At 60.7% G+C, this 56,477-nt stretch carries 49 protein-coding genes and 8 pseudogenes (1 of these 57 running past the window's edge); 27 read left to right on the forward strand and 30 right to left on the reverse strand.

All coding sequences use genetic code 11. The features are described 5' to 3' along the window. A partial coding sequence (locus tag ACV1FX_RS35225; RefSeq protein WP_473122138.1) for a PAS domain-containing sensor histidine kinase occupies positions 1 to 895 on the forward strand: 895 nt, incomplete at its 5' end. A 25-nt stretch (positions 896 to 920) separates the two neighbouring features. On the opposite strand, the gene ACV1FX_RS35230 is transcribed toward ACV1FX_RS35225, so the two are convergent. Next, positions 921 to 1,088, reverse strand: a complete 168-nt coding sequence (locus tag ACV1FX_RS35230; protein ID WP_473122139.1) for a hypothetical protein — start codon at positions 1,086 to 1,088, stop codon at positions 921 to 923. Positions 1,089 to 1,286: 198 nt separating this feature from the next. On the opposite strand from ACV1FX_RS35230, the gene ACV1FX_RS35235 reads away from it, so the two are divergent. Further along, a complete protein-coding gene (locus ACV1FX_RS35235; RefSeq protein WP_473122140.1) occupies positions 1,287 to 1,793 on the forward strand; it encodes a hypothetical protein in 507 nt (168 codons plus the stop codon). 1,305 nt (positions 1,794 to 3,098) lie between these two features. Then, positions 3,099 to 4,088: pseudogene (locus ACV1FX_RS35240) on the forward strand (IS110 family RNA-guided transposase); the annotation flags it as partial. Positions 4,089 to 4,161: 73 nt separating this feature from the next. Here the strand turns inward: ACV1FX_RS35240 and ACV1FX_RS35245 are convergent. From ACV1FX_RS35245 to ACV1FX_RS35255, 3 genes are all read right to left on the reverse strand, one after another. Then, positions 4,162 to 4,827 (reverse strand): hypothetical protein, encoded by a 666-nt coding sequence (locus ACV1FX_RS35245; RefSeq protein WP_473122141.1) that lies wholly within the window; start codon positions 4,825 to 4,827, stop codon positions 4,162 to 4,164. A gap of 157 nt (positions 4,828 to 4,984) precedes the next feature. Further along, entirely contained in the window at positions 4,985 to 6,163 is a 1,179-nt protein-coding gene (locus ACV1FX_RS35250) for an aminotransferase class V-fold PLP-dependent enzyme (RefSeq protein ID WP_473122142.1), read from the reverse strand. A 204-nt stretch (positions 6,164 to 6,367) separates the two neighbouring features. Further along, on the reverse strand, positions 6,368 to 7,057 hold the full coding sequence (locus ACV1FX_RS35255) for an ArdC family protein (RefSeq protein WP_473122143.1): 690 nt from the start codon (positions 7,055 to 7,057) through the stop codon (positions 6,368 to 6,370). Positions 7,058 to 7,375: 318 nt separating this feature from the next. On the opposite strand from ACV1FX_RS35255, the pseudogene ACV1FX_RS35260 reads away from it, so the two are divergent. The 10 genes and pseudogenes from ACV1FX_RS35260 to ACV1FX_RS35305 all read left to right on the forward strand — a co-directional run bounded on the left by ACV1FX_RS35260 (position 7,376) and on the right by ACV1FX_RS35305 (position 16,115). Next, positions 7,376 to 8,415: pseudogene (locus ACV1FX_RS35260) on the forward strand (IS110 family RNA-guided transposase). Positions 8,416 to 8,866: 451 nt separating this feature from the next. After that, a complete protein-coding gene (locus ACV1FX_RS35265; RefSeq protein ID WP_473122144.1) occupies positions 8,867 to 9,211 on the forward strand; it encodes an ArsR/SmtB family transcription factor in 345 nt (114 codons plus the stop codon). A gap of 11 nt (positions 9,212 to 9,222) precedes the next feature. Next, positions 9,223 to 9,693 (forward strand): ArsI/CadI family heavy metal resistance metalloenzyme, encoded by a 471-nt coding sequence (locus ACV1FX_RS35270; protein WP_473122145.1) that lies wholly within the window; start codon positions 9,223 to 9,225, stop codon positions 9,691 to 9,693. A 12-nt stretch (positions 9,694 to 9,705) separates the two neighbouring features. Next, positions 9,706 to 10,125: an arsenate reductase (glutaredoxin) gene (arsC, locus tag ACV1FX_RS35275; RefSeq protein WP_473122146.1), complete on the forward strand. Its 420-nt coding sequence runs from the start codon at positions 9,706 to 9,708 to the stop codon at positions 10,123 to 10,125. Further along, a complete protein-coding gene (locus ACV1FX_RS35280; RefSeq protein ID WP_473122147.1) occupies positions 10,125 to 10,796 on the forward strand; it encodes an aquaporin in 672 nt (223 codons plus the stop codon). The genes arsC and ACV1FX_RS35280 overlap by 1 nt, the downstream gene beginning before the upstream one ends. 665 nt (positions 10,797 to 11,461) lie before the next feature. After that, complete coding sequence (locus ACV1FX_RS35285; RefSeq protein WP_473122148.1) at positions 11,462 to 11,650, forward strand: hypothetical protein; 189 nt, start codon at positions 11,462 to 11,464, stop codon at positions 11,648 to 11,650. Between the two features lie 161 nt (positions 11,651 to 11,811). Next, a pseudogene (locus ACV1FX_RS35290) lies at positions 11,812 to 11,911 on the forward strand (IS1 family transposase); the annotation flags it as partial. A 580-nt stretch (positions 11,912 to 12,491) separates the two neighbouring features. Continuing rightward, complete coding sequence (locus tag ACV1FX_RS35295) at positions 12,492 to 13,433, forward strand: M35 family metallo-endopeptidase (RefSeq protein WP_473122149.1); 942 nt, start codon at positions 12,492 to 12,494, stop codon at positions 13,431 to 13,433. Further along, positions 13,430 to 13,942: a hypothetical protein gene (locus ACV1FX_RS35300; protein ID WP_473122150.1), complete on the forward strand. Its 513-nt coding sequence runs from the start codon at positions 13,430 to 13,432 to the stop codon at positions 13,940 to 13,942. The genes ACV1FX_RS35295 and ACV1FX_RS35300 overlap by 4 nt, the downstream gene beginning before the upstream one ends. 97 nt (positions 13,943 to 14,039) lie before the next feature. Beyond that, a complete protein-coding gene (locus ACV1FX_RS35305; RefSeq protein ID WP_473122151.1) occupies positions 14,040 to 16,115 on the forward strand; it encodes a hypothetical protein in 2,076 nt (691 codons plus the stop codon). Between the two features lie 442 nt (positions 16,116 to 16,557). Here the strand turns inward: ACV1FX_RS35305 and ACV1FX_RS35310 are convergent, their stop codons facing one another. Next, entirely contained in the window at positions 16,558 to 16,902 is a 345-nt protein-coding gene (locus ACV1FX_RS35310; RefSeq protein ID WP_473122152.1) for a hypothetical protein, read from the reverse strand. Between the two features lie 158 nt (positions 16,903 to 17,060). Here ACV1FX_RS35310 and ACV1FX_RS35315 point away from each other — a divergent pair, with 158 nt between their 5' ends. Further along, a complete protein-coding gene (locus ACV1FX_RS35315) occupies positions 17,061 to 17,300 on the forward strand; it encodes a hypothetical protein (protein WP_473122153.1) in 240 nt (79 codons plus the stop codon). Here the strand turns inward: ACV1FX_RS35315 and ACV1FX_RS35320 are convergent. Continuing rightward, on the reverse strand, positions 17,297 to 17,437 hold the full coding sequence (locus ACV1FX_RS35320) for an ArdC-like ssDNA-binding domain-containing protein (RefSeq protein ID WP_473122154.1): 141 nt from the start codon (positions 17,435 to 17,437) through the stop codon (positions 17,297 to 17,299). The genes ACV1FX_RS35315 and ACV1FX_RS35320 overlap by 4 nt on opposite strands. 201 nt (positions 17,438 to 17,638) lie before the next feature. Beyond that, positions 17,639 to 19,296 (reverse strand): annotated as a pseudogene (locus ACV1FX_RS35325) (methyl-accepting chemotaxis protein). Positions 19,297 to 19,701: 405 nt separating this feature from the next. On the opposite strand from ACV1FX_RS35325, the pseudogene ACV1FX_RS35330 reads away from it, so the two are divergent. Further along, positions 19,702 to 20,013 (forward strand): annotated as a pseudogene (locus tag ACV1FX_RS35330) (transposase); the annotation flags it as partial. Positions 20,014 to 20,207: 194 nt separating this feature from the next. Here ACV1FX_RS35330 and ACV1FX_RS35335 read toward each other — a convergent pair. Together ACV1FX_RS35335 and ACV1FX_RS35340 are read right to left on the reverse strand one after the other, a co-directional pair. Further along, complete coding sequence (locus tag ACV1FX_RS35335) at positions 20,208 to 20,726, reverse strand: avidin/streptavidin family protein (protein ID WP_473122155.1); 519 nt, start codon at positions 20,724 to 20,726, stop codon at positions 20,208 to 20,210. A gap of 136 nt (positions 20,727 to 20,862) precedes the next feature. Further along, entirely contained in the window at positions 20,863 to 21,138 is a 276-nt protein-coding gene (locus tag ACV1FX_RS35340; protein WP_473122156.1) for a hypothetical protein, read from the reverse strand. A gap of 448 nt (positions 21,139 to 21,586) precedes the next feature. Between ACV1FX_RS35340 and ACV1FX_RS35345 the strand changes: the two genes are divergently transcribed. Then, a complete protein-coding gene (locus tag ACV1FX_RS35345; RefSeq protein WP_473122157.1) occupies positions 21,587 to 21,904 on the forward strand; it encodes a hypothetical protein in 318 nt (105 codons plus the stop codon). Positions 21,905 to 22,131: 227 nt separating this feature from the next. Here the strand turns inward: ACV1FX_RS35345 and ACV1FX_RS35350 are convergent, their stop codons facing one another. From ACV1FX_RS35350 to xopAD, 3 genes are all read right to left on the reverse strand, one after another. Beyond that, entirely contained in the window at positions 22,132 to 23,082 is a 951-nt protein-coding gene (locus tag ACV1FX_RS35350; RefSeq protein ID WP_473122158.1) for a type II toxin-antitoxin system HipA family toxin, read from the reverse strand. A gap of 294 nt (positions 23,083 to 23,376) precedes the next feature. Further along, on the reverse strand, positions 23,377 to 23,604 hold the full coding sequence (locus ACV1FX_RS35355; protein ID WP_473122159.1) for a hypothetical protein: 228 nt from the start codon (positions 23,602 to 23,604) through the stop codon (positions 23,377 to 23,379). A gap of 884 nt (positions 23,605 to 24,488) precedes the next feature. Continuing rightward, positions 24,489 to 30,440 (reverse strand): XopAD/skwp family type III secretion system effector, encoded by a 5,952-nt coding sequence (xopAD, locus tag ACV1FX_RS35360; protein WP_473122160.1) that lies wholly within the window; start codon positions 30,438 to 30,440, stop codon positions 24,489 to 24,491. 1,875 nt (positions 30,441 to 32,315) lie between these two features. Here xopAD and ACV1FX_RS35365 point away from each other — a divergent pair. Next, a pseudogene (locus ACV1FX_RS35365) lies at positions 32,316 to 32,399 on the forward strand (transposase domain-containing protein); the annotation flags it as partial. Here the strand turns inward: ACV1FX_RS35365 and ACV1FX_RS35370 are convergent. The 5 genes and pseudogenes from ACV1FX_RS35370 to ACV1FX_RS35390 form a co-directional block, all read right to left on the reverse strand. Further along, on the reverse strand, positions 32,377 to 32,517 hold the full coding sequence (locus ACV1FX_RS35370; protein WP_473122192.1) for a transposase: 141 nt from the start codon (positions 32,515 to 32,517) through the stop codon (positions 32,377 to 32,379). The pseudogene ACV1FX_RS35365 and the gene ACV1FX_RS35370 sit on opposite strands and share 23 nt — an antisense overlap. Positions 32,518 to 32,873: 356 nt before the next feature. Then, complete coding sequence (locus tag ACV1FX_RS35375) at positions 32,874 to 33,065, reverse strand: hypothetical protein (protein ID WP_473122161.1); 192 nt, start codon at positions 33,063 to 33,065, stop codon at positions 32,874 to 32,876. A 175-nt stretch (positions 33,066 to 33,240) separates the two neighbouring features. Next, positions 33,241 to 33,603, reverse strand: coding sequence for an integration host factor subunit beta (gene ihfB, locus ACV1FX_RS35380; RefSeq protein ID WP_473122162.1), 363 nt, complete (start codon positions 33,601 to 33,603; stop codon positions 33,241 to 33,243). A gap of 308 nt (positions 33,604 to 33,911) precedes the next feature. Next, positions 33,912 to 34,538 carry a hypothetical protein gene (locus tag ACV1FX_RS35385; protein WP_473122163.1) on the reverse strand — a complete coding sequence of 209 codons (627 nt, stop codon included), beginning with the start codon at positions 34,536 to 34,538 and terminating at the stop codon, positions 33,912 to 33,914. A 392-nt stretch (positions 34,539 to 34,930) separates the two neighbouring features. After that, positions 34,931 to 35,383: pseudogene (locus ACV1FX_RS35390) on the reverse strand (DUF2493 domain-containing protein); the annotation flags it as partial. Between ACV1FX_RS35390 and ACV1FX_RS35395 the strand changes: the two are divergent. Beyond that, complete coding sequence (locus tag ACV1FX_RS35395) at positions 35,381 to 35,788, forward strand: DUF3732 domain-containing protein (RefSeq protein WP_473122193.1); 408 nt, start codon at positions 35,381 to 35,383, stop codon at positions 35,786 to 35,788. The pseudogene ACV1FX_RS35390 and the gene ACV1FX_RS35395 sit on opposite strands and share 3 nt — an antisense overlap. Positions 35,789 to 36,047: 259 nt before the next feature. Then, positions 36,048 to 36,857: a serine acetyltransferase domain-containing protein gene (locus ACV1FX_RS35400; protein WP_473122164.1), complete on the forward strand. Its 810-nt coding sequence runs from the start codon at positions 36,048 to 36,050 to the stop codon at positions 36,855 to 36,857. A 4-nt stretch (positions 36,858 to 36,861) separates the two neighbouring features. On the opposite strand, the pseudogene ACV1FX_RS35405 reads toward ACV1FX_RS35400, so the two are convergent. Further along, positions 36,862 to 37,967: pseudogene (locus tag ACV1FX_RS35405) on the reverse strand (LLM class flavin-dependent oxidoreductase). A 419-nt stretch (positions 37,968 to 38,386) separates the two neighbouring features. Between ACV1FX_RS35405 and ACV1FX_RS35410 the strand changes: the two are divergent. Genes ACV1FX_RS35410 through epsC form a run of 6 tightly spaced genes read left to right on the forward strand, consistent with a single transcriptional unit; the run spans position 38,387 to position 43,698 of the window. Then, positions 38,387 to 39,115, forward strand: a complete 729-nt coding sequence (locus tag ACV1FX_RS35410; RefSeq protein WP_473122194.1) for an ABC transporter permease subunit — start codon at positions 38,387 to 38,389, stop codon at positions 39,113 to 39,115. Continuing rightward, a complete protein-coding gene (locus ACV1FX_RS35415; RefSeq protein ID WP_473122165.1) occupies positions 39,112 to 39,837 on the forward strand; it encodes an ABC transporter ATP-binding protein in 726 nt (241 codons plus the stop codon). The genes ACV1FX_RS35410 and ACV1FX_RS35415 overlap by 4 nt, the downstream gene beginning before the upstream one ends. 19 nt (positions 39,838 to 39,856) lie before the next feature. Next, complete coding sequence (locus ACV1FX_RS35420) at positions 39,857 to 40,858, forward strand: NrtA/SsuA/CpmA family ABC transporter substrate-binding protein (RefSeq protein ID WP_473122166.1); 1,002 nt, start codon at positions 39,857 to 39,859, stop codon at positions 40,856 to 40,858. A 19-nt stretch (positions 40,859 to 40,877) separates the two neighbouring features. Next, entirely contained in the window at positions 40,878 to 42,110 is a 1,233-nt protein-coding gene (locus ACV1FX_RS35425; protein WP_473122167.1) for an acyl-CoA dehydrogenase family protein, read from the forward strand. A 26-nt stretch (positions 42,111 to 42,136) separates the two neighbouring features. Further along, entirely contained in the window at positions 42,137 to 42,706 is a 570-nt protein-coding gene (locus ACV1FX_RS35430; RefSeq protein ID WP_473122168.1) for a flavin reductase family protein, read from the forward strand. 41 nt (positions 42,707 to 42,747) lie between these two features. Beyond that, positions 42,748 to 43,698: a serine O-acetyltransferase EpsC gene (gene epsC / locus ACV1FX_RS35435; RefSeq protein WP_473122169.1), complete on the forward strand. Its 951-nt coding sequence runs from the start codon at positions 42,748 to 42,750 to the stop codon at positions 43,696 to 43,698. On the opposite strand, the gene ACV1FX_RS35440 is transcribed toward epsC, so the two are convergent. The 5 genes from ACV1FX_RS35440 to ACV1FX_RS35460 form a co-directional block, all read right to left on the reverse strand. Next, on the reverse strand, positions 43,695 to 44,561 hold the full coding sequence (locus ACV1FX_RS35440; RefSeq protein ID WP_473122170.1) for an ABC transporter permease: 867 nt from the start codon (positions 44,559 to 44,561) through the stop codon (positions 43,695 to 43,697). The genes epsC and ACV1FX_RS35440 overlap by 4 nt on opposite strands. Beyond that, positions 44,554 to 45,417 (reverse strand): ABC transporter ATP-binding protein, encoded by an 864-nt coding sequence (locus ACV1FX_RS35445; RefSeq protein ID WP_473122171.1) that lies wholly within the window; start codon positions 45,415 to 45,417, stop codon positions 44,554 to 44,556. Before ACV1FX_RS35445 ends, ACV1FX_RS35440 begins: the two co-directional genes overlap by 8 nt. Beyond that, a complete protein-coding gene (locus ACV1FX_RS35450) occupies positions 45,414 to 46,472 on the reverse strand; it encodes an ABC transporter substrate-binding protein (RefSeq protein WP_473122172.1) in 1,059 nt (352 codons plus the stop codon). The genes ACV1FX_RS35445 and ACV1FX_RS35450 overlap by 4 nt, the downstream gene beginning before the upstream one ends. Positions 46,473 to 46,495: 23 nt before the next feature. Continuing rightward, entirely contained in the window at positions 46,496 to 47,422 is a 927-nt protein-coding gene (locus tag ACV1FX_RS35455; RefSeq protein ID WP_473122173.1) for a TauD/TfdA dioxygenase family protein, read from the reverse strand. 328 nt (positions 47,423 to 47,750) lie between these two features. Next, positions 47,751 to 49,079, reverse strand: coding sequence for a hypothetical protein (locus ACV1FX_RS35460; protein WP_473122174.1), 1,329 nt, complete (start codon positions 49,077 to 49,079; stop codon positions 47,751 to 47,753). 14 nt (positions 49,080 to 49,093) lie between these two features. On the opposite strand from ACV1FX_RS35460, the gene ACV1FX_RS35465 reads away from it, so the two are divergent. Next, the gene (locus ACV1FX_RS35465) at positions 49,094 to 50,176 is read left to right on the forward strand and encodes a vanadium-dependent haloperoxidase (protein ID WP_473122175.1); all 1,083 of its coding nucleotides are present in this window, start codon (positions 49,094 to 49,096) and stop codon (positions 50,174 to 50,176) included. Positions 50,177 to 50,291: 115 nt separating this feature from the next. On the opposite strand, the gene ACV1FX_RS35470 is transcribed toward ACV1FX_RS35465, so the two are convergent. From ACV1FX_RS35470 to ACV1FX_RS35480, 3 genes are read right to left on the reverse strand one after another with little or no spacing between them, the layout of a single operon-like run. Beyond that, positions 50,292 to 51,134, reverse strand: a complete 843-nt coding sequence (locus ACV1FX_RS35470) for an ABC transporter ATP-binding protein (RefSeq protein WP_473122195.1) — start codon at positions 51,132 to 51,134, stop codon at positions 50,292 to 50,294. After that, on the reverse strand, positions 51,131 to 51,937 hold the full coding sequence (locus ACV1FX_RS35475) for an ABC transporter permease (RefSeq protein ID WP_473122176.1): 807 nt from the start codon (positions 51,935 to 51,937) through the stop codon (positions 51,131 to 51,133). The genes ACV1FX_RS35470 and ACV1FX_RS35475 overlap by 4 nt, the downstream gene beginning before the upstream one ends. Before the next feature lie 4 nt (positions 51,938 to 51,941). Next, the gene (locus ACV1FX_RS35480; RefSeq protein WP_473122196.1) at positions 51,942 to 53,360 is read right to left on the reverse strand and encodes an ABC transporter substrate-binding protein; all 1,419 of its coding nucleotides are present in this window, start codon (positions 53,358 to 53,360) and stop codon (positions 51,942 to 51,944) included. 471 nt (positions 53,361 to 53,831) lie between these two features. On the opposite strand from ACV1FX_RS35480, the gene ACV1FX_RS35485 reads away from it, so the two are divergent. Next, positions 53,832 to 54,524, forward strand: a complete 693-nt coding sequence (locus tag ACV1FX_RS35485; protein WP_473122197.1) for a Crp/Fnr family transcriptional regulator — start codon at positions 53,832 to 53,834, stop codon at positions 54,522 to 54,524. On the opposite strand, the gene ACV1FX_RS35490 is transcribed toward ACV1FX_RS35485, so the two are convergent. The 4 genes in view from ACV1FX_RS35490 to ACV1FX_RS35505 are tightly spaced (at most 1 nt apart) and all read right to left on the reverse strand, a layout consistent with a single transcriptional unit that may run on beyond the window. Next, on the reverse strand, positions 54,521 to 55,483 hold the full coding sequence (locus ACV1FX_RS35490) for a HEAT repeat domain-containing protein (protein WP_473122177.1): 963 nt from the start codon (positions 55,481 to 55,483) through the stop codon (positions 54,521 to 54,523). The genes ACV1FX_RS35485 and ACV1FX_RS35490 overlap by 4 nt on opposite strands. 1 nt (position 55,484) lies before the next feature. After that, positions 55,485 to 55,691 carry a 4Fe-4S dicluster domain-containing protein gene (locus ACV1FX_RS35495; RefSeq protein WP_473122178.1) on the reverse strand — a complete coding sequence of 69 codons (207 nt, stop codon included), beginning with the start codon at positions 55,689 to 55,691 and terminating at the stop codon, positions 55,485 to 55,487. After that, complete coding sequence (locus ACV1FX_RS35500; protein WP_473122179.1) at positions 55,672 to 56,268, reverse strand: ABC transporter substrate-binding protein; 597 nt, start codon at positions 56,266 to 56,268, stop codon at positions 55,672 to 55,674. Before ACV1FX_RS35500 ends, ACV1FX_RS35495 begins: the two co-directional genes overlap by 20 nt. Beyond that, on the reverse strand, positions 56,154 to 56,477 hold the 3' portion of the coding sequence (locus tag ACV1FX_RS35505; protein ID WP_473122180.1) for a hypothetical protein. The gene runs 9 nt beyond the window's last position; the window shows 324 of its 333 coding nt (coding positions 10-333); its start codon lies off the right edge, out of view; its stop codon occupies positions 56,154 to 56,156. Before ACV1FX_RS35505 ends, ACV1FX_RS35500 begins: the two co-directional genes overlap by 115 nt.

A 56,477-nucleotide genomic window follows, 5' to 3' on the forward strand; every position in this document is an offset into this window, starting at 1 on the left:
CCACCTGCCGTTCCGGGATTTCGAGCTGGCGCGGCCTACGCCGGACGGCGACAAGCGCTACGCGTCCATCTCCGGGCTGCCGGTCTTCGACAAAGCGGGGCACTTCGTTGGTTACCGCGGCGTTGCGCGGGACATCACTGAGCGCAAGCGCGCTGCCGAGGCCTTGCGGGAGGTGCAGAAGGAGCTAACGCACGCGAACCGCCTCGCCACCATGGGCGAGCTCACGGCCTCGATCGCCCATGAAGTGAGTCAGCCGATCGCCGCGGCATCGATGAATGCCGCTGCCGCCCTGCGATTCTTAGGTAGAAACCCGCCGGAGGTTGAGGGAGCCAGGCAAGTGCTCGGCTGCCTTGTGAACGACACCGATCGGGCCAGCGACATCATCGGCCGGATTCGCGATCTCGTCAAAAGAGCACCGCCACGGAAGGATCGTTTGGACATTAACGAGGCGATCCGGGACGTGATTGAGCTCAGCCGTAGCGAGGCGCTGAAGAATAGCATCTCGGTGCAGATAGAACCCGCGAAAAACCTGCCACTCGTCGATGGCGATCGCGTCCAATTGCAGCAAGTGGTCCTCAACCTGATTCTCAACGCTATCCAAGCGATGGGCCCGGTCGCGGACGGAAGCCGACAGATCGTCATCACCACCGCTGAGGTCGAGCCTGAAAGCGTTCAGGTCGCGGTGAAGGATTCGGGACCAGGATTGGTCCCCGGCAGTCTCGAGCGCGTCTTCGAGCCCTTCTACACGACCAAGCCCGGCGGTCTGGGAGTGGGACTTTCGATCTGTCGGTCGATTGTCGAAGCACATGGCGGTCGCTTGTGGGTGACCGCCAACGCGCCCCGTGGCGCGATCTTCCATTTCACGGTGCCTGCCCACCCGGGCAACGCGTCTTGATTTGGTTGCCGGACCTCTGATGTCATCATCGGTAGCGGATCTGATTCCAGCGATGGCCGAGCAGCGACAGAATGATGATCAGCCCGTTGAAGAACTGGACATAGAAGTCGCTCAGGCCGACGCCGACAATGCCGGCCTGGATGATGTCCGTAGGCTTATCCGAAACGCTGGCTTGGATCCCGGCCTCAGGCAAGCGATCCCGACGCCAATCAAAAGACTTGGCTGATCCATTAACGACGACATCCGTATGGACGGCTTAGGAAGAAAGCTGGCTTCGATGAAGTACAGGCAAGCACTCTTAAAGCGGAAGCGGCTTACGTATGTTTGTGGCGCAGCAATCATAATCTGTTCGATACGGCCCTCGCTCGCCGCGGATGCACCGGAAGCCGTCATGCAAGTGATGGGCTGCACGGCCGTGAACGACGACAAAGATCGCTTATTGTGCTTCGACAAAGCCGCCGCAACGCTCAAGGCCGCTGGCGTTCTCGTTGGACCGGAAACGGCGAACACCAAAGAAATCGTTACTAACTTCAGCCCTAACGATTTCAAGGTCGTTGATCCGGACGACCTTCATGTCGCCCCCGGAAAGTTCATTGGGAAGCCTATCGAGATTCGAAACGTGAGCTGCTTCTACGCCGATAGGGGCGATTATCGCTGTGCGTCTTCCCGCGGGATGACTACGGTAGTTTTCGCAAAGTCTATCGAACCAGCGGCGGAGCGGGAAGCATTGGAAAATGACTGCGGCACCATCAAGAGGATTGAGTCGCCCGCCTGCCGAAGGAATATTCGAATCGTTCCTGCCGACTACGCCGAAGATTCGCCCAGCGCCTTTGCGAAGCGCATTGTTGTGATGGTCAAGAGAATTGAAGTTCTACCGGCGTCCCGACCAAAGCGCTAAAGTCGCACCACGCGCGCCGCTAACTTCACGGGCACAACTACCAGAACTGGCCATCAGAAGTGGCTTGACGCCTGGGACCGGAAGCAGCGCGGGCGCGACTCGGCGCCGGATTCCAGCTTTGGGGAGCAATAGATCGGGCACTGTCCCTACCGCGTCCGCGCTGCCAATTGAGGTTTGCAGCGACGCGACTCGACCTTCTTCGTAGATAGCGCTGTCCCTACCGCGCGCCGCCGACCTCGACGGTTCTGTATTCGGGCTAGCTTTCCAAAAGCTGACGAGAGCCCGACGCAGTTCACAAAACGAAAAGTGGCCGCTTGCCGTCGAGACTGTCTCCGATGCGGCTTTTGACGATCATACATTCGATCGTCCCTAGGCGCGGAGCGCCACAGCGTCAGACTCACCTTCGTCGAAGCGGCATCATGCTTCCATTAACTCGCGCCGCTTCTTCGAAGCGTTCCCGCGCTTCTGCCGAAGGCGAAGCAATTGAAGCGGCCCCACAGGGAGCCGCCGCATACAAGGACGTGTCGGACATCGTGTGGGCGCCCCCTACGGTAACACCACAATTCGGTCCGAACGGCGCTGCCTGGCCTTCTCGATCGCAGCTCGACATGCGGAGGGGAAGGTCAGTGCAGCGGTTGTGACTTCATAGTCCTCGACTGTATTGCTGGGCGAGACGATTCGGAAGCGCCATTTGCGCCTCCCACTTGGCTTCTTACCGTGTTCGCGCTCCCACAGCGGAGTATCGAAGCGCATCTGTGCCCTAACGAACGTACTTTCTAGCCTGAAACGTCGTCATGCCAGCGGCCACTGCGCTCGACACTGCTTTGCCGTCCAGCGCGCCACGTGCGATCTGGCCGCCATCGCTCGCTACGTTCCAAAAGTATGACGCATCCTTTGGCTGGTATGTGTCGCGCTCGCCGTCGATGAGTTGATGGGGACCCTCATAGCGCCTCGGGTCGCCACCGTCTCCGGCCCATGCTTCTCCTTGAAGGTTTCCCATGCTGCCCGGAATCGCTCCTTGGCCTCATCGAGGGTTGAAGCATCGTCGAACGGTGGGCCGGTGATCACAACTACCAGAGCCAGAGCGCGGGCGCGCGATCGGCGGCACGACGGATGCGGCCGATCATCTGGCCGTTCTCGAAGACAAGGAAGTCGTCGCGGGTGATCGCGCGGAGCGAGAGCATGTCTAGATGCCGTAATGGGCCGGCCTTCGCGAGGCTAGCCAGGTTAGGTGGCTGTCCCTCAGAATGATGATGTTGAAACGGAGTCCGAATGATCGGCTCCAGGCATCAAGTGAGAACAGCCATGGACTATTATGCGGGGATCGACGTGTCTTTGAAAGAGAGCAGCATCTGCGTTGTTGACGGGACTGGCAAGGTCGTCCGCGAGGTCAAGGTCGCCAGCGAGCCTGAGGTGCTTATTGGCTATTTCGACGAGCTGGAATTACCTGTCAGCCGCATTGGGCGCGAAGCAGGGCCGTTGTCGCAGTGGCTGCATGCCGGGCTTGTGGCCGGCAGACGCGATGCGGTTTTGCTCGAGACACGGCATGTGAAAGCAGCACTCTCAGCCATGACCGTCAAGACCGACCGGAAGGATGCCCGCGGGATCGCTCAGTTGCTGCGGATGGGCTGGTACCGTCCGGTTCACGCGAAATCGGTGCCTTGCAAGGACACCCGCGCCCTTCTCATTGGGCGCAAGCTTCTGCAAGGCAAGCTTCTCGACGTCGAACTCAGCATCCGCGGGATTTTGCGTGGCTATGGGCTGAAGGTCGGCGAAGTGAGCCGTGGACGGTTTGAAGCGCGCATTCGGGAATTGACAGCGGGGCACGTGACCCTGGAAACGGTGATTGGCGCGATGCTCGCTGCTAGGATGGCATTGTGGAACGAGTTCACGAGGCTGCATCGCGAGATGCTGAAGATCGCGCGGGCCGACAAAGTTTGCCGGCGATTGATGAGCACACCTGGTGTCGGTGCTTTGGTCGCCCTGACATACCGCTCGGCGGTAGATGATCCATCGCGGTTCGTAAAATCCAGTACGATCGGCGCCTACTTCGGGCTCACGCCGAAAAAATATCAGTCGGGTGAGACCGACCGGGACGGCGTCATCAGTAAGGTCGGCGACGCCATGGTGCGCACCGCGCTCTTTGAAGCGGCGCATATCATGCTGACGCGTGCGACACGCTTCTCGAGCCTGAAGCGCTGGGCACTCGAGGTTGCGCGACGGCGCGGCATGAAGCGCGCCAAAGTGGCCCTTGCTCGCAAGTTGGGCGCTGCTCTCTTTCAAAGACACGTCGATCCCCGCATAATAGTCCATGGCTGTTCCTCACTTGATGCCTGGAGCCGATCATTCGGACTCCGTTTCAACATCATCATTCTGAGGGACAGCCACCTAACCTGGCTAGCCTCGCGAAGGCCGGCCCATTACGGCATCTAGGCAGGCTCAGCGCAAGGTTGGTCGGCGTGGTTCCGCAGCTGAACAGATATTGGAGGAAGGTGCGGACATGGGTCGTAATTGTTTTGTCGCGACGTGCGCCTGCGAGCACGTGTTCGATGAAGCCAATTGCATCGGCTGGACGCAAGCTAGCCAAATCGATCATCATCTCGCCGAAGCAATAGTCAAGGAACCGGTTCGCAAAGCGCAGCGTGTGGTAGATTGTCCGCGGGCTGAGGCCCCGCTGCTTGACGAGATAGGTCTCGAAGCTGCTCAGTAATTTGGCCCGCTCCGCCTGAGCAGGTGTCAGCGGCGGGATAGCGGCCACGCCAATTTCGACCAGGTGCGCGACGAAGCACCGAACAAGATTGCAAACCTTGATGGTGCATTTTGGGGCGGTTGGTACGCGCTGCGCCAACTCAGCAGCAAGGTTTGGTGTCAGTGAGGATGGCGCAATACCCTCAGCGTCGAGCAGGCGTCCAAAGCGACGCAGCAGGCAGCGGCAATTCGCGAGAGTATCGGGCTTATAGTTATTGGAGGAAAGACTTTCCTCGAATGATGCCAAGTACGGGTCGAAGCAGGTGGCTTGATCAGATATGTGCATTCTTGTGCTCCATGGTTTTGGAGCGACAACTTCACGTTAAATCCGTATCTGTTTTCCGACTTTTTGCTCTCCCTCCAAAGCCCATCGGCAAGAAACGACCCCATCTCAGAAGTTCACAGTGGAAAGCTGAGTTGCCAAAAGCAGCCATCACCCTCCATCAAGTGGGAATAAGGCTGGACACTATTTCCACGAAACGTTCGATCTCCTTTTCCGTGTTGAAGTAGTGCACGGAGGCGCGAACCAGCGAGGAGAGCCCCCGCCCGCCAAGATCAAGCCGGGCATAGGGCACGCCGGACACCGAGACGTTGATCTGCTGGGCTCTCAGGCGCTCGGCAATGTTCTGCGGTTCGAGACCTTGCTTCTGGAAGGTGACGATGCCGCACTTCGTCCGCCCGAGGTCATGAACGGAAACACCCGTCTCACCGCAAAGAGCATCCCGAAGCGTGGCGGCCAAGGACGACACGCGCTGTTCGATCACCGCGATGCCGATGCTCCGCGCATATCGGACAGCAGTCATGAGACCGACGCGGCCGCCGACATAGCTTTCCCAGTTCTCGAAACGCTTTGCGCCCGCCGCCAGCTCGTACTGATCATTGGTCGTCCAGTTGGCCGACAGAAGGTCGATAAATGGCGGGTCGAGTTTTTCGACAATGGCGTTGCTGACATAGAGAAAGCCGGTGCCGCGCGGCCCCCGCAGAAATTTGCGGCCGGTGCCGGAAAGGATGTCGCAACCAATGGCCTTCACATCCACCTCAAGCTGGCCGACTGACTGGCATGCATCAAGCAGGTAAAGGATGTTGTGCTTCTTGGCGACTTGGCCAACTGCGGCTGCCGGGTTCACCAGCCCACCCTGTGTTGGGACATGCGTGATGGCGATAAGCTTTGTGGCGGGCCTGATCAGAGTTTCGAGCGCAGCGACATCGAGTTGTCCGTTCTCGTCGGAAGGCGCTATGTCAATCTCGATCCCACGTCTTTTGGCCTGATGCAGAAATGCCAGGAAGTTCGACGCATATTCTGAACCGTGTGTAATGACCCGGTCGCCCGATTGGAGGGGGAGAGCATAGAACGCCATATCCCACGCACGAGTGGCGTTTTCGACAAAGGCGATTTCATCCGGCCTGGCATTCAAAAGGGCCGCGAATTCGCTGTAAAATGCCTGCAAATCGTCTGCTAGGCGCCGCTCGGCTTCGTAGCCGCCCACGCCGTTTTCTAGATCCAACACGCCCTTGACCGCCTCGTAGACCTGACGAGGCATTAATGAAGCCCCCGCATTGTTAAAATGCAGCACTTGCTCGCAAGCGGGGGTATCCGCCCTCACCTTGTCGATATCGATCATGTGGCAAACTCCCTCGAAGATGACGGCACATTTAGTAGCCCACGTTTGGCTCATCAAGCCGGGAAGCTCCCGGTTGGAACAGTGCAAAGCAATTGAGCGTAATGGCTGCTTTTGCCAACAACACTCAAAAGCACGACCGTCAGCTTACCACCCCATTTCTGCCGGGTTAGAGGCGACCAAACTCGCTGTGCGTAATAAATCCGATTATGCCGAGCTGACGAACGGCCAGAACCAGCTCTGACAGCCGCCAACGTTGGTCATCGGCATAATTCGGGTTACGGCACTATGCGTACATTCGTGCGCGAGCGTCGCATAGTAACTGATTGCATCACAAAAGAAATCGATGCAGGGCATGTGAATATTGTCGGTCGACGGCACATAGCAGGCGCGGCTGCCACCATGGACAATGTTCGCGCCAGTTGCCGCAAAGAACGCTTCAGCGTGAGCAATGCGCTCGACAGTCGCGCTCGGCTTTTCCGGCTGGCTGTAGAAATGCTGCGGCAAGCCTTCAATCTGCTCAATAAACACAGCGTACCCCTTCATGAAGGGATTGGCGCGTTCGGCTTCGTCGCCGGTCTCGGCGTCGGTTTCCTTGCGAATGATCTTGTTGGCGTAGACCACAAGCGTAGCGCTCTCGCCTTTGCGGACATGCGCGCCGAGCTCTAAGGCCTGCTTGAATGTCATCCAGATGGGGGCGCCGTAGCCGTGATCGATGGCGGCGGACCACAGCATCAGAACATTGATGCCCTGATAGGGAATGCCGTTGCCGCGCAGGGGCCGCGAGATGCGACCAGCGGCATGCTCGGCTTTCCATGGCTGGTGCCATGGGCGAACGCCTTTCTTAAGTGCAGACACGATCTCATCGGTGATCTTCTGATAGACATCGGTTTTCATTGTGCTGCCTTTTTTGCCGGTTGCGCATGCAACCGGAACTAGGCCAGCGCCAATGAGCGGGGGGCGGCCGTCACAGCCCGGAAAACGAGCGGGGCTGGTGCGGGCCGGAGCGCAGCGACTACACGGCCCGCCGTTTTCCGCCCCATGGCTTGATGGGGCCTGGGCTTGACGGTCGGGGGGCCGCAGGCCCTGAAGCATCTAATGAAATGAAGTCAGCCGCAGGCTGTCTGGCTATATTGCGGGAGCTAGGGTAATCCGATCCCAGCCAGCCTTCGCTACCCTGCTGGGACTGATTCGGCCCAGCAAGGGAGACGCAACATGGCTTTGTTTGTCGGACTGGATGTTTCGCTCAAGACCACTTCAATTTGTGTCGTCGAGGCGGACGGCTCGCCGGTATGGGAAGGCAAAGCCGAAAGCGAACCGACCGCGCTTGTTAAAGCCCTGATAGGATGGCGTGAGAAGATCGCGCTGGTTTCGGCATCGAGGCTTGCCCTTTGTCAGAATGGCTCTACGGCGCGCTGGTCGAGAGTGGTTTTGAGACTGTGTGTATCGAAACGCGTCACGCTCAGCGTTTCCTATCCTCTCGGCCAAACAAGACGGATCGTAGCGATGCGCGCGGCATTGCCGAGATGATGCGGCTTGGCCACTACCGGCCGGTGCACGTTAAGAGCAAGGCTTCGCAGATCTTGAGGACTGTCTTGATTGCCCGTCGGAAGTTCGTCGATCATATGCTCGCGATCGAAGACACCATTCGCGGCCTATTGAAGGTGCATGGCCTCAAGTTGGGGCTTGTGCATCGTGTCCGCTTCGCCGCCAAGGTCGAAGCGATGCTTGCTGATGCGTCAGAGTTGCGATTGGCAATTGAACCCTTGCTTGAGGTACGCAATGCTATGCGGGTGAAGAAGGCTCTCTTGGACCGTCAGCTTTCGCAAATGGCACGCGAAGACGAGGTCTGCAGGCGCTTGATGACAGTCTCGGGCGTGGGTCCAATCGTCAGCCTGTCCTTCAAGGCAACGATTGACGATCCCAGGCGCTTCAAAGATTCCAGGGCTGTAGCGGCACACTTGGGGCTGACACCTCGTGTTTATCAGTCTGGTGAGATGGACCGGTCTGGAAATATCAGTAAGTGCGGTGACAAGATGATGCGTCACGCTCTTTACGAGGCAGCCAACTCGCATCTACGGATTGCGAGGAAGTGGTCGGCTCTGCGAGCTTGGGGCGTGAAGCTCGCCAAACGCGTAGGCGCGAAGAAGGCGTGCGTCGCCGTGGCCAGAAAGCTGGCTATCATCATGCATCGTATGTGGTCGGCTGGCACGGACTTCCGCTTCGGTCAGCCGCCCGCCCCGCGCACGACTTAAGGATCGTTCCGGCGTAGCGGTCTGCTCTGCCAAGGACGTGGGGAAGGTCAGTCCGTTTCGATCCCTGTGCGGATTCAAGCACGTGCTGTGAGCTTGGACGACCTCGCCTCGCCGGACCCCATCATGGAGCGAGCCAGTTTGGCCGACTCCGAACAGAAGCGCGGACCAGGCAGAAGCAGTAAGCGGCAACGATCGTTACCCAAAGGGCGGAGACGCTTCGCGGCTCCGGTCGCAGGCGTATGCCTGCGAGTAGAGCGTGACCGACGGGACGGCGGGCCGCCAGGGCTGTCGCTGGCAACCAAGGGCTATGCAGCTTCGATTGGCGAAACGCCGAGCGCGACCATGCTGCGAGGCTGCCGACGCCGCCACGACCGTCAGCCTGCGTCCCTCCAATGATCGCTCAAATGGAATATCCTTGACGCTTCTGCATCATTTCTATATTCGTTGAAATATGGAAACGACAGATGCTGTCACGGCGCTTTCCGCGCTCGCGCAGGACAATCGGCTCGATGTATTCCGACTGCTGGTTCAAGCGGGTCCCGAGGGCATGCCGGCAGGCGCAGTCGCCGAGGCGCTCGATCTTGCTCCCAACACACTGACCTTTCATTTCGACCGGCTGCGGATGGCGGGTCTCGTGACCGTCCGTCGCGAAGGCCGCTCGATGATCTATGCCGCGCAGTTCAAGACTATGAACGCCTTACTCGGCTTTCTTACAGAAAACTGCTGCGGCGGGGTCTCCTGCGCGCCCGCCGTGGCCTGCAAGCCCGCGCGCAAGCGCACCAAAATCCCGGCCTGAAAGGACACGCCATGAAGCGCCTCCATGTTCACGTCTCCGTCGAGGATATCTCCCGCTCCGTCGGGTTCTACTCCACGCTGTTTGCAGCGCAGCCGACGGTGGTCAAATCCGACTATGCCAAGTGGATGCTGGAAGATCCGCGGGTCAATTTCGCGATCTCGACGCGTGGGCGTGAACCTGGCCTCGATCATCTCGGCATCCAGGTCGAGAACACCGACGAGCTTCACGAGGTCTATACCCGCATGCGCGAGGCCGGCGGCGACGTCATCGAGCAGGGCGAGACCACCTGCTGCTATGCCAAGTCGGAAAAATCCTGGATCGACGATCCCGCCGGTATCGCTTGGGAGACGTTTCACACGACCGGCGAAAGCACAGTGTATGGCGACGGCAGCGGCGAGAACCAAGCGCGCATCGCACATGACAAGGCCGCCGCATGCTGTTCACCTCAGGCCGCCACAAAACCCGCTTCCGTCTGCTGCTAGTGGACATACGCCATGGACGTCGTGATCTATCACAACCCCGATTGCGGCACCTCGCGCAACACTCTGGCGATGATCCGCAATGCCGGCATCGAGCCGCATGTCGTGGAATATTTGAAGACGCCGCCGTCGCGCCCGCTGCTCAAGCAGTTGATCATGCGGATGGGGATTTCTGTGCGTGATCTCCTGCGGGAGAAGGGTACTCCCTTCGCTGAACTCGGGCTCGACAACCCGAAACTCAGTGATGACGAAATGCTGGATGCGATGATGACACATCCGATCCTGATCAATCGTCCGATCGTGGTGACACCGAATGGCGTGCGGCTGTGCCGACCATCGGAAGTGGTGGTTGACCTATTGCCGCCGCAGCACGGCGTGTTCGTCAAGGAAGACGGCGAGCGCGTGGCTGACCCGCGCGGCCCGGCGGCGGCCTGATGCCCTCGCGTGGCCAGCGCCTCGCTGCCGAATGGCTCGGCACAGCCTTCCTGCTCGCCGCGGTGGTTGGCTCAGGCATCATGGCGCAGAAGCTCGCCGGCGGCAATGTTGCGCTGGCGTTACTCTGCAACACCATCCCGACCGGCGCGATCCTGGTGGTGCTGATCCTGATCTTTGGTCCGCTCTCCGGTGCGCATTTCAATCCCGCCGTCACGTTGGCCTTTGCGTGGCGCGGTGAAATGCCGTGGCCCACCGCGGGCCTTTACATCCTCGTGCAAATTTCCGGCGGCATTGTGGGTGTATGGCTTGCACACCTGATGTTCGAGCTACCGCTCTGGCAATCGTCGCTGACGGTCCGAACCGGAGCCGGGCAATGGCTGGCTGAGGGTGTTGCCACCTTCGGCCTGTTGCTGACGATCTTCGGCTGCGTCGCCCGCGCGCCGAGCGCCGTCCCCTATGCTGTCGGCCTTTACATCACCTCGGCCTATTGGTTCACGGCCTCGACGTCGTTTGCTAATCCTGCCGTCACCATCGCACGGTCGCTTTCGGACACATTCGCCGGCATTGCGCCCAGCGGTGTTCTGGCTTTCATTACCGCGCAACTGTTTGGTGCAGCCTTAGCGACGTTGCTATCAGGTTGGCTTTGGGGCTGGCAGACGAAGCTGGTCTAAACCCCCGGACTCCTGGCGAGAGAAAGAGCGGTGGAGAGTGCTCAGCTGGTGGCCCTGAGCCGTGCGCGCGTTAGATTCCCGCACACAACCTCGGCCTCGAGGGCCGGACTGATGAGGTTCTGGTCGTTATCGGACAGATGAGGATAGTAAGGGTTTGAACGCGGCGGGCCCCCTGCGACGGGAGCAGCACCGCCTTGGCGCTCTTCGGTCAAGTGCTGCTCAAAGTCCTCGTGCGCGACCTGGTCTACCTCCCTTGGGTGGCCGGCCCTACCTGATGTTGCGCCGTGTCAGCGTACGCCTGATGCCAACCTGGATCGAATGGATCAAAATTCTTCGGAACGAATGGATCGAAGTTGTTTGGGTCCACGCCAACCTCCCGCGTCCGAAGTTAGATCGTAACAAGTTCTCCACCTCAGCGCCAAAAGCGGGAGGAGGTGAATTGATCAGGATAGGGCGACAGTCCCGCACGATCGCGGGCGACGACTTCGATCCCTGGCCGGCGCTTCAGCCAGCTGCGCTGGAGTGGCTCCATTCACCGACAGGCCCACATTCACACAGATCGCAGAATTGCGGACCTACCAAAGCTGGGCGGCGGCGATCAGGGTGAGCACACTCCGTCTCGTCTTCTTCATCATCATCTGCACACCAAGGCGGATACGCTCATCATGGAATACAATCATCCGGCGGCGGGTCGCCTAAACTGCGTCGGACATCCCGTCACTTTCGTCGGAGACGAGCGCAGCCCCGGCCTGCCGCCGCCCATGCTCGGGCAACATACCGACGAGGTTCTGAAGGAATTGGGCCTTTCCGCACCGAGCATCGCAGAATTGCGCCGCGAGGAAATCGTCAGTTGATCGGAAGCAGAGCTTCCCGTTGATGCCACCTTCTCCCGCAAGGGGAAGTTTATTTCCGGGAAAAACGCAACACTCTCAATAACCAACCTCGCGAGTGTCCGTGAAGTGTCAGGAATAGCGCTTTTGCAGCCTTTTTAAGTATTTTTTTCGACACGCCGCCTGGCATGGGTTGCATGGGATTTGCATGACATCATGGTTGAGGTCCGCACCGAACGCCTTGAGTTGGACGAGCTATGGAGCTTCGTCGGCAAGAAGCAGAAGGGGAGTTTTGGCGGTGGTTGATGAACCCGCGACATTCCCGCTTTCGGCGGAGTTTCGGTTGGGCGTGGACCTAGTCAGCCAGTTGCCTGCCGACAATTGGAATACACCTAGCCCCGCCTTGAGGCCGTGGCCCACCTATTTGCCGGAGCAAAGTGTATACGCGCCTGCCACTCCAAATCTAGCAATGTACGTTCGAGGTTGGCAGCACGGCGACCAACCCGCGTCGGCCGAGCTCAGGGCCGCAATGCTCTCCAATGGAGTACTGCCGAGCGCGTTTCGTCCGCAAACAAATTTCATGATCGGTCACGTGAGCTACACAGCCACCTTCGGGCTATTGGGCAGACCAGACGACATCATCGTCCGCCAAACCGACACGTTATTGACAGACGAACGTAGCACCAGTCTTGATACTCGGTCTCCCCCAAGACTACTGGCTTCCGATATGGAGGAGTACATCACACTCGATGGGGACGTTCATGACTCTCTCAAGTCGGCGCGGCCTCACCCCCGGAGGCTCACGTCTGACGGGCAGGAACTCCAGGCAGTTGGCGCTTGGCCCGGCCTGATGGGGCGCCGAAAAATGAATCCTTATCCCGATGACGCCCACATCATCAATATCGACAGCTATATCAATGATAACCCGTTTTCGGTGATCAATCCCTCCGGCACCAACAGGGTCGAGGTACGCGGTACGCCTCAACAATTGCACAACTACGAAGACACTGTTGCAAGAGACCATGAAAGGGCGAATGGCTTCGTCCGCATCACCATCCAGAAGCTAGAAGCCTACTTGGATGCCCGCATGCGAAAAGACGTCGAGCGAGAGGTAAGACCGGCCTTGAGCCAATATTTTGGTGTCGCGGGCACTCGCAGACAGGACCTCGCCGACATCCGGGAAATCCTCGCAAGCTATAGGAAGGTGGCCACCTATCTCAATCGCGACAAGCCAGTAACACAAGGGCAGCGTTTCAAAGCGTGGTTCGTCGACGCTCCTCTGTACCGGATCCGGCCGAGATCCAACGACGCCACGCTGGCTTATGTCCGGGCCGGCCCAGTGTCCTGGCCGGACTGGCGTATCGTTCCAAGATCGTTGCGGTCCCGCTCGGTGAGCTCGGGATGGTCTGGTTTGGGTCTGTTTCTGGCAGGAGGGATGGCGTGCGAGCGTGGCTCGGCGTCGCTCCGTAGCACTGGGTCAGTTGAGGAACTGCGCGTAGAGGATGCCGGAGCAGTAGCTGCGTTATTCTTCGGCACCCTCACCATGGGAGTGATTGGTGGATCTTATGCCATGAATCACATCCGGCGCTTGCTCCCCGACAGCGGGATCAATCTGCATGAACGGCACTTCGCCAATTCCGACCGCCTCCGATCCGCAACCGTTGTGCATGAGGCAACACATCTGGTTTTGGGCACTGACGACCATGCCTATCATGACGAGCCAAGCTTCTGTCGCCTATCGACAACCCAATACATGACCAACGCCGATAGTTACGGCCTGTTCGCCGAAGAGGTCAGCCGCCGATGAGCCTTCCTTGGAACGCCGGCGACAGCATTCGATCCGAATTGCACTCCGGTTGCCGCCTCATCCCGGTCGATCCATCTGAACGAGCGGCGCTCGATCTGGAGCCTGGGACGAAACATGTGCTGATCGCGTGGCGCAAGAAGGGAGGGCGGCGCTTCGCCTATGACACGGCTCAGATCGAAACTCTCTTCATCGAGTTCCCCAAGCTTCCAATTCCCACCGCCGATTGGGCAGAGGTCGGCTGGACGAGGCTCGGTTTCCAGACCGGTAACCTAACCCTGTACTTCGCTTCGATTACCGCAAGCGGCCGCATCGAGGTGAGATGGGGCAGAGATTTTCTCACTCTCTTGCTGCATCGCCGCCGTGCCGAAATTTGCATCGATGCTCGTTTCACAGACCCGCTTGTCGACGATTTCCACACTGGCACCCTAGAGATCGACTGGACTTTCAGCGTGGATCTGCAGGCTTCCGCTATCCTCGCTTCGCGGACGACAGTGTCGCCCACCGATTGACCCTTAGCTCACAATCCGACGAAGAATATGCTCCAAACGCCTGCAAACAATGGTTGACTGATTACGCGCTGAGTAAGTTCTGAAGGAGGGATCGACGATGACGGACAGTCCGCCGCCCAAAAAGCAAAAGTACGGCTCATCCGGTAGCTCTGCCGCCCAGCCAGAACCGGGCCCCCACGACGTTGATGCGGCACTAATTGCTCTCTTCGCGAAGCAAGCCGGGAGAAGCGGCTTCGACAAACATTACGTGCTAGCGATGGGGCGCGGCGCGCGAAAGTTTAGCGCATGGCTTCGCAGGACTGAAAGGCTGCCACTGGCCGGTCGGTTGAGCCAGCTGGATGCCGATTTGCAGGCCTATACGACCGCGCTCAGCGTTTCCGACCGACGAACTCTTGATGTCACGTTGGAACACCTTCGAACTGTCGCTGCCGGAAGGGCGATCGTGCGTCTTACCCCCGGATTCAATGAGAGGTCTCTCGCCCGCAGGTTCTCTGACCGGCAGAAACAGCTCTTCGAAAGAGATGCGCAACTCATCTCAAGACTCGCAATAGAAACCGAAAGAGGCCGCAAAAAACACTACAGGGAGACGCTGGAAAGCGTAGCGAGTAGGTTCGGCGTCTGGCTTCGCCAGACTGGAAGGCAGCCAATGGCCGATCGGTTGAGCCAGCTGGATGCCGATTTGAAGGTCTATACGAGCACCCTCAAGCCTTCTTCGCCGCAACTTCTTTCGCTGGCGTTGGAACAGCTTCGAGCTGTCGTTGCCGGGAGGCCGGTCGGGCATCTTGTTACCAGCCGCGCTGGTCGCCCCATCGAAGCGATGTGTGCTGAGGATGAGAGGCTTATTTCGGACTTTAGGAAGGCACCCTTGCCTGTGCAACCAGGCACTGCCCGCAACTACGCTTCTGCTCTACGCGGATTCAGTAATTGGCTCCAGGCGCAAAAAAAGAGGTCGATAGCTAGCCGCCTGTACGACAATACGCTGACCCAGGATGCTGAACACTATATGAACCACCAGCTGCCGGCTGCGTTGGGGCACCTTCGAGAATTGTGCCGCGCGCAGGCGCAATCGAGCGCCGGGCCGGGCACTCAGTACATGGTTGTCGCGCCGGATGTGTCCACGAGCTATGAGCCGCGTCACGATGCTCAAGTTACCCCGGCCTCAGCTGTGCTTCGGCCATTATCGCCTGCCGGACGTGGGGAGCCATCCTCGGCGTGCGGCGGCTCGGCGGCGCCCGGCGCATCGTCGGAGGCTGCGGGATGGCGAGAGGTCTTCGGCGCCCTAGATGACTTCGACCTCGGTGAGGGCGATCAAGAACTGATCATTTCGCTTCTGGACGATGCAGCGGCCGAAGGCGCTCCGCAGCACGGCGCATCGCCGGAGGCTGCGGGATGGACAGATGACTTCGCCTACCGTGAGGGCGATCATGAACTGTTCAAGGCGTTTCTGGACGACGCGGCAGCCGAAGGCGCTCCGCAGCACGGCGCGTCGCAGGTACCTCCCCCGTTTGTGGGCGGCATCGACGATGCTTCGCCGCCGTGGGATCAAGCCACCGGACGATCTTCATTTGCCGGTACTTCGGAAGCGTCATCGAGTTTCGTCGCTCGCCTGTCGGCGTCCGATTTTCGAAGTGTGGTTGGTTTGGGGTGGCAGCACGGCAGCCAACCGGCTCCCCCCGAGCTGATCCGCGCCCTCGACGCACGCGGACTCCTGCCGGGGCCGTGTCGGCCGACACATCTGAGGATCTTTGATCGATCGTATTCGGCGCAGTGGGCAGCGACAGGAAGAAGCGAGGTCGCGACCTTAAATAATTTACTCGGCGGTGACGTTATGCTGATTCCGGAACCTGGGTTTGAACACCAGGGACCGGTGGAGGTGCGCCCCGGAACTGTTCCATCATTTGCGGTCGCGGCATCGTCCACGGCCGGTGCATCGTCCTCCGGGCAAGGCGGTTCGCAGGCACTGTACGGCCTTCCGGACATCGGAGAGTATGTTCCCCAGGACTTTGCTCACGGCGACCAATACTTCCCAGATGCCATGCTCTGTCTACTGCGCCAATGGGACCTCCTGCCGACCGACGTTGAGCCCACGAGAGCGTTTGCCATCAGGAACGAGATCTACACGGCGCAGTGGTATGATGAGAGCCTATATCTCAAGCATCACGCTCGTCGCTGAACAATCCGACTGGCTGCAAGATGTGAGTCTGTGAGCCCGGGCCTTGCAATGCCGAAGGGGCTGCCCGCCGGCCAATAGTCTCTCGGCGATCGGCCGAGAGTGCAACGACTCAAGCCGGCGTGCGCCATGACCGGAACGATGCGCCATGGTTCATCGAGGGGCCAATCGATGGCGTGAGCTTCCGTACCTACATCGAGAAGTTCTCCTGCCGACCCTTAGGAGAGATGGCAAGGCACGCGAGAGCGGACAGAAGCATTGGGCGATAGCCACCGCGTGGACGGTCTGAGCCCGCGGAGCGGATGGGGTGTCTGCTTGGCAACGACAGGGATGTCCGCCCGCAACTCTCAGGCTGGCGACGGTGACGGACAAGTTGGGCCAGTTGGATGAGGCGTGGGACTGCGGCCCATGGTCGACGCCGCGAAGGGCAGCACCGCGCGCTATGCTACCATTTCCATGTATCGGGGCTCGTGGCGGTAACAAGCACCCCGATTCCGTAGCGGCTGATGGTTACGACGGCATAGGTGTCGCCATCGTAACAGTTCAGCTGGTACTCCCTGAACCGTTCCGACCAGCGCCAATAATCCCGGTTACCGCTCGACGGGAAAAACTGCTTTCGCGGCGAACCCCTGCCGGGCTCAAGACCATTGACATCGAGCTTGATCTCGTTGCCGCCGCTTCTCCACCAAACGTGCCCCTTCAGCTTTTCATCGGTCAGATTCACCACAAAGAATTCGTGCCGTCCTCCGCCCTTCATTGCTCCCTTTTCGCCTTTTCCTTCCTTACTCATCACCGGCCCTCGCGAACGGCAGATTCGGCGGAGTCTGCTGACGTGATCCCACCGTCTCAACTATCTGATCTGGTGGGCCGGCAGTCACATCCGGCCCGCAGTTCGCGGATAGCCTTCGGGCATCTTGGTGAGCTGGTTGGAGCTAGTTGGAACGGACAATGCGTATGTCGGTGCGTGCACGCAGATTGCGGGCGGAAGAGTTCCGGCGGCTCGAGCGGGGTTACCTGCAACAGGCCGAGCGTTCGCCGGGAGGGCTCGAACAAGACAGCTTGCTCAATCTCGCTCGGGGTTTCGGATATGCGGCCGAGCAAATCGAGAAACGCGCGGTGATCGGTAAGACAGTGGTTCTCTGCGCCATCGCCGCGCTCGCACTCCTTGCCGTGCTGTACATTCCTTAGGTTGCTCCTGCGTGCGGCCAGGGCATCAGCCATGGTCCCGCACCGGCCTCGATCGCTGCGACGATGCGGTCGGTGAGATGCTGGTGAATATCGAAGCGTTCCTTGCTGTCGTCCGCCGCTATTGTCGGCGCTGACATGCTAATAGGGAATGAGCCATCCGGGAGCGGCTCGGCACCAACCCGGTGATCTATTCTTATTGCGAAGCAGTGTTGCTCACATTCTCGAGCCGCGCCGCAGCAAGGACGGCTTGGCGGCGTGCAATATTCCTGGCATTGCTCTCATATGATATCGACGATGAAACGGATGGGCCTTCTGATCTTCCAATGCCTCACGATCGCTCACACGGCAAGCTCCGCCGCCGCGCGTTGCATATTGGAGGACATGTCGCCGGACACGACAGTCTGCTCCTCAATCGCGTCGGCGCTGCTCGCCACGAACTGGCTGACGCTATCGATCGCGGACCGGACGCCGTTCAGGGCGGAGACAACCTCCTCGGCAATGGCGTTCAAGGAGGTGATCTCGTTCGATATTCTGGTGGTGGCTTGCTTGGCTTGGTCGGCCAGGTTCCTGACCTCGCCTGTGACCACCGCAAAACCAGCTCCGGCTTCACCGGCCAGCGCACATTCGATCCTCGCATTCAAGGCGAGCAGGTTGATCTGGCCGGTGATGTCTCCGATCAGCTCGACGATGCCCTCCATGGCGTGTGCCGCCGCGTTCAGGCGGTCCGCCTGAGTATTGGCCGACTTCACTCGGTTGACAGCAAGATTTGCTGCCTCCTTCGATTTAGCCATGGTTTCGGAAATTGTGCGGATCGACGTGCGCATCTCCTCGCTGCCGGCCGCAACGGATTCGATCAACGAGCGAGCGCGCTCCGCACGCCGTCGAGCGAGAGCCGCCTCGGTGACATCAGCGGCATATTTGACCACCTTATATGGCTTGCCATTGTGGTCGAGAATTGGGTTGTAGGACGCCTGGATATAGATTTCTTTCCCGTTACGACCGACGCGCCGGTATTCGCCGGTCTGGTATTCGCCGCGGTTGAGACGCGCCCAGAAGTCCCGATAGGCTGCGCTGTTGCGCTCGTCGACCGTCACGAACAGGCTGTGGTGCTTGCCCTGGATCTCGCTCAGCGAATATCCCACCGCCTTGAGGAAGTTCTCGTTGGCGGTGATGATTGCGCCATCCATGCCGAATTCGATGACGGCCTGCGACCTGCCGATCGCGTCGATCTGTCCCGACGTGTCAGTTGCCTTCAGCTTTTGGCTAGTTATATCAGTGGCAAATGTGACCACCGCAAAGGGCGTCCCCTCTTCGTCGAGAACGGGATTGCAGGTTGCCAGCATCCATACTTCCCGGCCGCCCTTGGCAATTCGCCGGAATTGCCCGGCCTGGCATTCGCCGCGGTTAAGCCGCGTCCGGAATTCCTGGTAGCTGGCGCAATCGCGCTCGGCCGGATCGACGAACATGCTGTGGTGCCTGCCTTCGATTTCGGCGAGCGTGTATCCCATGGCGCGGAGGAAGTGTTCGTTCGCGCGCTCGATCGTCCCGTCGAGCTTGAAAGAGATCACGGCCTGCGAGCGGTCGATGGCCGCGACCGGCTGGCATCCTCCATGCTGCGCATCATCCGCGCGGTGATGTCGGTTGCAAATTCGATGACCTTCGAGGGCCGTCCCGCAGCATCGAGGATCGGATTATAGCAGGCCCGTATCCAGACCTTTGCGCCGCCTTTTGCGACGCGCTCGTATTCGGCGGCCAGGCATTCACCGCGGTTAAGCCGGGCCCAGAACTCGCGATAGCGGGTCGAGTCTCGCTCATCTGCGTCGACGAACATGCGGTGATGGTGGCCCTGGATCTCCGACAGGGCGTATCCCATCATTTTCAGGAACTTTTGGTTGGCCGTAATGACCGTCCCGTCCATCTGGAATTCGCTGACGGCCTGCGACCGGTCGATGGCGGCGGCCTTCTCCAATTCACCCTGTTTGAAAAGTCCGAACATTCTTTGATGTCTCCTGCAATTTTCCTCAGGCTTCGAGGAGGGTGAACGACACGTCGGGCCGGCGATCGATATGTCATGGCAACAAACAAGGCCTTCGTAGCCGTTCCCCGCCGATCTCCAGATTGAAGGCAACGGGCAATGCCCGCGTTGCTTTCGAGAACGCGCCATGCGGCGTTGCTGGACAGCGTCAGGATGAGCCATCGACCTCTTGCCGTCGAATCCGATTGTCGCAGACTCGTTGATCGGCGATCGCCGGTCATAGAGGTGCTTTTGCCGAACTCGTTCTTTGCACTTCTGTATTTGATTCTGATTTTCCGAAGCGCGAAGAAAATTAGGGTCAGAACTCATTAATCCTTCTGCTTTCGCAATACGATATTGATCCGTTTTGAGCGAGATATCGTATTCATGAGCAGGAATCTGTTCTGGCTAAGCGATGAGCAAAGCGAGCGGATTGAACCGCATTTGCCGACGGATGTTCGAGGCAAAGAGCGAGTGGATGATCGTCGCGTCATCAGCGGGAGGATCGTGCATGTGCTCAAAAGCGGCTGCCGCTGGTGCGATTGCCCGGAAGCCTATGGCCCGTCGACGACAATTTATAACCGGTTCGTGCACTGGGCTCGCCGCGGTGTCTAGGAACGTCTGTTCCGAGAGCTCGCCGAAAATGGCCGGTCGTTGGATACACAGATGATCGATTCCACTCACGTTAAAGCTCACCGTTCGGATACGCTCAGTCTGCGCGTACCAACAATGAATAAAGCCGAGCCTGAACAGCTCAGGCATTCAGGCTCGGAAGGTCTTCGATCTCGAGATCAATACCAAATGCGTGGTCGATCCAGAGCGAACATCGGCGCAGATGAGGACGGGAAAGATCAGGGTGATGGCATTCCTTACTTCGCCACGTGCAGATCAGGTTATTTGCGATTCTTTGTATTCGAGAGCTTCTCGCCCGAACCGCTCTTGGCCGCCTCTCCGACAGCGGACAGCAATTTCGATTTGTCGCCGCTTGCGAAGGTGAAAGTGTCCGCGCCGGCGCTGATGCCATTCCAGATCACCGGTTCGGCGAGTGAAAGTAGCCAGAGCCCCTGAAAGCCCGATGCAGTGTTCAGCTGTCCCGTCCATACGGTTGTCGACCCGCAGCCTGAAAAATTCACCGAAAAGCTGATCGCCGTGCCACTGTTAGACCGCGCAAGCCAGCCCGTCATCGCCTGAGGGGCACCTTCATCGCAGCTATTGGTCGCATTGTTGGTGTAAGTGCCGGAAATCGCGCCCGTGTTGGCATTATAATTGTCAACCGCCAGGGTCGAGCCGTATTGGTTGGTCCAGGTCCAGATCGGCTGCGCCGCTGCAGGCGCCGCCAGGAACAGGCCTAGGCAGGCTGCGCCCATCCAGTTCGTCAATTTCCACTTTGCTTGAGACATTTCCGACTCCATATCGCTCCAGTAGCGGAGCGGCTTAGTTATAAAACTTTACGCAGGCAATTTAAACGAGTAATAGGTCGTGATAACGCTAGCAGGTTGAAGTGTGATCGACATCTAAAGTTCAGGTCTGTGAGGCAGGATGGTGGGGTTATTCAGGTGCGAGCGGCTGACGCGTGACCGGCCGGTTTTCGGCGGCTTCGCCGGCAGCCTGATCTGGCAGAATTCGCGGTGAAAACCATTCACCGCAGGGAGAAGTGCGGATGAGCGCTTGGCGGTAGCGGCGATTGCGGTCGCTACCCATCGGCCTAACAGCTTCTTGTGCTTTGTCGGCTTGAGATTGGTCAACCGCGAACCACTTTGCTCGATAGCGGTCTTCTTTCCATACGAGATCGCGTTCCTTGAGCTGCCAGAACTGGTATGGCACACGCGAGCCTCGTTCACGATCGGCGCTGCCCTTCGACTACGCGCCAGAAGAGCGGGCTGATGTTGACGGCGCGGCAGTAGAATGATGGCTGCATAACCGGGCATGTGCCAGCGTAGCCGTTCGCGATACGAGCGTATGCGAACAAGAGCATTTTCGGAATGTTTTGTAACCTTCTGAAATCGCAGCCGTTTAAAATTGACTTTGGGGCTACCAAAAAAGGCAATAGCGACATTCCCCAAGCCCGCTTTTCGAGACTAAAGGCGGGCAAACATCGCGGAGTTACCCTTTTTCGGCGGTCCACCCAAGAGACTGGCCAGCTAGGTTCAAGCAAACACTCCGACCTATCTGCCCCGGGGAAGTCTTTCGCAGCCGCGAAGGGCCTATCAACAGCAATTGGGAGGACAAATGGACCCCGAAGAGCGACAGCCCCGACGAATACGGCGATGACATGTTGGTGGGGGCAGCCGCGATCGCTGAATACCTGTTCGGATCACCGGAGCTTCGGCGCAAAGTGTATTATCTGGCAGAGACTTCGAAACTGCCCATCTTCAGACTAGGGGCAATGCTGCGCGCGCGGAAGTCGCTGCTCAGCGGGTACATCAGGATGCAAGAGCAGCGGCCCATCAAGTTGCTCCAGATCCAGGCCCAAATCGCCGCATTATCGGGGACGATTCAACAGCTCAAGCAAGCCGGTTTCGATACGGCCGAAGCGCGACACCTCATGGCAGAACGTCGCAAAGAACTGAAGGATATGTCGCGCCGGTAATGACGCTCGGCATTCCGAAGCAAGACCAGGTAAGGACCTGATCAATCAGCTACACGGTCATGGCTCCCGGAGAAATTGGGCACATGCCGTTTGCGCACATCTGGAATGCGTCGCAGCACTTCACGACCTCCTCGAACGACGGGACGTGGTCCGAGATAATTCCGTCGTCAGTCATGTCTTTGTAGTCGGTTTCCTGCTCCTTACGTGGCTGATCGGCCAATCGAGTCTTATGCCTTGCGCGCTTCGCCTAGCTCTTCATGCTCGAAAGCACTGGCCATCCGCTCGATTTCCCTGGATGCTAAACCTGCCGCGGTAGCTGCATCGCGCCACCGTGCAACTGATGTGCCGACCTGTCGCACGATTGCCTTCGCTTTCTCGGACTTCAAGCCAAAGTGCGAAGCCACCTCAAAGGCAAGATCGAGTGAAGCCGTTCCATCCACCTCGTCGATCGCGGTCGTGAGGATGCGAGGTTTGATGTCCCCCGGAACGGGGTTCATATCGTAGGCGGGAGACAGCCGCCAGCCAGACGCTTCATACAGGAAACCGTGATTGCGGAGATGATCGTCGCTGTTGGATATGAGGATATTGAAGACGATCCGCCTCCAAAGCTGTGCGCAGTCCTCTTCGGCTCTCGCGCCATACTGGCGTAGGGCGTCGGCGATTTCCATATAGCTGTGCGGTTCATTGTCGGTAGCATTGAGCACGCTCATCGCCGACAAGAACGGAATGCGCACCTGGCCGCGGCGGTCGAACCGCCTCAGAACAAGAACATCTCGATCAGCTACTTTCTCGATGCGCCAATCCGGCGTTGGAATTCCAGCTTGCGCCGCAAGCGTAAGTCCCACGGCTTCCCACAGAGTGACACGTGTCGAATCATCATGCTGCGGAAACTTGGCTATCGCTAGGCTACCGTCCTTGTCGACGACGGATGCCTTTGGACGGGCACCACCGAGCGACGAGCCGGGAGCCAAGAGAAGACGCAGATCCTCATCGCTGCCGCCGTCTTCGCTCATGCGCATAGCCGCACCAAGTAGCGCCGGCAGTTGAATAAGTGGGGGGATTTGAACTCCTGACGCAAGAAAAGGTCCACCCTCTTTTTCTGCGAAGCGTAACGCACCCTGGCGGGCGACGTCACCCACGCCAAGGAGATAATCGGCTTCGAGCAGAGTCCGCGGCATCCTCCTCTCTTCACGAGCTGTGCGCCGCTCGTCGCGCTGAAACAGCACGCGCCCCCATCGATCAGGCGCGGAGTCGCCGATCGCTCCAAAGATGAAGCGACCGCGCCCCCGTATGATGCGGTCCCTTGCCTAGTGTCAGTGAAGGCTCGAGGGCAAAGCGCAGGGGATTGGCAAGCCACCCCGCATCGTATTCGAAAGTAGCGCTTTCTTTGCCCTTCCGGCTGCGCGCCCAAAGTCGGCCGACAGCGTGCGCGCCCCCTTCGAGATCGACGTAAACGAGAAGCTCCCGATCGCTCATGGCGACCTCTTTCGGGCTACGCTGGATTGACGCACGCGCTTCGGAAGATGTTCTTCTTCGAGCTGAAGACCAACTTCATCGCTTCGCGGATCCGCGAGATCTGCAACGCGCGAGACCAGACCTAGGATAAACATTACGGTTGCGTAGATTCCGAGCGATACGCCGGGGTCGCCGCGCTCGACCTTGCGCAAGGTCACGCGGGTGATGAAGGCGCGCTCCGCCATCGTTGTTGTCGTGATGCGGCGACGCAGGCGGGCACTTTTGATGTCATGCCCGAGCTTCGCAAGGGCTCGTTTGGCGGGCAGCGGGAGCGGTGGTGTTGTGCGCATCTTTCAACCAAACTTTTTTTGGATATTACTATATCCACAATCATAGATATTGGACATTTAAATATTCATTACAATGGCAAGTCATTGATTTTGAACGAGCAACCAGCGGTCGCAGGCTTGTCAATGTTCATGATATGTTCTGCAAGCTCAGACCGAACTATCTGCTCAAGACTATTGCCATAATTGAACAACCCCTCTCTCAGACCGGGGCTTTCATTCGTAACATTGAGACTGGCCTGCTTTTTTATGGATCGAGATACAGAAGATTTCCTGGAAAAATATCTGAAGGAGCTGAGGGAGAACAACGCTGCGGTTTTCGTAGGCGCAGGCTTGTCGAGAGCGGCAGGGTATGTGGGTTGGCCTGGACTTATGGCCCCAATCGCAAGCGGCCTCGGACTCGACGCATCCAAGGAAGTCCGGAGCGTCAAACATCGGTTCTTCACTCTCACTTTGATCGCCGCGCCGCAGTCGTCTCAAATCGTGGCGCAGCGAGCAAGCAAGCGCACTGTTGCTTAGCTCCTGAGACGACGTAGCACAACTGGCGTGATCGACACATCACCGGAAAGCTCGCCGCTGCTCGATAACGGAACGGCGGTATGAAGTAGACCCGTGATCGATCGAGGACCGAGCGCGGACATCGGTGCGCTCGAAATGCCCACCAGTTGTGCGACCGGCTTCCTTCACTCCCTGGCCAGGGAGCAAAATAGATGAGGCAACAAGAGGTCTATCGGGAACATCGCTACATGCGGCAATACGGGCTTCCTACCCAGATCGTCGCGCTATACCTGTAGTTGATCTCCAGGCCGTCTCCGGTCCGGAGCGCTCTGCTCGCAAAGATAGGTGTGCAGCGCCTGCACGCATGCATCCGCGTTCTTGTTGTCCCGCTTTTCGCACGGAACGACGGTGAGATCGGCTTGGCGATAGTGGGGCGTGCGCTGCGCGACGAGCTCCTCGAAGCGCAGCTTCTTGATGGCCGACGTGTTGGAGCTCTCGGCGACGTAGCTATCCTCCGCCTTGTCGATCCGCAGCAACGGACGGCTGGTGTCCTTTGCAAGGCGCTTCCATATCTCGTCTCGGTTGGTGTCGAGCCAGATCGACACCGCCTTGTCCTGGATGAGGCGCCGCGTTTCCTCGCGCTCGAACGCCCCGCCCCCGGTTGCCAGGACCACGTTCCCTTTCTCGACGCACTGCGCGATCACGCTTGCCTCGCTGTCCCTGAACCACTGCGGGCCCTTGGCATCGAAAATCTTCGATATCGACATGTCGGTGGCCTGCTCGATCTGTTTGTCGGAATCGATAAAGAGCAGCCCCAGTCGTCTTGCGAGATACCGGCCGATGGTGGATTTTCCAGCGGCGGGCAGGCCGACGAGCACGATGGGTCGCGCACCGAGAGCAGCGACAATCTCTTTTGCAATGGCCGACCTCCCTGGCCTTCTTGGTTCTTCGGCAGCGCGCAGTCCAAAGGCTGCGCTGGCGGCGCCTCTGAGACCCGCTTCACCGCCCCAATGGGGGATGTTCCTGGCGCCATCGGGGATGGCGACCTCCTTGCAGACGGCTCGCACGCTCTGAGTGAGCTCCTCCGCCTTACCTTGCTCCAGAGCATCGCCGCTCGCTTGCTTGCGAAGCTTATCCAGCTGCTTGTAGGTATCGTGATTGTCAATCTTGGCCTGGTAGCTGTCTGGCGTGTGGAACTCCACCTCGAAGCGGTAATCCTCCGGGGTGGCGAGCACGGTTTTGATGCCGACAAAGGTCGGATTGCGCATCCTGAACCAGTTGGTCGTGCTGATCTCGGCGTACCCCCGCTCCTCGAACGCCAGCATGGCCGTCTTGAAGGCGCGGGTAAAATCCGTGTCAGGAACTTCGAAGACATGGCGGACGGCGTTGCTGATCAGCTGTGCGACGCTGCCGGATGGGACGCTCATGCCGGTGAGCTGATCCCTGATGGAGCTTTCTGATCTCAACCTGCGATCGAGATGGGGCATATTCACCTGGACGGTTGCTCTCCTGAGGATTCCGATAACCCAGAGTGTCGTTGCGGTGATTTTCTTCTCTTTGGCCCGAGCGCGGTCAGCCTCCATTTGGGCGCGCTCTGAGGCCTCGGAGCGGGTCAGCGTGACGGTCACGGCGGAATCCTCGGCGGCAGGCTGTCGGCCAGAAGGGGCGGGCAGAATCTGCTTCTCCACGGCAAGCTTGATCGAGGCTTCCATGATTGAAGCCGCCAGCGTGGGATTGTCCTTCAGATCCTCCAAGGTCGCATCGGCATCGAACCTGCCCTGGTTGAGGGTCGCCGCCAGTCCCTTGCTGTAGGGCACGGACTGCAGACCCGGCGTCCGTTGCAGGAGCCGCTGAAGCGTTTGGCCCTTTTTCATGAAGTTGCGAGCATCCGTGTCTGATTTATAGGCGTCAGTCCCGACTTTGATGCCGAGGCTCAGGAGGTTGGTTGCGCTTTGTAGGAGGTCGTCCGCGTTGTAACCATCCGGGCGGGGATCGATGCGCGCAGGATAATGGTCGAGCAAGGCCTGGATCCTGTGGCGTGGGTCAGGCGTTGCCGGATAGGTCGCCGCCAGGTCTGGGAAAAGCTCGGAGAGCGCTGGGCTCAGCGTTGGGATTGCGTCGCTCCCGCTGTCAACTCCCTCGGACAGGACCTGCTTATCCGCGCTGGCGGCCCACGCCTCGAGGTCGGAAATGAGCAGCTCAGCGACTTCGCCGGCGACCGGATGGTCTGCAGCCTCGATCTCGTCCCTCGCCCGCTCGAGCTTGTCCTGGATATCCTGGCCACGCACCTGGTCCTGGTTCAACAGGGCCCGGATATCCCGCTTGAGCTCGTCGTGAATGCCCTCGAACGTCCCAAATACGGCACGTTCGGCGAACCAGTGTCGGGCATCATGCGATTGGGCCAAAAAGTCTCGCTGCAGGCAGCTATACATTTCCAAGACATCCTGTGTCGCAGCGAGGATCTGGCTGGCACGACCGAAGTGGTAGTTCTCGCCCTCAATTGCCGGGGTATGCGACTTTGGCGGCTTGAGCGAGCGAAGTCCGCGCGCGTGCACGGCCTGATCGAACTGCCGGACATGCTCATAAAGCTGCGGCCGGTCGGCGATGACAATGGCCGTGTCCCCGTCGAAGTCACCGTCAAGCTTTTTCTGTTCATCGATCGGAACGGCCACCAACGAGCCCGGGGCGAACAGCTCGGTCGCCTGGAGGATGCCGACGCAGTCGACCGGCGTGTCCTCCGTTACGCGGTCCTTGCGCTTGGTCCAGTTCGAATGGGACTTGACGTCCTCGGCAGACATGACCAGCCCTTGGCCGGCGTAGTTGGCCGGCCAGATCTCGTCCGGCACCACGATCAGAATGCCTTTGGCAAAAAACGTCGGATCGTCGGCTGACAATAGCTCGCTTAACTTTTGGGCGACGTTAAAACTGTATTGGATGGCCACGCACTGATCCAGGAACGCCGCAGTCGAATCGCCATCGGCCGCCGACCTCACTCGCTCGGCTTCGAACGGGCGCAAGTTGGGCTTGTCATAGGGGGACCGCCCGAGCAGCACGCCACTCGTTCCCGTCAAGGTGTCGCTTTTGAGCGTCGGCACATGGAGGCAGCCATCATCGGACGGTACGGCGACTGCGCCGGGACCATCGATATGTCCGGCCGTCACGGTGCGAAACAGCTCTTCAGACGTCAGCTTTTCCTCTTGCCTGTGTTCAAGCCAATTCATCGCCTTCTCGCGCGCCTCATCCGCCACCTGCGCGCTGCGCGGATAGTGCTGTAGCGCCGAGGCGGGCAGCGACGATCGCCTTCCCTCACCAAAGGCATGCATCCGATCGGAACCGTCCCGGTGGCCGGCCCGGCGAACCGCTCGCATGCGCTCGGCCAGCGAGGCCTTGATGAAGCCACAGCCGTCATGGGGGCGCAGAGCAATCGGGCCTTGCGGCCCAGTCAGCTTGAAGGGATGCTCCTCGGTGGCAGGGCGGTCCGGCAGCAGCGACAGGTTGAAGGTGCCCTCCAGCGCGTAGTCGTGAGGCCCGAGATCTTTGATCGCCGGCGGTGCTGCAAACCCCCTGCGCTGAGTGTAATAATAGGCCTCTTCGAAGGGCGCCCAGGCGCGTGACAGCTGCTCGAACGCCGTGCCGGGTGCGGTGTCGGCATAGGGAATGGCCAGCAGCTTCCCTCCGGAAGACGCGGCTGGCTGCTCGCCTGGCGCGCGCGCGGCGATCTGCGACACGGTCGGTTTGGGTGGTTTTAACTTGCTGCCGCCGAACAGGTCCATACGGTATGGCACCCCTTCGACGGTGACCGTGCGCGCCAACATGAAAGCGCTCGGCTTTGCCGGCAGTTGCACCGCGACCACCGGCAGCGTCCCCGACGTCAGGCGATGAAAAATCGAATACCGTGTCTCGGGCTCGGTGGCCACTCGCCGTCCCTGCAGGTCCACCACCGGCAACTGCATCAGTCCCGCTTCCCCCTGGGGCGGTCGGGGCTCGTGATCCATGGTTCGCAACACCTGATGGACATCGAAGACTGACGCAGAATGTTGCGCCTTGATCCTTTCCGCATCCTGCACCATCAGCGCGTCGAGCGCATCGACCGGATTATCCGCCTCGATCTGCGCGATCAGATTCCAGCTCATATTGGAAAGATCGCTTTGGATGAGGTCGCGTGCGCCGGCCAGGATCTCCCTGGTCCCGCGCCGCAGCTCTTGCTGCCTCATCAACAAATCGGACTTCTTGCCCTCGACATACGGTCGTCGGTACAGAGTCCCCAGGCTCGCACGTGCTTTTAGCACCTGATAGATCGAGAGCGCGGGGCAACGAGTCGCCAATGGTCCACGGGTCCGCTCCGCATCGCTTGCGGCCAAATGTGCCTCGATCTTCTGCTCCACGACTGATTGCAGATCGTTCAGCAAGCCCAGAGCCGCTCTGCGGTGCCAGCGCAGCGGCTTCTGCGAGCTGCGGGCCAGCGGCAGCAGAGCTACGCACAGATTGCCTATAGTTTCGAGGTCGTTCTCCGCGGCGAAACCAGGGGCACGACTCAATTCCGCAAGACGATTGAGCCCTGTCGATGCGAGCAAACCGAGATCGTCGAACAGCTGGGCCTTTCCCAATGCCTTGAAGATGTTGGCGATGCTCACAACATTGGCTTGCTCCAGGCGATCCGTGGCATAATGAAGGTGGTGGGCCAGCTGATGTAGCCGATCGCTCAGCAGAGCGGCCTCTGTGACTTCTCCAGTGTCCTGCTCCCTCACAATACTTCGCCCGAGGGCATTGGCAATCATGCTGAGCTCAGGCGTTGTGAAAGCACCAAAGCGCCAGCCTCTCGTACCGAGATTACGCGCGATGTCTATTACCGCCTGGTGGCACGCCGCCTCGTCCGGCCACCTGCTAATGCCGTTCACCAGGTTCGCCAGCTCCTGCGGATTGAAATTGGAGAGCTGGGGGAGAGGCACCGCACCGGCGATGGTGACAATGGCCTCGCGGCAGGCCGCCTCGTCCGGCCATTTGCTGAAACCGTTCACCAGGTTCGCCAGGTGCTGCGGAGTAAAATCGGAAAGCCGGCGGCCAGGAATCGCAGCGGCGATTGCGACCGTGGCCTCGCGACAGGCTGCCGCTTCCGGCCACTTGCTGAAGCCGTTCACCAGGTTCGCTAGGTCCTGCGGTGTAAAGTCGGAGAGCGGGCGGCGAGGGATCTCACTCGCGATGGCGACTGCCGCCTCGCGTATCGCCGCTTCTGGCCACTTGCTGAAACCGTTCACCAGGTTCGCCATCTGCTGCGGTGTTAAGTCGGAGGGCTCGCGGCAAGGGATCTCACTCGCGATGGCGACTGCCGCCTCGCGACAGCTCGTCGCTTCCGGCCACTTGCTGAAGCCGTTCACTAGGTTCGCCATCTGCCGCAGTGTTAAGTTGGAGGGCTCACGGCGAGAGATCTCACTGGCGATTGCGATGATGGCCTTGCCACACGTCGCCGCTTCCGGCCACTTGCTGAAACCGTTCACCAGGTTCGCCATCTGCTGCGGTGTTAAATCGGTGGGCGGGCGGCAAAGGATCTCACCGGCGATTGCGATGGTGGCCTCGCCACACATCGCCGCTTTCGGCCACTTGCTGAAGCCGTTCACCAGGTTCGCCAGCTCCTGCTGAGTAAAATCGGAGAGCCGGCGAGGAATCTCATCGGCGATTGCGACGATGGCCTCACCACAGGCCACCGATTCCGGCCACTTGCTGAAGCCGTTCACCAGGTTCGCCAATGCCTGCGGTGTAAAATCGGAGAGCCGGCGGCGCGGGATCGCAACGGCGATTGCGATTGTGGCCTCGCGACAGTCCGCCGCTTCCGGCCACTTGCTGAAACCATTCACCAAGTTCGCCAGCTCCTGTGGCTTGAACTCGAAGAGCCGGGGGCGGGGGATCGCACTCGCGATTGCGACTATGGCCTCTCGACAGTCCGGCGCTTCCGGCCACTTGCTGAAGCCGTTCACCAGGTTCGCCAGCTCCTGTGGCTTGAACTTCGCCAGCTCCAGTGCCTTGAACTCGGAGAGCCGGCGCCAACGGATCGCACCCGCGATTGCGACTGTGACCTCGCGACAGGCTGCTGCTTCCGGCCACTTGCTGAAGCCGTTCACCAGGTTCGCTAGTTCCTGTGGTTTGAACTCGGAGAGCCGGGGCCAACGGATCGCACCGGCAATTGCGACCGTGGCGTTGCGACAGTCCGCCGCTTGCGGCCACTTGCTGAGACCATTCACCAGGTTCGCCAAGTGCTGTGATGTAAAATCGGAGAGCGGGCGGCGAGGGATCTCACACGCGATTGCGACTATGGCCTCACCACAGGCCGTCGCTTCGGGCCACTTGCTGAAGCCATTCACCAATAATGCTAGATCTTGACTTTCGGCTCTCTGAAGTATCCCGCTTTCATCGCGACAAAATTCTGCGATCTTGACCGTTCCGTCGCGGCATTCCGTTGTCCGGGGATGCCGACCGAACGATGATGCGAAAAGGGAAAAGGCCCGAGGGCCGACCTGCGTCAAGAGCGCCTTGTCAAGCCGCGATACCTGAGCCGCTAGGGCTCGACAAGCTCTTATGCCGGCCTGACCTCCCGCGTCCCGGCTCACCGCGTTGCACGTCGTGGCGTACCCCCATGACGATCGGATATTTTCTTCCAACTGCGCCACAAACCGAGCATCAAAATGGCCAGCCGCGTTTTGCAGAAATTCTGAAAGGTCCTTCCCCTTCAGCTCCCGGTTGTGATGCACCACTTTACGTGAGAAAGTACCGATGTTGCGAGCGCTGGCGATTTCTCTTAGCGCCGCATTCAGTTCATCTGAACGTCTAAAATGCCTTTCCGATATTGCGGCTTGGATGTTCTGCGCAGTCGCATGGTTGATACGCGGCCTTTCTGGTACATCACTTGGGTCGGAGACGGATTGGCGATGTGCCTGCAGCGCGACTCGTTGCGAACTTTCGGCCGCTCGATGGGCGTGCCACCGACCGCCATCCGAACGCGACAGACTTGCTTCCCGATTTGGCGCGCCTCTGTAAGATCCATGTTGCGATTCCGAGCCGTCACGCGCGATTGGCTGCGCAGGCACATCGCCCATGCGCCACCTTCCTAGCCTGCCACATCGCTCGGGCACGGATTGCGTATCCGGCGGAAGCGCCGCTCTTTGCGAGCTTTCGGCCGTTCGATCGGCGCGCCACGGCTCGCCATCCGAGGGCAAGGAGTCCGCCTCGCCGCGTGGTGCGCCACTGTCAGGTCGACAGGGTCGCTGCGAGCCTGAACCCTGGACGACCTGCGATGGCACATCGTGCACGCGCCCTCCTTCTGGTCCGCCACGCCGGTTGGAGAAGGATTGCGTGTGCTGCGGGCGCGCGCTTGTTTGCGAGCTTCCGGCCGCCGGATCGTCACGCCAGAGCTCCTCATCAGAACGCGACGAACTGGATTCCGCCAAGGAGCGGAAACGACGACGGCTTCCACCCATTGCGCCCTGCAGCGCAGCGCCAAGGATACGATGCGCGCCGATGAGGGGACCGGCAAACCGTTCCGCACCGCCGGCGGGTTGCGCGATACGCGATCTGGAAGCGCCTGAATCCTGAAGCTCAGAGCGGATCCGATCCACAGCAGAATCGAATGATCGGGTCTCTTCGCCGGGGGCACGCGCCGCTCCTGCGCGAGAACCGTCGGCGTCCCCACCTTCGTTGGCGCGTTCCGAACCGAGCGGATTCCCGCGCTCGTCAATGCCCCTCATAATCCAACTCCCGATTTAGAGGGACTGGGCTGCCTGCTCTCACGAATATTCGAAAGTCATGCCGGCCCGGCCACCTATATCGGTCTTGTCTGACGTAGGGCTGACCGAATGGGAGCCCCCGATCCGCAACTTGCCGAGCATTACCCTCCTTCTGCCCGTCGATTCCGATCATTGGTCCATCAGCTCACGACAATCCATTCGACCAAACGCTTGCCGAGCTATGGCCGAAACTGGGTGATGACGGGTTGAGAGAGGCGGCGTATCGAGGCGGGTGTCCAGCCTGCCAGAGCCTCAAGGAGAGCGATAGGCCATGACCGAGGCTACCAACGTTCTTGCCTTTCGTCAGCCCTCCACGGTTGACGATCCACTGACCGATATCTGACCGACGTCCTCACCAGACTTGTCAATCTCTGGCCGGCCTCGCATCTGGACGAACTCATGCCCTGGGCGTGGACGGCAGCTTCAACAATCCGTCGCGTACCGCCTTGCGCCAGGCCGACAAATGCTGCGGCGACAGACCGTGGCGCCGCGCAACATCCGAGACGACCGCGCCCGGAACAAAGGACTCCGCAACGATCCGTCCCTTAACCTCGTCGCTCTAGCGCCGCCGGACCCGTAGCTGAGATGCGTCGACAACACGCTCGATCATCTATGAAAACCGTCCTCTTCCAGGCGGAACTCATTTTGCCGATCTGCTCAACAGCAACAAGGTGCGGGAGACACGCCGCTTACGAGCGCAGACGATCGGTCTGTCCCTCGTCGCGTCGTTCCTTCCGTCGCATCGTCCCCTCCGATGCCACGACGGAATCACGACTCGCGATTCGCGGGAAATCCAAAAAACAAAATTGCAAGCTTCCGACGCCTCAAGCCCCAAAAGCTTGCAATCTCAAAAACCCTCGTGGCGGCTCGCGCCGGCTTCATTTGGATCGAGCGTCAGCTCCAACTGATGGGGGTATACGGAACTCGACGGCGCTTCAGTTCTTCCTCAAGGCGCAGCGCTTCTCGTTTCGCAGTCTCGCCCAACAGACGATGTTTGCTGCCTAGGCGCAGATCGGCCGCAACTTGCTGCCGAATATTTTCGTAGAGTTTAAGGACGCTCGCGTCACTTAAGTCCTGGATGGCCATCGACATCTTCTCAAAAACATTCACGAAATAAAATGGAGCCACAGATGAGATCCGCGGCTCCCCGGGAAATAGCTCAATAAGACGCAATGTAGTCCATCCCCGGTACCGACCCCAGAGTGCCTCGATCATTGAGATTTGTGGAGCGTCACTGGCGCTTGCGTTTGCGAAAACAATATTAACGTTGCTTCTTCACCACACCAGGCTCAGCGGACGCTCTTGGACTGTCTTGGACGGCAAAGTTGCTGTCTTTCGGTCCCGCGTCACTGTTTAGTCGTTCGTGCATTTCCTTGCTGGCCTTGAAGTGCGGAAGGCGCTTCTCGTCGACCCGCACGAGCGCGCCTGTGCGCGGATTCCTGCTGATGCGAGCCTGCCGTTGCTTGGCAGAGAACACTCCGAATCCACGAAGCTCAACCCGATCGCCGCGCGCGAGCGCGGCGACGATCTCGCCCAGGATTGCATTTACAATGTTCTCGACGTCACGCGGATAAAGGCGCGGATTTCGGCCGGAGATACGCTCAACAAGTTCGGACCTGATCATTGACACTGGCGTCCAAAGAATTTGTGGGTAATCATTTCTCGAAAGCGCTAGCGCCTGTCAAGCCGCAGCAGGCGTCATGACAACCAGAACCCGCCGAACAAAAGCCGACTGGAGATGACCGAGCACTGGAGTTGGTCATCATCCGGTAGCGCTAGCATTCGTACCTGCCGGTCGCCTGCAACCGCTTCAACTCGAAGGGCTGATCGAGAGCGATATCGACCTAGCCTTCCATACATGCGCTGCACGCATCGCCGTTACCGGCGTGCCGGACTGAATGGGGCAAATCGCCGATTCGAGCAGTCCGCCGCCTAACCCTGCGTTAGTGATTGAAGCCGAATGGGCGGAAACACGGCAACGGCGTGGTTCCGGCGCAGCCGAAAGCGCGGCCCGCAGGGCAACGCACAGGCATTGACGAACACCTCAGTAAACAAGAACGCCCACGATCTATGAGAATTGTCCTGATATTGTCTTATCGAGGAATTGCGATTCTTGATGGTCCCTGACTTCCCACCTGCCTCGGCAGCATCAAGGTCGTCACGATCATTCGAGCTTCGATAGGTAGAACGAGGATAGCCGGCATAGGAGAGATCAATATCCCCCGCGATCAACAAGATGCGCTTACGGCGATCAATACCAGCAATCTGGACAGACTTGTCGATCAAGCGATCCGCGAAGAACGATTGGGCGACCTGCACGGCCTCCGCCTCGCGAGCTGCGGACCCTACATTGCAAAAACACTTAATCGATTTGAACGAGCGTTGGCAAACCACCGCCAGGCCAAGGCGGCACGAAAGCGCGCGGAAACGGGAGACGCCCTTAGACGCGCGGGCATTGAGCTGTCCTTCGCGGTTGAGGACATGAAACGCCGAATGGAAGCGGAACAAAAGGAAGGCCAACTCTTCTATATTGATGACCAGGTCATGCCGCCTCACCATTTCGACAAACGCCTGAGTGTCCGAGTGAGCTATCGGTGCGCCGGACCGTCGATGACGAGTGGACGCTTGGCAGCATGACCTTCGTCCATGACGTGGATCTACGTCCCGACTATACGATCCCCGTTCCCAAGCGGAAGCCGAGCGCTGCCAAACAGGAGCAGGATCGACAGACCAGGCCTTATCAAACGTGGGAGCACCTGATGAGAGGAGCGCTCTACTCGGTGAGGGACTATTTCAGGGAAGGTGGTAACGGAGACACGGTCCCAAAAACATTCCAGGCAACGGTCGATTCCCATACTCGCGACCTTAACAACTACAGCACTCAGTTCTGGCGCCAGCAACGTTGAATTCCTCCGTCTATCCGGAGGATTGAAGGCGGATGATGGCGGCGCCTAAGCGCCGCCTGTTCCAAACCGCCCGACCTGGATGCCGGTGCCCGGGAAGTGCATCACGCCGATCGGCAGCACGTCAAGCATCGCATCGTTGCGCTTGAACGGCGCTGCCTTGTTATGCTTCGTCCAGTCGGGCCTGGAGGCGATCTGCGGGACTTTGCGGTTGTCGGCCCATTTGGCGGCGATCAATTCGGCGCCCTTCGGCGATCCGCCGTGCAACAGTACCATGTCGGGGTGCTTGCCGTGGACCTGGTCGAGCTTGGCCTAGATCAACAGGTGTTGGTTGAAGTCGAGGTCACCGGTGAACGCTACCTTCCGTCCTGCGGGCAGAAGCACCTGATTGTCGGCGCGCCTCCTCGCCGCCAGGAAATCGCGGCTGTCGATCACCGCCGCGGTGAGATTGCGGTGGTTGACTTTCGAACCGTTCCGCGGCCGCCAGGCGGAGTGGGTGTGGCCGGCGCGGAAGGCAAACCAGTCCTTGACGAACGTGAGTTAAGCATAAACTTCGAACGGGAGGGAGCAAATCGCCCTGACTATCTCTGGGAGATCGGTAGCGGAGAGAATTGGATGGCGTACCATCTGGCCGCGCTGCTAGCACTTCATGGTGTGTTCCTGACGCGCGGCACGACCAATCCAGTACCTTCCTTTCTGGTGATCGATCAGCCCAGCCAGGTCTATTTTCCGAGCGACACATTCGATGCGTTCATCAAGGGTGAGCAGGCCGCAGGCGGGCAGGATCAACGGCCTAGACGTCGCAGGCATCTGACAGACATCGAGAGTACCGAACGCATCTTCGCCAGCCGCGCGACCGTGGTCCCCCGTCGCAAGTGTCCTGACCGGCAGTTTCGGGCGACGTGAGGAGATGGCCGTCCGAGGATCGACATCGAGGCCCGATGTCAATCTCTTGTCCACGCGATCGTCACCGTGCCGAATGATACCGCTGATGACCTTCGGCCGCGTTGGCCTCAGCAATCTGGCGCCAACGGAATTGGAAAGAGCATCGACTGGGTGTCCGCCGCGAGGCCGGGCCGTCGACATTTGTTCGGCGTGAGTTGGCGTGCATGCACGGCACGTTCTATATTCGACAGCCCACGTGTGGGGCAGACCGGAGATTCGGATGGCCAGACCTGCGATAATCGAGAGCGACAGCCTCTGGCAGGAAATAGGCCACGAGGCGCGGCGCGCGATCGCCGCCGATCCAGTTTTTGGCGCGGCGCTTTCCGATTCCATCCTGGCTCATCACGATTTCGCGGCCGCCTTGTCGGACCAAATCGGACGCCGGCTCGGCGGCAACATCGCGACGCACGCGCGTTTTGCGAAGCTCGCCAACGACGCCTTTCGAGGCGAGCCGGACTTGGTTGAAGCCGCAAGTCGGGACTTACAAGCCATTGTCGCTCGCGATCCGGCGATCGCCGGCCTACTGTCGCCGCTTCTCCACTTCAAGGGCTTCGTCGCGCTGCAGGCCTGGCGCGTATCGCATTGGCTCTGGCAGCACGACCACGTCGATCGAGCGTTGCTCTTCCAAAACGAAGCCTCCAATGCATTGCAGGTCAGCATTCATCCGTCGGCACGGATCGGGGCCTCAGTATACCTCGACCACGCCACGGGGATCGTGATTGGTGCAAACGTCGTGATTGGCGACGACGTTACCATTCTCCAGAATGTCAGCATTGGCAGGCAGCGGGAGCTTCCTACGCGCTCACCGCGGATCGGCCGCGGCGTCTTTATCGGCGCGGGCGCGACCATTCTCGGCGACATCCGCATCGGTGATTTCGCCAAGATCGGCGCCGAGTCGGTTGTGACCAGTGAGGTGCCACACGGCTGCACCGCAGTCGGCAATCCCGCGCGATTGACTAACTGCCCGGAGCCGGCTCTGCCGCATGGCAACGGCGATATCGGCTCAGGTCCGGCGCCGGGATTCGCTTAGCCCCTCACCTGCCCGACAATTCTGACAACCGCTCAACGGATTTGCCGGCGCCACTCGGCGCGTATCGGCGCACGCGCGGCATCACTTCCAGCGCAAAGCGCCGCATCTCCGCCTCGAACGGCTGGAACTGCAGCATGAACAGCTCGATGCCCGCTGCATGGAAGGCGTGAATACGTTCGGCGGCTTCATCATAACTGCCGACCAGGCCTGCCGCCGTGCCACCGTTGCTGCCGATCCGCGGCGTCTTCTGCATGGTCTGCATCATCACGACCTTGGGATCGGTGTTCTGCGTCTGGATCGCCTTCATCGCCGCATCCTTGGCGGCGATGCTGAGGAGACGCTCATAGGCCGCCTGCGCCTGCTGCGCCGTCTCTCGCGCGATGACGAAGGCGGACAGCCGGAACCGCAGCGGCGGCGCATCGCCCCGCGGACGCGCGTCGACGTCGGCAATCAGGCCGGCGACGTCCCCCAGCGGCTGGCCATTAATGAACCAGACGTCACCGTGACCGGCGACCAGCGCACGGGCAGGCTCAGACTCGCCGCCGACATAGATCGCGGGACGTGTCCGATAGAGGCTCGTTGGCAGCGGCGCATAATCACGCACGTCGAAATGCTCGCCGGCATGGGTAACCCGCTCGCCCTCCATCAGGCGCGTCACGACTGAAATCCATTCGCGCCCGTAGGCGTAGCGCGCGTCATGCTCGGGAAAGCCGATACCGGCCTTCTCGAGCTCCGGCCTGTTCCAGGCGTTGACGAGATTGATGGCAAAGCGGCCACGGCTGATGTTCTCGATGCCGAGTGCCAGCTTGGCCAGCACCACGGGATGATACAGGTATGGCTTGATCGCGGCGATGATTTCGATCCGTTTCGTCAAGGCTGCGATCGCAGCCGCAGCACTCCAGGCTTCGAGCTGATCGAGATCCTCCTGGTGCGGATCGATGGTGTGCTGCGCGATCAGCGTCGAATCGTAGCCCAGCTCTTCGGCGGCGAGCACCAGGTCCCGGTTGCGCTCCCATGACGCATCATAGGGGGTTCTTCGGGATCCTGATGCGCCGCGCGCGGACCATGCACCAGCGCCCAGATTCCGAAGCGAAGCGGCCTCGTCGTCATCGCATTCTCCCTGAAATCGTCGCGTCGTCCAGATTGCGTTGTCAGTTTCTGCCGCTGCCTGACGCGAGATCAAGCACGTCCGGCATCAAAAGATTTTCTTTGTCGCGCGCCTCGCCGCGGCGAGATCAGAACACTCTGCAACGAACCACAATTGAAAAACCGCTCTATTTCTGTTCGCGCGAATTCGTGGGACATTTTGCAAGAGGCGGCAGCTCATTGCCGACCTGGCTTATGCGCTTGTCGCATGTGCGATCAAGCGAGGACGACCCGTCTTGAGCAATATCGAGTTGAGCAACGACGAACCGGCTGTAATCGCCGCGGTATCCGATCAGGAACGGCAGAACAGCGCTGCGCCCGCAACGCATTCGCTCAACAGGCTCGGACAAAACGGCTTGCAACTACTGTCCTGGCTTGCGCCGATGACGCTGGTGATTGTGTGGGAGCTTTTGGCACAGACGGGATGGTTGTCGCCGCAGGTGTTGCCTGCGCCGAGCAAGATAATGAGAACGGCATTCAAGCTTATTTCGTCCGGCAGCCTATTGAATGATCTGGGCATCAGCCTTTTGCGCGCGGTGGCAGGTTTTGCGATGGGTGGCGCTGTCGGCTTCACGCTCGGCGTGCTCGTCGGGTTCTCGCGTATCGCCGAGGCTGTGATCAATCGCAGCGTGCAGATGATCCGTGCGATTCCGTTCCTGGCCTTGCTGCCCCTCGTCATCGTCTGGATCGGCGTCGGCGAAGCCGAGAAGATCTTCCTCGTGACGCTCGGCGTCACCTTCCCGATCTACATCAACACCGTCTTGGGAATCCGGCAAGTTGATCCGAAGCTGATCGAACTTGGCCGGATCCAGGGGCTTGGTGCGTTCGAATTGATCCGGCGGATCATTCTGCCGGGCGCATTGCCGTCAATCCTGACCGGCATTCGCTATGCACTCGCGACAGCTTGGCTGGCGCTGGTCGTTGCAGAAACCATTGGCGCGCAATCCGGCATCGGCTTCCTTGCCATGGACGCGCGCGAGTTCCTGCGTACCGATGTCATCGTGCTGACAATCGTGATCTACGCCCTGATCGGGGTGGCAGCGGACGCTATCGCCCGCGTCCTCGAACGGCGCCTGCTCGCCTGGCACCCGAACTATGGAGCCGCGCGATGAATGTTCACGTCGCGCCTTTTCACGCGCGTGTCGCTGGTTCCGGGCCTGCCGTGGTCGTGAGCAATATGACACGCGCTTACGGCAAGCGGATCGTCATCGAAAAGCTCAATCTGCGCATCGAGCGCGGTGAGTTCGTCGCCCTGCTCGGCGAGAGCGGCTGCGGCAAGACCACGCTCTTGCGCGCCCTTGCTGGGCTCGACCCGATCCGGGGCGGACGGATCAATGCGCCGCGTCGGCCTGCGGTCGTCTTCCAGGAGCATCGCCTGCTGCCGTGGGACAATCTGTGGCGCAACGTCGCGCTCGGGTTGCAGCTTCCGGATGTGCGCGAGCGCGCCGCCGAAGCGCTGGCGGAAGTCGGGCTCGGCGATCGCCTCGACGATTGGCCACGCAATCTCTCGGGCGGACAGGCGCAACGCGTCGCGCTCGCGCGCGCGCTGGTGCAACAGCCGGAGCTCCTGCTGCTGGACGAGCCCTTCGCGGCGCTCGATGCCCTGACCCGCATGCGTATGCACGAGCTCGTGCGTGAGCTCGTCGCCAGCCACCGTCCGGGCGTTCTCCTCGTCACGCATGACGTCGACGAGGCGATCACGCTGGCCGATCGCATCCTGGTGATGCGGAGCGGTGCGATCGCTTTCGAGCATCGCGCATCCGACGCGGCTTCGATATCGCGCGCTGATCTCCTTGCCGAGCTCGGCGTGACCTCGCCTCATCCCCTGAATTGAGCGACCTGGAAGGCCCTTCATGTCTGACTTCTCCGCCAAACCATCCCGGCGCGGCTTTCTCGGCTCCGCAGCGTTCGGCATTGGTGCGCTCGCCGGCCTGAACCTCTCCCATTTCGCCGAGGCCGGTACTGGGCGCACCACGGATACGGTGCGCCTGACCTGGGGCCTCGGCGGCCTCAACCTGATCGCCAAGGAGCGCGGCGAGTTCGAGAAGGCGCTGGCCAAGGAGGGGATCAAGGTCGAGTGGCTTGGCCCGTTCCCCAATCACGCACCGACCTTGCAGGCGGTAACTGGCGGCAGCGCCGATTTCAGCTTCGGCGGCAGCACCACGCCGGCGCTGGCCGCGATCATCGCGGGCTCGCCGCTGGTGTTCACGCAATTCGTTGTCTACGAGCCGCGCACCACGGCCATCATCGCCAAGGATGGCTCGGGCATCGACAAGGTCGAGGACCTCGTCGGCAAGTCGGTCGCAGTCAACCGCTCGGGCCTCGGCGAGTTCCTGTTGGTTGCAGCGCTCGAGAAGCACAAGGTCGACCGCTCCGCGGTCAAGTTCGTCTATCTCAACCCGCCGGATGCGGCGCCCGCGCTTGCCTCCGGCAAGGTTGATGCCTGGTCTATGTGGAGCCCCGGCGTCGATATCGCCCGGCTCGAATACAAAGCGCACGACCTTTTCCTGGAGGGGCGCGATCTCGATTTCCAGATCGACTACACCTCCTATCTCACCACCCGCAAATTCGCGACGGACAATCCCGCGCTGATTCGCTCCGTCAACGATGCGTTCCGCGCCGAAGGCAAATGGATCTCGGAGAATGCCAAGGAGGCCGAGTACATCGCGCAGAAGGCTGGCAAGTACAGCGACGAGGTCCGCGACCAGTTCATCGCACTGAAGCGTCAGTATCGGTGCTTGGCGGTCGACGACAAGCAGTTCGTCTCCGATCTGCAGAAGGCCGCGGATTGGCTCGTCGCGCGCAAGATTCTGCCGGAACCGGTCAAGGTGAGCGACCATCTCGCTCAGCTCTAAGAAGAAATAGGCAAGGGGAATGAACAGACCCGTAACCAGTTTCTCGCTGGACTCCTCGTACCCGCTCCAACCCGCCTCGTCGAAAATCGAGGCCCTGCTGAAGGAGATCAACGAAGGTGCGAGCGATCGCGAGCGCGATCGCGTTCTTCCCTATGACGCAATCGAACTCATCCGGCGAGCCCGATTGGGCGCTCTACGGCTTCCCGTGGAGGCTGGCGGGGCCGGCAACTCAATCCGCGAGCTGTTCGCCTTCGTCATCCGCCTCGGCGAGGCGGACGCCAATGGCGCGCATGTTCTGCGTAATCACTTCAGCGTGGTCGAGCGTCTGGTGCGGCGTCCAAGGGACGAGCAGAGCCGGCAATGGCAAAAGGCGGTTGCCGAGGGCGCCATCATCGGCCTTGCCGCCACCGAACTCGAAAGCCAGCGCGTCGGCAACGTCACCCCTGGCACGACATTCGCGCCCGACGGAAACGGCGACTACTTCCTGAACGGCACCAAATATTACAGCACTGGCACTCTCTATTCGGATTACGTCCTGGTGCGCGCCGCCGATTCCTCCGGCACTAGCTGCGCTGCGATCGTTCCGGTCAAGCGCGACGGCATTGAGCTCGTCGACGACTGGGACGGGCTTGGCCAGCGCTTGACGGCGACCGGGACGACGCACTTCCGCAACGTCAGGGTCAAGCGTCAGGAAATCGTATTCGACGCGCCTGACGTCGGCTACGGCGTTGCCTACTCCAATACGTTCTCGCAGCTCTTCCTCACGGCCATCGTCGCCGGTATCGCGCGCGCCACGCTGCGCGATGCGACAGCGCTCGTGCGTTCCCGGAAGCGGACCTTCTACTATGCGCCGAACGAAGTCCCGAGCGAGGACCCCCTGCTTCAGCAGACCGTCGGTCAGATCGCCAGCGGCGCCTTCGCCGCCGAAACCGTAGTGCTCGCGGCCGCCGAGGCGCTGGATGTAGCGACCGACGCCTTTGACGCCGGTGCATCGAACGCGGCCGAAGCCGCCCACACTGCCGCGCTGCTCTCGGCCAAAGCCAAGATCATAGCCGATGATTTCGCCATTCGGGGCGGCAGCCTGCTGTTCGACGTCGGCGGAGCATCGGCGGCCAAGAAGGTCACAAATCTCGATCGTCACTGGCGCAACGCGCGGACGCTCTCGTCCCACAATCCGACCACCTACAAGACGCGCTCGATCGGCCAATACGAAATCAATGGCACGCCATTGCCGGAAAAGGGCTTTTTCTAGGACGAAAGACCCAAGGAGAGACTGACATGGGAAAGTCGGACATTCATCTCGTCACCGACAACGACGAGATCGAGCACCAGTTTCGCGCGGTGATGCGTCGCCTCGCCGGCGGCGTGAGCATTATCACGGCCGGGCGAGACGACAACACCACAGGGATGACGGTCACGTCGCTGACTTCGCTCAGCGCGAGCCCGCCCCGCCTGCTCGTCAGCGTCAACCGGCAGGCGTCGCCCTTTGCTCTGATCGAGCGCCACGGGGTCTTCGGCGTGAACATTCTGGGCTCCGACCAGGAGGAGTTGGCGAGCCGGTTCAGCGACGGACGCCTCAAGGGTCCGCAACGCTTTGACGGCGTTCCATGGTCTGCGGGCGCGTCCGGCGTTCCGCTGCTCGGCAACTCGCTCGCGACCATCGAATGCCGGGTCGAGGAGATCATCGAGCGCTATTCACACGGGATCATTGTCGGCAGCATCCTGAACTTCGACTTGTCGCCGCAGCTTTCCGGACTGGTGTACTGGAACGGCCAATACATCGAGATTCAGCAGGACGCCGACGATCTTCTCTGGGAAAGCAGCATTCCCTTGGCGCACGTCAGGTAACACTAAACACCCGCACTACCACCGATGGGGCTTACGACAGCATGAAGCACGAGGTTCCGCAGCAATCCGCCGAGGAGGTGACGACCACCCCAGGCAATCCCACGCAGAAGCGCTGGCAGCTCGATCGGCTCGTCGCCGCGCTCCGCGTCTCCCGGGAGGAGAGCCACAGTATCCGCCGGGACGGCGAGGCCCGTCGCGCCCCGTCGCGCGAGGCGCTCCAGGCTATTCTCGACGGCCTGACGGAAGCACTGTTCCCGCGGCACTACGGCCAATTCGACCTCGACGGCGAGAATATCGACTATTTCGTCGGCAACCGCCTCAGCATTGCCCTCGACAGCCTTTGCGACGAGATCCATCGCGCTGCCCTCTTCATCGGCGATGAGCTCACGCCCGGCTTCCGACGCGACGATGCGATCAAGCTGACGCGCAACTTTGCCTCGCAGCTTCCTGACGTCCGCGGGCTGATCATCAGCGACCTTCGTGCCGCCTTCGTCGGCGATCCCGCAGCCAGGAATTTCCCGGAGATCCTGATCGGCTATCCCGGGATGACCGCGATCATTCACCATCGCCTTGCCCACATTCTGCATCAGCTTGGCGCACGGTTGATCGCGAGGCTGGTGGCGGAGATCGCCCACACCAGGACCGGCATCGACATTCATCCCGGCGCGAGCATCGGTTCCGGCTTCTTCATCGATCACGGTACCGGCGTCGTCGTCGGGGAGACCGCGATCATCGGCACTAACGTCCGCATCTACCAGGCCGTGACGCTGGGCGCGCGCCACTTCCCCACCGACCATGAGGGCAACCTGATCAAGGGCGACGCTCGGCATCCGATCGTCGAGGACGACGTCGTGATCTATGCCGGCGCGACCATCCTCGGCCGGATCACGATCGGCCGGGGCTCGACCATCGGCGGCAATGTCTGGGTGACCCAGGACGTGTCGCCGAACAGCATCGTGACGCAGGCCACGGCGCGCAACAAGCAGGTCTAGACAGCCGGCGCCTTCCAGCGCATCAGCCGGCGTTCCAGCGTCTCGAGGATCGCGTTGAACACGAGGCCAATCACGGTGATCCCGAGGATGCCGAAATACATCTGCGGGATCAGGAAGCTGTACTGGCTGTTGATGATGAGATAGCCGAGCCCAGATTTCGCGCCGACCATCTCGGAGGCCACCAGCACCAGCATCGCTGAGGCGCTGGCGAGGCGAATCCCGACGAAGATCGTCGGCAGGGACGCCGGCAGGATCACCTTTCGGAACAATTGGCTCGGCGTGGCGCCCATGGTCCGGGCCGATTTGATCAGGAGCGGATCGACCTGCCGGACGGCAGCGATCGTATTCAGCAGCAACGGCCAGGCACAGCTATAGATCACCATGGTGACCTTCGACAGCTCACCGATGCCAAGCAGCAGGATGAACACCGGCAGCAGCGCGAGCGGCGCCGTATTGCGCGCGATCTCGATAATCTGGTTCAGGAAGTCACCGAGCCGGGCGTACCATCCCGTCAGCAGACCCAGCGGCACCATCAGGACGACGGCGATCAGAAATCCGCTCAGAGCCCGGAGCAGGCTCGCGCCGACGTCGTCGTAAAGCTCGCCGGTCTGCGCGAGCTGCCAGCCTGCAGCGATCACCTCGGAGAACGGCGGCAGGAACGTCACGTCGACCAGCCCCAGCCGTGGCGCGGCTTCCCAGACCGCCAGGAACAACACGAGCAGCAGGGACCGTTGGCCAAGGGCTCCGAACCGCTGCGCGAGTCCGCTGGACGCGTCAGTCAACGAGCTCCTGCCTTGCGTAGCACGCTCTTTCGAACTTCCCTCGGCCAGCTCCAGAAGCGTCAGCATCTCCAGATTAGACATGCGCCAGCTCCTTCGCGTTTCCAGCGGGCTCGCTTTCGCCCGTTTCGGGCAGCTGCGATCCCTGCGCCTTCAGCACCTCGTCGCGCAGCAACGACCAGACGTCATGCCGCACACGCCCGAACTCCGGAAGCGAGCGCACGTCATCCGTTTCGCTATGTAGCTCGTCGGGGACATCGACGACCTCTTTGATGCGGCCGGGGCGCGACGTCATCACCGCAACCCGCTGGCCGAGGACGACGGCCTCGTCGATTCCGTGCGTGATGAACAGGATGGTCTTTCCGGTGCTGCGCCAGATCCGCAGCAGCTCGCCCTGGAGCGTCTCGCGCGTTTGGGCATCGAGAGCTGCGAACGGCTCGTCCATCAGCAGCACCTCGGGATCGTAGGCGAGGCTCCGGGCGATAGCGACGCGCTGCTTCATGCCGCCGGAGAGCTCGTGCGGATAGTGATCAGCGAAGCCGGATAGCCCGACCAGATCGAGGTAATGCAACGCTCTCTCGCGTCGCTCCCTAGCCTTCAGGCCAGCGATATCGAGCCCAAACTCGACATTCTCGGCGGCCGTGCGCCAGGGAAATAGCGCATATTGCTGGAAGAGAATGCCGCGATCGCGCCCCGGTCCTTCGATCGGCTTGCCAGCCAGCAGGATGCGCCCGCTGCTCGGCGTCGCCAGGCCACCAAGCAGGTCCAGCAAGGTCGACTTGCCGCAGCCGCTCGGACCGACCAGCGCCAAAAACTCCCCGGCCCGCACGTCCAGCGTGATGTCGTCCAGCGCGGTGAAGCGCTGTGCCGGACCGCCGTCCTTGCCGCGGACCGGGAATTCCTTCCGCACATGCTCGACACGGATCTTGGCCGCAGTCATTTGGCGTCCGCTGTCTTGCCGGGACGGAAGTAGTTGAAGTCATTGGTGTAGATATCCGACGGCTTGAGCTGGTCCTGTTTGAGCAGACCATCCTTGACCAGCCAGTCGATCCACACCTGGAGCTCTGTATCGCCGATCACCCCGCCTTTGCTCGCGACGCCGGTACTCTTCCAATATTTGATGGGCGTAGCATCCTCGTTGCGCTTGCGCTCGGCGATGATGCGCTCGAAGCGGGCGCGGACCTCCTCCGACGGGGTCGCCTGTGCCCATGCGATGGCGCGGGAGACGCCTTCAATCAGCTTGCGCGAGGTGTTGGGATTGTCCTTGATGAACTTATCGCGCAGGACATAGGACCCGCCGGTGAAATTGCCGAACAGATCGGTGTCAGCAAACAGCCTCCGGATCCCGCCGCGTTCCAGGGCCTTGTCGCGTAACACACCGTTTAGCGTGGTCACCTCGACCTGCCCCTGGCGCAACGCCTGCTCGCCGGTGACCGGCGGGATCGCGACCAGCGTCACCTGCTTGGCCTCGGAGGGAGTGAGGCCGTTGCGAGCCAGATATTCACGCAACACAAACTCGAGGTGGGCGCCGAGCGTATTGACCGCGACCTTCTTGCCGATCAGATCACGCGCGGTCCTGATCGGGCTGTCCTCTTTCACGTAGTACCCGTAGTAGGTATTGTCGTCCGAACCGTAGTAGCCGACCACCGCCTTGATCGGCGCCTTCGCCGCGATCAGCTTGATGATCGCGCCATAGAACGCGCCGCCGATGTCGATGTCGCCGGTGACCACGGTCTGGATGTCCTGTGGTCCGCTGATGGTGTTGCCGACCCATTTGAGCTTGAGCGGAGCCAGGTAACCTAGGTCGTCGGCCAGTTCGACGAACGTCACCTGTCCGGCCCAGCCCTGGTAGCGGATCTCGGTCTTTTCAAGCTGCGGATCGGCCATGGCGCCGCCGAGCAGACCCGTCAGCGCGATGCCGCCCAGGATCAGCCGCTTGGTCTTTGCAAGCGCGCCGGCAGTCATCTGGCGCAAGCTATGAGTGGCAATTCTCATTGTCGTCATTCCTCGCTGGTGTTTCAGGCGGCCTTCGCCTGGGGCTTGGTCGCCTTGATGCGGGTCACGCTCTTGCGGCCGTCGATTCCGACCGGCACATCACCGTCGATGGTCGCACGCCGGACGATTCGATGCTGATCGCCGTAGTCGTTGACAGCGTAGTGCTGGGTGGCACGATTGTCCCAGATCACCACATCCCCTTCCCGCCAGCTCCACCGCACGGTGTTTTCGGGTGCGGTAACGTACGACTGGAACAGGTCAAACAGCTTTTGACTGTCATATTTCGATAGATCGACGAAGCGCTGGACGAAATTGCCGAGCACCAGCGTGCGCTCGCCCGTCTCGGGATGAACGCGAACCACTGGATGCTCCGTCTCGTAGATCGTGCCGGTGAAGACCTCCTCAAAATGCTTCCTGTCGGCTTCCGACGCACGGGTCTTGACCGCGTAGTCATAGGCGTTGCTGTGCACCGCCCAGAGCTCGTCGGCGAGTTTCCGGAGCGGCGCCGGCAGATCCAGATAAGCTGCCGCCGTGTTCGACCAGATGGTGTCGCCGCCGAACGCCGGGGTCACGACGCCGCGCAGGACGGAGATCTTGGGATAGGCGTCGACGAAGGTGACGTCGGTATGCCACTGGTCGGCGCGGCCGCCGCCGCGCGCAGAGTCAAGTTCAAGGATAGATGCGGTGCCCTTCGTTGCGCCGACCGTCGGATGCGGCACCAGCTTTCCGAGCCGAACGGCGAAGCGTTCCTGCTCGGCGTCGTCGAGGTGGTTCTGGTCACGGAAAAAGATGACCTTGTGCTCGAGCAGAGCCTGGTTGATCGCGGCGATCGTCTGGTCCGGAAGTTTGCCGGACAGCTTGATGTTCCTGATTTCTGCGCCAATGCGCGCCGATCGCTTGACGATGTCAGCGCGCGGAATGACGTTGTCGATGGCGATTGCGTCCGTCATGTCATGTTCCCCAAGACCGCGACCCCAATTTTGGACGAAGCTCCGCCGTTTGCCGATCGCGGAAGCGAAAAGCGGAGTGAAGACGATTGACGTTATGATTGGTCCTCTTGCTAGACTGCCGCCGGGCTTTGGCGGCGACCGCGTCTGCCGGGTCCTTCCAGTCGAAGCCGCCTCAATGCAACTTCGTGTTCGGTTCGATGATGCTAACGCAAGGCTTTCGGAAATAGCTTCCAAAGTTTGAACTGCACGGGAAATAGTTGCGTTCGCGGAAACGGCAACAGCGAAACGCAATCTGCTCTGTGCAAGCTCTCGATCTGCGTCTTGTCCACTATTCCGCCGCGACAGTGTACGGTGAGCACCAGACCGCTGACGCGTAGAGGGAGGCATCAAAATCCTCGGCGATTGGCCCATTGATGCGTGTCTCGTGCGAAGGAAGATCGGCCAGAAAGGGATCGCGGCTGATCCGGGCAACTACACCTGGAATATCGCGCTTGAAGCTCGGGACGTCGCCGATCGGCAGGCCGAAGCTGACGAAGGCCGCGGGGTTGAAGACGTGAATGTCCCGGAGATACGGCGCACGGCCGGGCTCCTTTTCCAGGAATTCGTGTCCTGACCCGAGATAGGGATGCGCCGCCAGGATTTCGTCCTGCTCGCCCGCCGGCGGCGAAAAACGGTCGTGCCAGAGCAGGATCTGATCGGCGAAGGCGGCGAGTTCCGGCCGCTTGGTGAGATCGACCTCGTACCCCGTGCCGGCGATGACGAAATCAAATGCGATGTCGCCCCTCGGGGTGGTCCCAAGCAGCCGCGAGCCAAACGCCTTTGCCGACGTCCAGGGGGCTGCAAGATGGAGGTAGAAGTTGGGGAACTTCACCACCCGTGAGATCGCATCGGGTGGTGGCGTCGACCCGGCGCGTCGGTAACGAACGGCCTGCTGCCAGCGGACCGCGTCCGGCAGCGCCGCATAATTGTCGTAAGCGCCAGGATAACCGCGCACGCGGATCACCGGCTCCGAGGCAAGCTTTTCGCGGCGCGCAAAGACGAACAGCGCCGCAAGTTTCTTGGCCTCGCCGGTGGTGCTGCGCTTCTCTCCGCCACGAGTGTTCAAGCGTTTGCGAGCGCTGAAGACAAACCCACGACGGCAGCCGGAGAAGGGCCATCCTCGAGCGATGGAGCGTTTCGCGAACACGCCTTCAAGATCCGCGTTGCCGCAGCGCAAGCTAATCGCGATGCACCCGTTCTGCCGCACCCGACCAACGGCGATGAGGAACGTTATCCGAACTATATTGGCTCCGACACGCGAGGCCTGCCGCACGATGCGCGCGGCGAAGTCGACCCGGCCGCCTTCAAGGCCACCCTCAAGGCCTATGCATCCGGCGATCCCGCGGCGTTCGAGGCCATACCGCTCGGCGGCACGCGCAAGCAGCTCAATCCGATCGGGACACTTGCCGTCGGTCTCGAGGGGTTGAACCCGGCACAGTTCGCGATTCCTCCGGCGCCGGCGCTCGAAAGCCCAACGCGTGCGGCCGACATCGTCGAGCTTTACTGGCAGTCGCTCTTGCGTGACGTGCCGTTCACGGCATTCACTGACAACACCGACAACAGGGATATCCTTGCCGCCGTCGACGAGCTCAACAAGCTTTCCGGCTTCAATGGCCACGCGCCGCCGGGAAGGTGACGCCACAGACCCTGTTTCGCGGCACCGCCCTTTATCGCGATAAATCCGACCCGGCGGGTCGCACCGGTCGCTACGTAATCCCGCCCGGCACGCTGGAAGGCCCCTATATCTCGCAATTCGCGCTGAGAGACGCGCCGCACGGCGCGCAGTATATTCCCGCTCGAATTCGGACCGTCACGCCGGAAAGCACCTTTCTCACCGACTATGACGAGTGGCTCACGGTACAGAACGGAAAATTCTCGGGCAAGACGGCAAAGTTCGATCCGACGTTGCGTTTTGTCGCGACAGGCCGCGATCTCGCCGAATACGTCCACAACAACTCGGCGACCTTCTGGGCCGCGGCGCTGTTGCTCGGCACACCGGCCGGCAAGACTGACCCATCTTATGGCGGGTTCGGGACGCCCCTTGCGCCGAGCAATCCGTACCTGAAATCAAGGACTCAGACTGGAGCGTCGAACACGTTCGCGCTGCCGTATATTCAAGGACTTCTGCCCTATGCTGCCTCGCGGGCGATTCGCATCGCCTATTGGCAGAAGTTCTTCGTCCACCGGACCCTCCGCCCAGAAGCCTATGGCGGGTTAATTCACCATCGGATCGCCAGCAAGGCCGAGTATCCAGTTCACGCCAACGTTCTCAATTCGCAGGCCCTGGCGCGCAGCGTGGCGAAATACGGCACGCACCTGCTTCCCCACGTCTATCCCGAGGGCGCGCCGATCCACTCGACCTATCCGGGCGGCGCCTCGCAGATTGCAGCGGCTTCCGTGACGATCCTCAAAGCGTTCTATGATGAGAGCGCCGTGGTGCCCAATCCGGTGCAGCCGGATCCGAAGGATCCGACCAGGCTGGTCCCCTATGAGGGCCCGCCGCTGACGGTCGGCGGCGAACTCAACAAGCTCGCGTGGAATCATGGCATAGGTCGGGATTGGGCCGGCATTCACTTCCGCTCGGACTTCTCCTCCTCGCTGGCACTCGGCGAAGAGCTCGCCATCAGCATTCTGCGCGATGAGCGGCTCACCTTCCGGGAGCCATTCGAGGGCTTTTCCTTCACACGCTTCGACGGCAGCAAGGCCACCGTCTGAAGCGGCGGCGCGCGAAACACCTTCCTCCCGAGAGAGAGAGAGAGAGAGAGAGAGAGAGCACGCGGGCGCGGTGGTGGTCTATCCCGCCATCGCGTCCTTCCAAATTCTGACGCACCTAACCGACAGCCATCCCGAGCGGGCTCAAGCGAGGCAGCGGCGCGCCGTTGTCCGGGCGCCGCAACAGGCTGAGCACGTGGCGTTTCAGACGTACGAACTCGCTCTCAGTGACAAGCTCGCTGTGCCGCGGCCGCGCAAACGGCAGGCGGATGTCATCGATCACCCGCCCCGGCCTCGCGCTCATGACGATGATCCGATCGGCCAGGAACAGCGCTTCCTCGATATCATGAGTGACGAACACCGTCGTTGTCGGAATCTTGGTCCAGATGTCGAGCAGCACTTCCTGCATCAAGCTGCGTGTCTGGGCATCCAGCGCGCCGAACGGCTCGTCCATCAACAGGACCCGCGGCTGGTTGATGAGAACCCGCGCGATCTCGACCCGCTGCTGCATCCCGCCGGAGAGCTGCGAGGGGTAGAAGGCTTCGAAACCTTCAAGCCCGACCAAGCGTAGAATTTCGTCCGCTGCTCGGTGCCGCTCCGCCCCGCCGATGCCGCGCATCTTCGGCCCGAACGCGACATTGTCGCGAACTCGTTTCCACGGAAAGAGCGTGTGCTGCTGAAATACGATTCCGCGATCTGGGCTGGGACCCAGGATCGGTTGATGGTCGAGGGCCAAACGTCCGCTGGTTGCCTGCAGATGTCCAGCCAGCGCACCGAGTAACGTCGACTTGCCGCAGCCGGACGGGCCAAGGATACAGACGAGTTCGCCCGAGGGAACCGTGAAGTCGAGATCGCGAACAGCCTCAAAAGCGTCCTCGCCTTCGCCAAGCGAGATGGAGACGTGGCTGACGTCGATCCTTCCAACGGTCTGGGTTGGGGTATCCGACACCCGGATGTTCATCGCGCGGCCGCCGCACGTCGCCATGGCATCAAATATTGTCCCAGCGCCGTCAGGAGCCAGCTGCTGCCCATGCCGAGCAGACCGATGACCAGCATACCGACGATAATGTCGGCATAATTCTGCAAGGTATAGGCCTCCCAGGTGTAATAGCCGATGCCGAACTGGCCGGAGATCATCTCTGCGGTGACGAGGCAGAACCAGGACGTGCCCATGCCGATAGCAAGGCCCGTGACGATGCTGGGTGCTGCACCTGGCAGCACGACCTCCCGCAGGATCGCGGCTGGCGTACCACCGAGGCTGCGCGCGGAGGCGACCAGCCGGCGGTCGATATTGGCGACGCCATGGACCGTATTGAGGACGATCGGGAAGAGCGCGCCGATGAAGGTGATGAAGATCATCGACAATTCCGAGGACGGGAAGACCAGGATCGACAAGGGGATCCATGCCACCGCCGGAATCGGCCGCAGCAATTCCAACGGCGGCAGTATGAGATCGCTGGCAGCGCGCGAGCGGCCGATTGCGAAGCCGAACACCACCCCGATCACAACGGCCGCGCCATAGCCCGCGAACACCCGCCAAAGGCTGCTGCCAACATGCGCCAGTAACTTTGGAGATCTCAGGAGAACCATGGCGGACTCGGCCACTTCGGTGGGAGGCGGCACGTTGCGGAACGTCACCACGCCAAGATTGAGATGCAGCGAGGAGGCAAGCTGCCACAGCGCGATACAGGCGAGGAGGGAGAAGCCGCGAACCAGCCACCGCACTGCCGGCAGTCGGTCGGGACTATGGCCGGCGGCAGCCATGGGGTCACCGGCTCGCCACGATCGCTTCGCGGGCGCCGGCGTAGTCGAGCACTTGTCCGCCGTGCTCCTTCGACCACCTCTCGGAACCCTCCTTCAGCAGGAAGGCATTCAGCTCGCCATTTGCCAAGCGTACGAACCATGCCTGGTTGGCGAATAGCTTGATGCCGCTTTCGCGATCCTGTGCATACACGACGCGGACGGACTTGCCCTCTTTCTCCAGCGCCGCAAGCACCTTCAAGGCATTCTCCGGCGAGCCGTAGTGACGCACCTGAGGCTCGTCCTTGACCCAGATCTGCGCTACCCGGCTGAAATCCGCAATCTCGGTACCGGTTGCCGCATCCTTGGCCTTCAGGGGGAGCTGGGCATAATTCTTCAGTTCAGCATCGTAGTCGCGGCCGGCCTGCACAAGTGCGGCGCGGATAAACTTGTCGGTCACGAACTGGGTGATGTCGAGATCGCTGTCGGCGCGCTTCAGGTGCTTTAGCGTCTTGATCGAGGTCGCGACTGCCTGGCGGTATTCGGGCTTCCAGGTCACGTCGCGGGTCTGCAGGCCGAGCGGCCCGTGAAAGAGGTAGACGACTTCCGCCTCAATGCCGGTCAGCTTGGTGATCAGCTCGCTGTATTTCTCGGGCTCTTCTGCGATCAGCCTATCGGCCTCGATGGCGGCGCGCAGATAGGCGACGACGATCTCTGGATATTTTTCTGCGTATTCGGCATCGACGAGCGAACCATGAAAGGTGGGCGCGCTCGCCTGCGAGCCGTCAAAGATCTTGCGCGCAAAGCCGCGCCACGGGAACAGCTCCGCAAATGGCACAAAGTCCGCGTGCGCCTCGATCTTATTCGCCTGCAAGGCGGGACCGGCGACCTCGGGTGCCTGCGTGATGATATTGACGTCTGTTTCGGGATTCCACCCTTGGGCTTCGATGGCGCGAAGTAGCATGCCGTGGGACGTTGAGGCGAAGGGAACGGAGATCGTCTTGCCCTTCAGATCCGCAATCGACTGTGCCGGCGAACTTGCCGGCACCACAATGCCATTGCAACTGCCTTTGGTACTGCCCGACAGCACGCTGATGAACAGGCTGCGGCGGCCAGCCTTCTGAAACGCAACCCCATTCAGCGAGCCAGGGAAGTCCGCCATCGCGCCGAAATCAAGCTTGCCTGCGACCATCTCGTTGGTCAGCGGCGCACCGCTGGTAAAATTCTTCCATTGGATGTCGTAGGTGACGTCCTTGTACCTGCCCTCGTGCGGCAGGAATTTCTCGAGCAGCTTCAACTCGCGGATCAAGAGTCCGCCGGTTGCGCAATTGATCGTCGTATCCTGCGTCCCGACCGCAACCCGAATGGTTTCCGCGCTTGATATGCCCGTAAGACCTATCGCCGCAACTGCGGCCGCAGCGATGATCCTCACAGCTTTGAACGACATCATTTGGCCCGTCCTCGATTGTCGATGCCGGCAGACTGCCGCCGGCATATTTGGCGAGAACTATTGAACCGATGCCGCCAAGGCTGAAGCAATTAGTTGCGCGGCTGCCTGCCCGCTACTGCCGTTTCTTGATTCTGTCACAACGCACGGACGGATTGCATCAAATTATTTTCTCGTTTTGGCATGATCAGAAGATGAATTGTTTCCCCACCAACTCGTTTGCGCATCAGCTCTCCTAAGTGCAGCTCAATTCAATCAAAGAAGTGGACTTTATCCGTCTGTCGCCCTTAGCTACCTCCGACACCGCAAGACGAACCGATGGCGATGACGATGCTCAAGGAAGCTTCCGAAGCCGGGATCCAGGCGCTGATGGGCCGCACGGGCGCTGCGGTTCAACGCGACTGGCCGACCAAATCGAAACCTGCCGCCGCCTTGGCTCCACACGCGGCCGCCGGCGACTCCGCGCTGTTCATGAGCGAGAGCATCGACGGGCTTGATGTCGGCGCCCACTTTCTCGACCGCCTGTCGGCCGAGCAGAACGCACAGGTGCAGGCCGCGGGACGCAGCATTCTGGTGCCGCAGGGCGCCATGGTGTTCAGCCAGGGCGAGCGCCATGGGGGGATTTTCATCATCAGGTGCGGGCAGGTCCGGGTTTATTACACCGCTCCTTCCGGTCGCGAGATCACCCTCGCCTATTGGACGCCCGGCCATTTCATCGGAGGGCCGGAGATCTCAGGCGGCGGCGCGCACATGTGGTCCGGCGTGGCCATTGAAGACTGCGAGATCACCGCATTGTCGAGCGTTGCGCTGCAGAAGCTGCTCGTGCAGATGCCGGCGTTCGCGCTGGCGCTGATCGACGGGCTGATTGCCAAGGGCAAGTGCTATTCCTCCATGGCGCAAATGCTGGGAACGCGCTCGGTGATCGAGCGGCTGGCCCAATACCTCTTGAACCTTGCCGAACTCTACGGGCGTGCCGATGGCGACGCTATCGTCATCAACCGCAAGGTGACCCACGACCAGGTCGCCGCAATGGTCGGCTCCACCCGCCAATGGGTGACGATGACGCTGAAGCGGTTTCAGACCAGGCACATCATCAGCATCGAAGGCAGCGTCATCCGCATCAAGCGGCTCGATCTGCTGGAAAAGATCCTGTTCAAGGATTAGCGCGCCTCGATCTGTTGCAGCGCCCAGCTCACGGTCTTTCTCACGTCCGGATCATCGTCGCCCAGGCGTGCGACCAGCGCGTCGCGGGCGGCCGGATCTGCGATCTCACCAAGCGCCGCTGCAGCGTCCTTGCGGAGCGATGGCAGCTCGTCGTCAAGGAAGGGAATGATGGCGCCCACCCCTCCCCGAAAACGGAGCTTGCCCAGGCTCTGCAGCGCCTTCTGGCGCACTTGCCAGTAGCCATCACCCAACGCGACGATGAGCGCTGGTGCCACTAAGGCCTGACCAATCCGCCCGATCGTCTCGGCGGCGACTGCCCTCAGCTGCCATTCTCGATCCGAAAGGGCGTCGGCGGCCGCCTGAGCGGCGGCCTCGTTCCGTGCAAATGACAGCGCATCAACCGCGGCCAACCTCACATCTGGATGTCCGTCCTTGGTCGCGCGGATCAGAGAAGGCAGCGCTTCGGTAAGCTTGAGATAGCCGATCACGCCGACGGCCTGCGTGCGCACTGCAGGTTCGGCGTCGCCGAGCGCGCCGATGGCCGGCCCAAGCAACTCTCCGACCTGGAGCGCTTTCAAGGCGCGCAGGATCGCGGCCCGCACAAAGCTGGAGGGATGCTTCACCAGTGGTAGCAGGGTCGCGCTGGTAGCAGGGTCGCGAAGCTCTGCCAGGCTGTCCGCAGCTGCTTGCGCGACGGCAGTGTCAGAATTGAGGAGAGCTCCGATTAGCGCCTTGGCCACGTCGACGCCGTCAAAATCTCCCAACGCACGCGCGGCCTGCAGCCTCACACCCGCATCAGCATCATCCGCCGCCCGCGCCAACAGCGGAACGGCCTCATCCGTCGGCGTCTCCACGAGTTCGATGACTGCGAGACGGCGGACTGACGGGTCGGGGCTTTGCAGACGCTCCGCAATCTCATCGAGATCGCCGAAGGCCTCGAACGGCTCGAATGCAGTCATGTCAACGCAACAGATAGGGAATGTTGACGGTCACGGCGCCGGTCGGACAATCGGCCTCGCAGGGCATGCAGTACCAGCATTCGTCATACTTCATATAAGCTTTGCTGGTGAGATCGCTGATCCTGAGCACGTCGAGCGGGCAGACTTCGACGCAAACCGTGCAGCCTTTGTCGGCGATGCACTTGGCCTCATCGATAACGACCGGCACGGTTGTGGGCGCGGTTGGCCTCGTCCGACGACCAGCGAGCGGCGCGGACGATCGCCGAGACGATCTTCTGGGTGATGTCCGGATGCGCCTTGATGAAGGCCTCCTGCCCGATCAGCGTCGAATGACGCTCATAGGCGGGATTATCGCCCTTGGTGGTGTAGATGATCTCGGTGATGTTCTTCTCGACAAGACCAGCGAGCGGGAAGTTGCCGAAGGCCGCATCGATGTCCTTCGAGGTCAACGCCGCATTCGTAGTCGCGGTGTCCATGTTGATGACCTGGACATTCCGCTCCTGCAGGCCGTTTCCGGCCAGCACCTTCACCGCGGCAAGATGATTGTTGGTGCCGCGGAAGATCGCGACCTTGCGGCCGCGCAGCTCCGCCACCTTGCGAATCGGCGACCCCACCGGCACGGCGAGGTAGATCGGCGCGTGCGCTCCGGAGGCGAGCAGGATTTTCGTCTTCAGCCCATTCGCCCGCCCGATGATCTCGGGCAGGTCGCCTGAATCGCGAAATCGAGCTGATTGTTGGCAAAGGCCTCGTTGACCGCCGGACCCGCCCCTTTGAAAAAGTACCAATCGATCTTGACGTCAGGGCGATCGTGCAAGTCGGCATCGAGGTAGTGCTCCGAATGCACCACACTTGCCGATGAGCCGCCGGAAAACTGCCGGTTATCCGCACCGACCGACGCAAAGCCGATGCGCACGGTCAGCGGCTCGGCGCTGACAGGCGGCGACACCGCGCCCGCCAGGAGGCCGGCCAGCGCCAGCACGAGGTGAAGCTTGCT

Source organism: Bradyrhizobium ingae (assembly GCF_055791185.1).

What these genes read in the sequence shown, in the direction of transcription:
- ACV1FX_RS35235 (WP_473122140.1), top strand. Translation starts at nt 1,287, where the DNA reads ATGCAAGTGATGGGCTGCACGGCCGTGAACGACGACAAAGATCGCTTA.
- ACV1FX_RS35245 (WP_473122141.1), bottom strand. Translation starts at nt 4,827, where the DNA reads ATGCACATATCTGATCAAGCCACCTGCTTCGACCCGTACTTGGCATCA.
- ACV1FX_RS35250 (WP_473122142.1), bottom strand. Translation starts at nt 6,163, where the DNA reads ATGATCGATATCGACAAGGTGAGGGCGGATACCCCCGCTTGCGAGCAA.
- ACV1FX_RS35255 (WP_473122143.1), bottom strand. Translation starts at nt 7,057, where the DNA reads ATGAAAACCGATGTCTATCAGAAGATCACCGATGAGATCGTGTCTGCA.
- ACV1FX_RS35265 (WP_473122144.1), top strand. Translation starts at nt 8,867, where the DNA reads ATGGAAACGACAGATGCTGTCACGGCGCTTTCCGCGCTCGCGCAGGAC.
- ACV1FX_RS35270 (WP_473122145.1), top strand. Translation starts at nt 9,223, where the DNA reads ATGAAGCGCCTCCATGTTCACGTCTCCGTCGAGGATATCTCCCGCTCC.
- arsC (WP_473122146.1), top strand. Translation starts at nt 9,706, where the DNA reads ATGGACGTCGTGATCTATCACAACCCCGATTGCGGCACCTCGCGCAAC.
- ACV1FX_RS35280 (WP_473122147.1), top strand. Translation starts at nt 10,125, where the DNA reads ATGCCCTCGCGTGGCCAGCGCCTCGCTGCCGAATGGCTCGGCACAGCC.
- ACV1FX_RS35285 (WP_473122148.1), top strand. Translation starts at nt 11,462, where the DNA reads ATGGAATACAATCATCCGGCGGCGGGTCGCCTAAACTGCGTCGGACAT.
- ACV1FX_RS35295 (WP_473122149.1), top strand. Translation starts at nt 12,492, where the DNA reads ATGAATCCTTATCCCGATGACGCCCACATCATCAATATCGACAGCTAT.
- ACV1FX_RS35300 (WP_473122150.1), top strand. Translation starts at nt 13,430, where the DNA reads ATGAGCCTTCCTTGGAACGCCGGCGACAGCATTCGATCCGAATTGCAC.
- ACV1FX_RS35305 (WP_473122151.1), top strand. Translation starts at nt 14,040, where the DNA reads ATGACGGACAGTCCGCCGCCCAAAAAGCAAAAGTACGGCTCATCCGGT.
- ACV1FX_RS35310 (WP_473122152.1), bottom strand. Translation starts at nt 16,902, where the DNA reads ATGAGTAAGGAAGGAAAAGGCGAAAAGGGAGCAATGAAGGGCGGAGGA.
- ACV1FX_RS35315 (WP_473122153.1), top strand. Translation starts at nt 17,061, where the DNA reads ATGCGTATGTCGGTGCGTGCACGCAGATTGCGGGCGGAAGAGTTCCGG.
- ACV1FX_RS35320 (WP_473122154.1), bottom strand. Translation starts at nt 17,437, where the DNA reads ATGTCAGCGCCGACAATAGCGGCGGACGACAGCAAGGAACGCTTCGAT.
- ACV1FX_RS35335 (WP_473122155.1), bottom strand. Translation starts at nt 20,726, where the DNA reads ATGGAGTCGGAAATGTCTCAAGCAAAGTGGAAATTGACGAACTGGATG.
- ACV1FX_RS35345 (WP_473122157.1), top strand. Translation starts at nt 21,587, where the DNA reads ATGTTGGTGGGGGCAGCCGCGATCGCTGAATACCTGTTCGGATCACCG.
- ACV1FX_RS35350 (WP_473122158.1), bottom strand. Translation starts at nt 23,082, where the DNA reads ATGCCGCGGACTCTGCTCGAAGCCGATTATCTCCTTGGCGTGGGTGAC.
- ACV1FX_RS35355 (WP_473122159.1), bottom strand. Translation starts at nt 23,604, where the DNA reads ATGGCGGAGCGCGCCTTCATCACCCGCGTGACCTTGCGCAAGGTCGAG.
- ACV1FX_RS35375 (WP_473122161.1), bottom strand. Translation starts at nt 33,065, where the DNA reads ATGGCCATCCAGGACTTAAGTGACGCGAGCGTCCTTAAACTCTACGAA.
- ihfB (WP_473122162.1), bottom strand. Translation starts at nt 33,603, where the DNA reads ATGATCAGGTCCGAACTTGTTGAGCGTATCTCCGGCCGAAATCCGCGC.
- ACV1FX_RS35385 (WP_473122163.1), bottom strand. Translation starts at nt 34,538, where the DNA reads ATGGTGAGGCGGCATGACCTGGTCATCAATATAGAAGAGTTGGCCTTC.
- ACV1FX_RS35400 (WP_473122164.1), top strand. Translation starts at nt 36,048, where the DNA reads ATGGCCAGACCTGCGATAATCGAGAGCGACAGCCTCTGGCAGGAAATA.
- ACV1FX_RS35410 (WP_473122194.1), top strand. Translation starts at nt 38,387, where the DNA reads ATGACGCTGGTGATTGTGTGGGAGCTTTTGGCACAGACGGGATGGTTG.
- ACV1FX_RS35415 (WP_473122165.1), top strand. Translation starts at nt 39,112, where the DNA reads ATGAATGTTCACGTCGCGCCTTTTCACGCGCGTGTCGCTGGTTCCGGG.
- ACV1FX_RS35420 (WP_473122166.1), top strand. Translation starts at nt 39,857, where the DNA reads ATGTCTGACTTCTCCGCCAAACCATCCCGGCGCGGCTTTCTCGGCTCC.
- ACV1FX_RS35425 (WP_473122167.1), top strand. Translation starts at nt 40,878, where the DNA reads ATGAACAGACCCGTAACCAGTTTCTCGCTGGACTCCTCGTACCCGCTC.
- ACV1FX_RS35430 (WP_473122168.1), top strand. Translation starts at nt 42,137, where the DNA reads ATGGGAAAGTCGGACATTCATCTCGTCACCGACAACGACGAGATCGAG.
- epsC (WP_473122169.1), top strand. Translation starts at nt 42,748, where the DNA reads ATGAAGCACGAGGTTCCGCAGCAATCCGCCGAGGAGGTGACGACCACC.
- ACV1FX_RS35440 (WP_473122170.1), bottom strand. Translation starts at nt 44,561, where the DNA reads ATGTCTAATCTGGAGATGCTGACGCTTCTGGAGCTGGCCGAGGGAAGT.
- ACV1FX_RS35445 (WP_473122171.1), bottom strand. Translation starts at nt 45,417, where the DNA reads ATGACTGCGGCCAAGATCCGTGTCGAGCATGTGCGGAAGGAATTCCCG.
- ACV1FX_RS35450 (WP_473122172.1), bottom strand. Translation starts at nt 46,472, where the DNA reads ATGAGAATTGCCACTCATAGCTTGCGCCAGATGACTGCCGGCGCGCTT.
- ACV1FX_RS35455 (WP_473122173.1), bottom strand. Translation starts at nt 47,422, where the DNA reads ATGACGGACGCAATCGCCATCGACAACGTCATTCCGCGCGCTGACATC.
- ACV1FX_RS35470 (WP_473122195.1), bottom strand. Translation starts at nt 51,134, where the DNA reads ATGAACATCCGGGTGTCGGATACCCCAACCCAGACCGTTGGAAGGATC.
- ACV1FX_RS35475 (WP_473122176.1), bottom strand. Translation starts at nt 51,937, where the DNA reads ATGGCTGCCGCCGGCCATAGTCCCGACCGACTGCCGGCAGTGCGGTGG.
- ACV1FX_RS35480 (WP_473122196.1), bottom strand. Translation starts at nt 53,360, where the DNA reads ATGTCGTTCAAAGCTGTGAGGATCATCGCTGCGGCCGCAGTTGCGGCG.
- ACV1FX_RS35485 (WP_473122197.1), top strand. Translation starts at nt 53,832, where the DNA reads ATGAGCGAGAGCATCGACGGGCTTGATGTCGGCGCCCACTTTCTCGAC.
- ACV1FX_RS35490 (WP_473122177.1), bottom strand. Translation starts at nt 55,483, where the DNA reads ATGACTGCATTCGAGCCGTTCGAGGCCTTCGGCGATCTCGATGAGATT.